Source organism: Pseudomonas sp. R15(2017) (genome assembly GCF_002112685.1).
Classification (GTDB): Bacteria; Pseudomonadota; Gammaproteobacteria; order Pseudomonadales; family Pseudomonadaceae; genus Aquipseudomonas; species Aquipseudomonas glycinae.
Genome location: NZ_NEII01000015.1, coordinates 112,145 through 157,276 on the forward strand (window position 1 = coordinate 112,145; position 45,132 = coordinate 157,276).

The 45,132-nt window shown below is 61.8% G+C and carries 40 protein-coding genes (1 of these 40 running past the window's edge); 13 read left to right on the forward strand and 27 right to left on the reverse strand.

Annotation, left to right across the window (positions count from 1 at the left end; genetic code table 11):
• Positions 1 to 32, forward strand: partial view of a SufE family protein gene (locus CAF77_RS26070; RefSeq protein WP_064378979.1) — the final stretch only. 376 nt of this gene lie to the left of the window's left edge; the window shows 32 of its 408 coding nt (coding positions 377-408); the start codon falls outside the window, past its left edge; it ends in the stop codon at positions 30 to 32.
• 154 nt (positions 33 to 186) lie between these two features.
• Here CAF77_RS26070 and tcdA read toward each other — a convergent pair whose 3' ends face one another.
• Positions 187 to 1,005, reverse strand: coding sequence for a tRNA cyclic N6-threonylcarbamoyladenosine(37) synthase TcdA (gene tcdA / locus CAF77_RS26075; RefSeq protein ID WP_039762445.1), 819 nt, complete (start codon positions 1,003 to 1,005; stop codon positions 187 to 189).
• Between the two features lie 274 nt (positions 1,006 to 1,279).
• Between tcdA and CAF77_RS26080 the strand changes: the two genes are divergently transcribed.
• The 4 genes from CAF77_RS26080 (at position 1,280) to CAF77_RS26095 (ending at position 6,497) form a co-directional block, all read left to right on the forward strand.
• Positions 1,280 to 3,871 carry a glycosyltransferase gene (locus tag CAF77_RS26080; protein ID WP_085655609.1) on the forward strand — a complete coding sequence of 864 codons (2,592 nt, stop codon included), beginning with the start codon at positions 1,280 to 1,282 and terminating at the stop codon, positions 3,869 to 3,871.
• A gap of 212 nt (positions 3,872 to 4,083) precedes the next feature.
• A complete protein-coding gene (gene dapE / locus CAF77_RS26085; RefSeq protein WP_064378978.1) occupies positions 4,084 to 5,235 on the forward strand; it encodes a succinyl-diaminopimelate desuccinylase in 1,152 nt (383 codons plus the stop codon).
• The gene (locus CAF77_RS26090; protein ID WP_064378977.1) at positions 5,235 to 6,044 is read left to right on the forward strand and encodes a putative RNA methyltransferase; all 810 of its coding nucleotides are present in this window, start codon (positions 5,235 to 5,237) and stop codon (positions 6,042 to 6,044) included. Before dapE ends, CAF77_RS26090 begins: the two co-directional genes overlap by 1 nt.
• Positions 6,045 to 6,119: 75 nt before the next feature.
• Complete coding sequence (locus tag CAF77_RS26095) at positions 6,120 to 6,497, forward strand: hypothetical protein (protein ID WP_064378976.1); 378 nt, start codon at positions 6,120 to 6,122, stop codon at positions 6,495 to 6,497.
• Between the two features lie 115 nt (positions 6,498 to 6,612).
• On the opposite strand, the gene CAF77_RS26100 is transcribed toward CAF77_RS26095, so the two are convergent.
• A complete protein-coding gene (locus tag CAF77_RS26100; RefSeq protein WP_007954750.1) occupies positions 6,613 to 6,822 on the reverse strand; it encodes a cold shock domain-containing protein in 210 nt (69 codons plus the stop codon).
• A 503-nt stretch (positions 6,823 to 7,325) separates the two neighbouring features.
• Between CAF77_RS26100 and plsB the strand changes: the two genes are divergently transcribed.
• The 3 genes from plsB to CAF77_RS26115 are packed head-to-tail and all read left to right on the forward strand — an operon-like array spanning position 7,326 to position 10,994.
• Positions 7,326 to 9,830, forward strand: coding sequence for a glycerol-3-phosphate 1-O-acyltransferase PlsB (gene plsB / locus CAF77_RS26105; protein ID WP_064378975.1), 2,505 nt, complete (start codon positions 7,326 to 7,328; stop codon positions 9,828 to 9,830).
• A 51-nt stretch (positions 9,831 to 9,881) separates the two neighbouring features.
• Entirely contained in the window at positions 9,882 to 10,280 is a 399-nt protein-coding gene (locus CAF77_RS26110) for a YbaY family lipoprotein (protein ID WP_064378974.1), read from the forward strand.
• Positions 10,281 to 10,304: 24 nt separating this feature from the next.
• Positions 10,305 to 10,994 (forward strand): DUF4197 domain-containing protein, encoded by a 690-nt coding sequence (locus CAF77_RS26115; RefSeq protein WP_011332665.1) that lies wholly within the window; start codon positions 10,305 to 10,307, stop codon positions 10,992 to 10,994.
• On the opposite strand, the gene CAF77_RS26120 is transcribed toward CAF77_RS26115, so the two are convergent.
• From CAF77_RS26120 to CAF77_RS26130, 3 genes are all read right to left on the reverse strand, one after another.
• Positions 10,991 to 12,385 carry a Fic family protein gene (locus tag CAF77_RS26120; RefSeq protein ID WP_085655610.1) on the reverse strand — a complete coding sequence of 465 codons (1,395 nt, stop codon included), beginning with the start codon at positions 12,383 to 12,385 and terminating at the stop codon, positions 10,991 to 10,993. The two genes, CAF77_RS26115 and CAF77_RS26120, sit on opposite strands and share 4 nt — an antisense overlap.
• A 495-nt stretch (positions 12,386 to 12,880) precedes the next feature.
• A complete protein-coding gene (locus CAF77_RS26125) occupies positions 12,881 to 15,949 on the reverse strand; it encodes an efflux RND transporter permease subunit (protein ID WP_085655611.1) in 3,069 nt (1,022 codons plus the stop codon).
• A gap of 6 nt (positions 15,950 to 15,955) precedes the next feature.
• Positions 15,956 to 17,056 (reverse strand): efflux RND transporter periplasmic adaptor subunit, encoded by a 1,101-nt coding sequence (locus CAF77_RS26130; protein WP_085655612.1) that lies wholly within the window; start codon positions 17,054 to 17,056, stop codon positions 15,956 to 15,958.
• A 94-nt stretch (positions 17,057 to 17,150) separates the two neighbouring features.
• On the opposite strand from CAF77_RS26130, the gene CAF77_RS26135 reads away from it, so the two are divergent.
• Positions 17,151 to 17,786 (forward strand): TetR/AcrR family transcriptional regulator, encoded by a 636-nt coding sequence (locus tag CAF77_RS26135; RefSeq protein ID WP_085655613.1) that lies wholly within the window; start codon positions 17,151 to 17,153, stop codon positions 17,784 to 17,786.
• Between the two features lie 132 nt (positions 17,787 to 17,918).
• Here CAF77_RS26135 and CAF77_RS26140 read toward each other — a convergent pair whose 3' ends face one another.
• Positions 17,919 to 18,701: a class I SAM-dependent methyltransferase gene (locus CAF77_RS26140; RefSeq protein ID WP_085655614.1), complete on the reverse strand. Its 783-nt coding sequence runs from the start codon at positions 18,699 to 18,701 to the stop codon at positions 17,919 to 17,921.
• A 93-nt stretch (positions 18,702 to 18,794) separates the two neighbouring features.
• On the opposite strand from CAF77_RS26140, the gene CAF77_RS26145 reads away from it, so the two are divergent.
• Entirely contained in the window at positions 18,795 to 19,409 is a 615-nt protein-coding gene (locus CAF77_RS26145) for an energy transducer TonB (RefSeq protein ID WP_085655615.1), read from the forward strand.
• A 4-nt stretch (positions 19,410 to 19,413) separates the two neighbouring features.
• On the opposite strand, the gene CAF77_RS26150 is transcribed toward CAF77_RS26145, so the two are convergent.
• The 7 genes from CAF77_RS26150 to ppc form a co-directional block, all read right to left on the reverse strand.
• Positions 19,414 to 20,106: an extensin family protein gene (locus tag CAF77_RS26150; protein WP_085655616.1), complete on the reverse strand. Its 693-nt coding sequence runs from the start codon at positions 20,104 to 20,106 to the stop codon at positions 19,414 to 19,416.
• A gap of 2 nt (positions 20,107 to 20,108) precedes the next feature.
• Positions 20,109 to 20,945, reverse strand: a complete 837-nt coding sequence (locus tag CAF77_RS26155; protein ID WP_085655617.1) for an oxaloacetate decarboxylase — start codon at positions 20,943 to 20,945, stop codon at positions 20,109 to 20,111.
• A 32-nt stretch (positions 20,946 to 20,977) separates the two neighbouring features.
• A complete protein-coding gene (locus tag CAF77_RS26160) occupies positions 20,978 to 21,838 on the reverse strand; it encodes a DUF72 domain-containing protein (RefSeq protein ID WP_064378965.1) in 861 nt (286 codons plus the stop codon).
• Entirely contained in the window at positions 21,838 to 22,146 is a 309-nt protein-coding gene (locus tag CAF77_RS26165) for a hypothetical protein (RefSeq protein WP_007954720.1), read from the reverse strand. Before CAF77_RS26165 ends, CAF77_RS26160 begins: the two co-directional genes overlap by 1 nt.
• Before the next feature lie 172 nt (positions 22,147 to 22,318).
• Positions 22,319 to 22,993 (reverse strand): tRNA (adenosine(37)-N6)-threonylcarbamoyltransferase complex dimerization subunit type 1 TsaB, encoded by a 675-nt coding sequence (gene tsaB, locus CAF77_RS26170; protein WP_007954718.1) that lies wholly within the window; start codon positions 22,991 to 22,993, stop codon positions 22,319 to 22,321.
• A 93-nt stretch (positions 22,994 to 23,086) separates the two neighbouring features.
• A complete protein-coding gene (gene adk / locus CAF77_RS26175; protein ID WP_064378963.1) occupies positions 23,087 to 23,737 on the reverse strand; it encodes an adenylate kinase in 651 nt (216 codons plus the stop codon).
• Between the two features lie 288 nt (positions 23,738 to 24,025).
• Positions 24,026 to 26,656 (reverse strand): phosphoenolpyruvate carboxylase, encoded by a 2,631-nt coding sequence (ppc, locus tag CAF77_RS26180; protein ID WP_085655624.1) that lies wholly within the window; start codon positions 26,654 to 26,656, stop codon positions 24,026 to 24,028.
• Between the two features lie 214 nt (positions 26,657 to 26,870).
• Between ppc and CAF77_RS26185 the strand changes: the two genes are divergently transcribed.
• The 3 genes from CAF77_RS26185 to CAF77_RS26195 all read left to right on the forward strand — a co-directional run bounded on the left by CAF77_RS26185 (position 26,871) and on the right by CAF77_RS26195 (position 28,831).
• The gene (locus CAF77_RS26185) at positions 26,871 to 27,215 is read left to right on the forward strand and encodes a hypothetical protein (protein WP_011332654.1); all 345 of its coding nucleotides are present in this window, start codon (positions 26,871 to 26,873) and stop codon (positions 27,213 to 27,215) included.
• A 367-nt stretch (positions 27,216 to 27,582) separates the two neighbouring features.
• Positions 27,583 to 27,987: a DUF4398 domain-containing protein gene (locus tag CAF77_RS26190; RefSeq protein ID WP_064378962.1), complete on the forward strand. Its 405-nt coding sequence runs from the start codon at positions 27,583 to 27,585 to the stop codon at positions 27,985 to 27,987.
• Between the two features lie 55 nt (positions 27,988 to 28,042).
• Positions 28,043 to 28,831 carry an OmpA family protein gene (locus CAF77_RS26195; RefSeq protein ID WP_064378961.1) on the forward strand — a complete coding sequence of 263 codons (789 nt, stop codon included), beginning with the start codon at positions 28,043 to 28,045 and terminating at the stop codon, positions 28,829 to 28,831.
• A gap of 166 nt (positions 28,832 to 28,997) precedes the next feature.
• Here the strand turns inward: CAF77_RS26195 and CAF77_RS26200 are convergent, their stop codons facing one another.
• The 14 genes from CAF77_RS26200 to CAF77_RS26270 form a co-directional block, all read right to left on the reverse strand.
• Positions 28,998 to 29,327 (reverse strand): hypothetical protein, encoded by a 330-nt coding sequence (locus CAF77_RS26200; protein WP_085655618.1) that lies wholly within the window; start codon positions 29,325 to 29,327, stop codon positions 28,998 to 29,000.
• Positions 29,324 to 30,238 (reverse strand): alpha/beta hydrolase, encoded by a 915-nt coding sequence (locus CAF77_RS26205; RefSeq protein ID WP_085655619.1) that lies wholly within the window; start codon positions 30,236 to 30,238, stop codon positions 29,324 to 29,326. The genes CAF77_RS26200 and CAF77_RS26205 overlap by 4 nt, the downstream gene beginning before the upstream one ends.
• A gap of 180 nt (positions 30,239 to 30,418) precedes the next feature.
• On the reverse strand, positions 30,419 to 31,696 hold the full coding sequence (locus CAF77_RS26210) for a flavohemoglobin expression-modulating QEGLA motif protein (protein ID WP_085655620.1): 1,278 nt from the start codon (positions 31,694 to 31,696) through the stop codon (positions 30,419 to 30,421).
• A gap of 33 nt (positions 31,697 to 31,729) precedes the next feature.
• The gene (locus CAF77_RS26215; protein ID WP_085655621.1) at positions 31,730 to 32,284 is read right to left on the reverse strand and encodes a hypothetical protein; all 555 of its coding nucleotides are present in this window, start codon (positions 32,282 to 32,284) and stop codon (positions 31,730 to 31,732) included.
• A 145-nt stretch (positions 32,285 to 32,429) separates the two neighbouring features.
• Positions 32,430 to 33,134, reverse strand: coding sequence for a TetR/AcrR family transcriptional regulator (locus CAF77_RS26225; protein WP_011332647.1), 705 nt, complete (start codon positions 33,132 to 33,134; stop codon positions 32,430 to 32,432).
• A 118-nt stretch (positions 33,135 to 33,252) separates the two neighbouring features.
• Complete coding sequence (lysS, locus tag CAF77_RS26230) at positions 33,253 to 34,752, reverse strand: lysine--tRNA ligase (RefSeq protein ID WP_011332646.1); 1,500 nt, start codon at positions 34,750 to 34,752, stop codon at positions 33,253 to 33,255.
• 69 nt (positions 34,753 to 34,821) lie between these two features.
• Positions 34,822 to 35,917, reverse strand: a protein-coding gene (gene prfB / locus CAF77_RS26235) for a peptide chain release factor 2 (protein WP_139831638.1) whose coding sequence is annotated in 2 segments (ribosomal slippage) — positions 34,822 to 35,844 and positions 35,846 to 35,917 — 1,095 coding nt in all. Because the reading frame shifts where the segments join, the coding sequence is not laid out codon by codon here.
• Positions 35,918 to 36,142: 225 nt separating this feature from the next.
• Positions 36,143 to 37,144, reverse strand: a complete 1,002-nt coding sequence (locus CAF77_RS26240; protein WP_011332645.1) for a PleD family two-component system response regulator — start codon at positions 37,142 to 37,144, stop codon at positions 36,143 to 36,145.
• Between the two features lie 48 nt (positions 37,145 to 37,192).
• Positions 37,193 to 38,203, reverse strand: a complete 1,011-nt coding sequence (locus tag CAF77_RS26245) for a chemotaxis response regulator protein-glutamate methylesterase (RefSeq protein WP_064378958.1) — start codon at positions 38,201 to 38,203, stop codon at positions 37,193 to 37,195.
• Entirely contained in the window at positions 38,200 to 40,494 is a 2,295-nt protein-coding gene (locus tag CAF77_RS26250) for a hybrid sensor histidine kinase/response regulator (RefSeq protein ID WP_064378957.1), read from the reverse strand. The genes CAF77_RS26245 and CAF77_RS26250 overlap by 4 nt, the downstream gene beginning before the upstream one ends.
• Entirely contained in the window at positions 40,491 to 41,174 is a 684-nt protein-coding gene (locus tag CAF77_RS26255) for a chemotaxis protein CheW (protein ID WP_011332642.1), read from the reverse strand. Before CAF77_RS26255 ends, CAF77_RS26250 begins: the two co-directional genes overlap by 4 nt.
• Entirely contained in the window at positions 41,171 to 42,448 is a 1,278-nt protein-coding gene (locus CAF77_RS26260) for a protein-glutamate O-methyltransferase CheR (protein WP_064378956.1), read from the reverse strand. Before CAF77_RS26260 ends, CAF77_RS26255 begins: the two co-directional genes overlap by 4 nt.
• Positions 42,445 to 42,981 (reverse strand): chemotaxis protein CheW, encoded by a 537-nt coding sequence (locus CAF77_RS26265; RefSeq protein ID WP_064378955.1) that lies wholly within the window; start codon positions 42,979 to 42,981, stop codon positions 42,445 to 42,447. Before CAF77_RS26265 ends, CAF77_RS26260 begins: the two co-directional genes overlap by 4 nt.
• Complete coding sequence (locus tag CAF77_RS26270; protein WP_011332639.1) at positions 42,981 to 44,603, reverse strand: methyl-accepting chemotaxis protein; 1,623 nt, start codon at positions 44,601 to 44,603, stop codon at positions 42,981 to 42,983. The genes CAF77_RS26265 and CAF77_RS26270 overlap by 1 nt, the downstream gene beginning before the upstream one ends.
• Between the last annotated feature and the right edge of the window lie 529 nt (positions 44,604 to 45,132).

Here is a 45,132-nt window from a genome sequence, read left to right on the forward strand (position 1 = left end):
TGCAGCGGATGCGTGAACTCGCCCCGGACTGATCGTACTGATCATTCCCACGCTCCGCGTGGGAATGCAGCCCGGGACGCTCTGCGTCCCAAATCAAGAGCCGAACGCGGAGCGTCCGTTGAGGCATTCCCACGCGGTCGGTTCGACGCCTCGACGTGGGAACGATCGGTCACGCAGCCCTGGGCTTCAGGCCTGAGGCTTGACCCGATCCGCCGGGCGCCGAACGCCCGCCACAATCTTGTCCACAGCCTTGGTCGCCGCGACCATGCCGAACGTCGCCGTGACCATCATCACCGCGCCAAACCCGCCGGCGCAGTCCAGCTTCACGCCGTCGCCGACAAAACTCTTCTGCAGGCAGATGCTGCCGTCCGGTTTCGGATAGCGCAGCTGTTCGGTGGAGAACACGCACGGCACGCTGTAATGACGGGTCACGGTGCGCGAGAAACCATAATCGCGGCGCAATGTAGAACGCACTTTCGAGGCCAGAGGATCATTGAACGTACGGTTGAGGTCGCAGACCTGAATCAACGTCGGATCGATCTGCCCGCCAGCACCGCCGGTGGTGATGATCTGGATCTTGCGGCGCTTGCACCAGGCGATCAGCGCGGCTTTTGCGTTGACCGCGTCGATGCAGTCGATCACGCAGTCAATGTTCGGCGTGATGTATTCGGCCATGGTGTCGCGGGTGACGAAGTCCGCCACGGCGTGCACCGTGCAGTCCGGGTTGATCCCGCGCAGACGCTCGGCCATCACCTCGACCTTGGGCTTGCCGACCGTGCTGTCGAGCGCGTGCAGCTGGCGGTTGGCGTTGCTGACACAGACGTCGTCGAGGTCGAACAGCGAAATCTCGCCCACCCCGCAACGGGCCATGGCTTCCGCCGCCCAGGAACCGACGCCGCCAACGCCGACAATCGCCACATGGGCTGCACGCAGGCGCTCGAGGCCCTCGATGCCATACAAACGGGCGATGCCTGCAAACCGCGGATCTTCTGTACTCATGACCATTACCCTGAAAACCGGCGCGCATTATAGGGCCGTCGGCGGCCAAGAGCATCTTTGCGCTATGAACGGCGAATGCGCCTGCTTTAATTAAAGCTGTACGTAACAAAGATTTGTCTTACACGCTGAAACGAAAGAACTTAAGTCAGGTTGGATTGCCCAACGTCCGGCATTTCCCTGTCTCTTGTAGGACTCGGCGAACTGCCGGTGTAGGATGCGCGCCCTCTTGGCGTCAACCAGCCGACCCTTCGTTCCACAGCCTTTGGAACCCGACACAGCTATGTCATCGCGTAAATTTGGACTCAACCTGGTGGTGGTTCTGGCAATCGCCGCCCTGTTCACCGGTTTCTGGGCGCTGATCAACCGCCCCGTCTCCGCGCCGAACTGGCCGGAGCAGATCTCCGGTTTCTCCTATTCACCGTTCCAGCAGGGACAGTTCCCACAGAAGGATCAGTATCCGTCCGACGATGAAATGCGCCGCGATCTGGAGATCATGAGCAAGCTGACGGACAACATCCGCATCTACTCGGTCGACGGTTCCCTGCAGGACATCCCGAAACTGGCGGAAGAGTTCGGTCTGCGCGTGACCCTGGGGATCTGGATCAGCCCCGACCAGGAGCGCAACGAGCGGGAGATCACCCGCGCCATCGAACTGGCCAACACTTCGCGCAGCGTGGTTCGCGTGGTCGTCGGTAACGAAGCGATCTTCCGCATGGAAATCACCGCCCAAGAACTCAGCGTACTGCTCGACCGCGTGCGCGCGGCCGTGAAAGTACCGGTGACCACCTCCGAACAGTGGCACGTCTGGGAAGAGCACCCGGAACTGGCCAAGCACGTCGACCTGATCGCCGCACACGTGCTGCCGTACTGGGAATTCATTCCGGTGGACAAGGCCGGGCAGTTTGTTTTCGACCGCGCCCGCGACCTGAAAAAGATGTTCCCGAAAAAGCCGCTGCTGCTGTCCGAAGTGGGCTGGCCGAGCAACGGCCGCATGCGCGGTGGCGCCGATGCGTCGCCGGCGGATCAGGCGATCTACCTGCGAACACTGGTCAACAAACTCAACCGTCAGGGCTTCAACTACTTCGTGATCGAAGCGTTCGACCAGCCATGGAAGGCCAGCGATGAAGGTTCGGTCGGCGCTTACTGGGGCGTGTTCAACGCCGCGCGCCAGCAGAAATTCAACTTCGAAGGCCCGGTGGTGGCGATCCCGCAATGGCGCGTGCTGGCCATTGGCTCGGTGGTGCTGGCGCTGCTGTCGTTGACCCTGCTGATGATCGACGGCTCGGCCCTGCGTCAGCGCGGCCGTACCTTCCTCACCTTTATCGCGTTCCTCTGCGGTTCGGTGCTGGTGTGGATCGGTTACGACTACAGCCAGCAATACAGCACGTGGTTCAGCCTGACGGTGGGCTTCCTGCTGGCGCTCGGTGCGCTCGGGGTGTTCATCGTGTTGCTGACCGAGGCCCATGAACTGGCCGAGGCGGTGTGGATCCACAAGCGTCGCCGTGAATTCCTGCCGGTGGTCGGCGACTCGGACTACCGCCCGAAAGTCTCGATCCACGTGCCCTGCTACAACGAGCCGCCGGAGATGGTCAAACAGACCCTCAACGCCCTGGCCAACCTCGACTATCCGGACTTCGAAGTCCTGATCATCGACAACAACACCAAGGACCCGGCGGTCTGGGAACCGGTGCGCGACTATTGCGAAACCCTCGGCCCGCGCTTCAAGTTCTTCCACGTCTCGCCCCTGGCCGGTTTCAAGGGCGGCGCGCTGAACTACCTGATCCCGCACACCGCCAAGGACGCCGAAGTGATCGCGGTGATCGACTCCGACTACTGCGTGCACCCGAACTGGCTCAAGCACATGGTGCCGCACTTCGCCGACCCGAAAATTGCTGTGGTGCAGTCGCCGCAGGACTATCGCGACCAGAACGAAAGCACCTTCAAGAAGCTGTGCTATGCCGAATACAAAGGCTTCTTCCACATCGGCATGGTCACCCGCAACGACCGCGACGCCATCATCCAGCACGGCACCATGACCATGACCCGACGCTCGGTTCTGGAAGAACTGGGCTGGGCCGACTGGTGCATCTGTGAAGACGCCGAGCTTGGTCTGCGGGTATTCGAGAAAGGCCTGTCGGCGGCGTATTACCACGACAGTTATGGCAAGGGTCTGATGCCGGACACCTTCATCGACTTCAAGAAGCAGCGTTTCCGCTGGGCCTACGGTGCGATCCAGATCATCAAGCGCCACACCCGCAGCCTGCTGCGCGGCAAGGACACCGAGCTGACGCGCGGCCAACGTTACCACTTCCTCGCGGGCTGGCTGCCGTGGGTGGCGGACGGCATGAACATCTTCTTCACCGTCGGCGCGCTGTTGTGGTCGGCGGCGATGATCATCGTGCCGCAACGAGTCGATCCACCGCTGCTGATCTTCGCGATCCCGCCACTGGCGCTGTTCGTGTTCAAGGTCGGCAAGATTATCTTTTTGTACCGTCGTGCCGTGGGCGTGAACCTCAAGGATGCGTTCTGCGCGGCACTGGCCGGACTGGCGTTGTCGCATACCATCGCCAAAGCGGTGCTGTACGGCTTCTTCACCAGCAGCATTCCGTTCTTCCGCACCCCGAAAAACGCCGACAACCATGGCTTCTGGGTGGCGATTTCCGAGGCCCGGGAAGAGCTGTTCATCATGCTGCTGTTGTGGGGCGCGGCGCTGGGGATCTTCCTGGTGCAGGGCATTCCGAGCAACGACATGCGCTTCTGGGTGGCCATGCTGCTGGTGCAGTCGCTGCCGTATGTAGCGGCGCTGATCATGGCGTTCCTGTCGTCGCTGCCAAAACCATCAGCTGCGCCTGAACCGGCACCAGTGGTCTAAATCCTCACCGATGCACTAAACGGCGGCCAATGGTCGCCGTTTTGCTTTAAGATAACCGCCATTTTGCAGGGCCAAGGCCCCGATGGCCTGCCCCTAGACCTGTGGGAGCGAGCTTGCTCGCGATGAGTCCGTCACATTCAACACTTATGTTGAACAGGACATCGTCATCGCGAGCAGGCTCGCTCCCACATTTACAGCTTTCGGAGTTTTCCATGACGGCCCACGCCGACCTTTCGCCGACCCTCCAACTCGCCATCGACCTGATCCGCCGTCCGTCCGTGACGCCGGTCGACGCCGATTGCCAGAAGCAGATGATGCAGCGCCTGGGCGATGCCGGTTTCCAGCTGGAACCGATGCGCATCGAAGATGTGGATAACTTCTGGGCGACTCACGGCAAAGGCGACGGCCCGGTGCTGTGCTTCGCCGGCCACACCGATGTGGTGCCGACCGGCCCGGTGACCGCCTGGCAGATCGACCCGTTCAACGCGGTGATCGACGAGCACGGCATGCTCTGCGGCCGTGGCGCGGCGGACATGAAAGGCAGCCTGGCCTCGATGACCGTAGCGGCCGAGCGTTTCGTCACCGACTACCCGGATCACAAGGGCAAGGTCGCGTTCCTGATCACCAGCGACGAGGAAGGCCCGGCGCATCACGGTACCAAGGCCGTGGTCGAGCGCCTGGCAGCCCGTAACGAACGTCTGGACTGGTGCATCGTCGGCGAACCGTCGAGCACCACGCTGGTGGGCGACGTGGTGAAGAACGGTCGTCGCGGCTCCCTCGGCGCCAAACTGACCGTGCGCGGCGTGCAGGGCCACGTGGCCTATCCGCACCTGGCGAAGAACCCGATCCACCTCGCCGCCCCGGCCCTGGCCGAGCTGGCTGCCGAGCACTGGGATCACGGCAACGATTTCTTCCCGCCGACCAGTTTCCAGATTTCCAACGTCAACTCCGGCACCGGCGCGACCAACGTGATTCCGGGCGACCTGGTGGCGGTGTTCAACTTCCGCTTCTCCACCGAATCGACCGTCGAAGGCCTGCAGAAACGCGTCGCCGACATCCTCGACAAGCATGGCCTGGACTGGCACATCGACTGGGCGCTGTCCGGTCTGCCGTTCCTCACCGAACCGGGCGCACTGCTCGACGCGGTGTCTTCGAGCATCAAGGACATCACCGGCCGCGAGACCAAGGCATCCACCAGCGGCGGCACCTCCGACGGTCGTTTCATCGCGACCATGGGTACGCAGGTTGTTGAGCTGGGCCCGGTCAACGCGACCATCCACCAGGTCAACGAGCGCGTACTGGCGGCCGATCTCGACGTGCTGACCGAAATCTACTACCAGACCCTGATCAAGTTGCTCGCCTGATGCTCGCGTGCCCGATCTGCAGTGAACCGCTGAACGCGGTGGATAACGGCGTGGTCTGCCCTGCCGGCCACCGCTTTGACCGCGCGCGCCAGGGTTACCTGAACCTGCTGCCGGTGCAGCACAAGAACAGCCGCGATCCCGGCGACAATCAGGCGATGGTCGAGGCCCGCCGCGACTTTCTGAACGCCGGACATTACGCGCCGGTAGCCAAGCGTCTGGCGGAGCTGGCAGCCGGTTACGCGCCGGCGCGCTGGGTCGATATCGGTTGTGGCGAGGGTTACTACACCGCGCAGATCGCCGAGGCTTTGCCCGACGCCGACGGTTACGCGCTGGACATCTCGAAGGAAGCGGTCAAACGCGCCTGCAAACGCAATCCGGCGCTGACCTGGTTGATCGCCAGCATGGCCCGGGTGCCACTGGCCTCCGGCAGCTGCCAGTTTCTGGCCAGCGTTTTCAGTCCGCTGGATTGGGAAGAAGCCAAGCGCCTGCTCAGTGTTGGCGGCGGCCTGATGAAGGTCGGCCCGACCAGCGGCCACCTGATGGAACTGCGCGAACGCCTGTACGACGAAGTGCGCGAATACACCGACGACAAGCACCTGGCCCTGGTGCCGGAAGGCATGGCGCTGGCGCATAGTGAAACCCTGGAATTCAAACTGACGCTGGACAAGCCCGAGGATCGCGCCAACCTGCTGGCGATGACGCCCCACGGCTGGCGCGCCAGTGCCGAGCGCCGCGCGGCGGTCATCGAACAGGCCGAGCCGTTCGTGACCACTGTCTCGATGCGCTACGATTATTTCGTTCTTCAATAACCTTTGGTCTCGGGCAACGACCCGGGGCCGGCTAAATCCGCGAATGGATTTTTCAGACCCGCAGTGAGGACATCCATGCGCCAACCGGACATCGAGATTTACCTGAAAGACGCCGACGTCGACCACAAGGCCATTTCCGCTTGGCTGGGCGCCGCCCTCGGCCCTTGCAGCGAATGGGTGCAGAAAGGCCAGACCTGGAAGTGCAAGGCCGGCAACATCCCGGTGACCTGGCTGCCGAAAGCCGTGGGCAAGTGGAACAGCCTGTACCTGGAAAGCGACGCGACCCCATGGGACGACGACATCGCCTGCGCCCGCGCAGCGTTTGCCGCGCTGAACGTTGAAGTGCGCTGCGCACCGGGGACGTGGGTCGAGGAAGAAGGTGAGGAGACGGCGGATCGCTGGATCCGGATCAGCGCCGACGGTGAAGAAGAAATCACCTGGAAAACTGCCTGACTCTCATTGATCGTTCCCACGCTCTGCGTGGGAATGCAGCCCGGGACGCTCCGCGTCCCAAAGCGGACGCAGAGCGTCCATTGAGGCATTCCCACGCAGAGCGTGGGAACGATCATTACAGGCCTACAACGTCTTCAGCCTGCAACCCCTTCTGCCCTTCCACCACCGCGTATTCAACCTGCTGACCCTCGGTCAGCGAACGGTGGCCTTCGCCGCGGATCGCGCGGTAGTGCACGAACACGTCCACCCCGTCTTCGCGCTGAATGAAGCCGTAGCCCTTGGCGTCGTTGAACCACTTCACGTTGCCGGTTTCACGTGTTGCCATCTGTTCATACTCCTTTTTTATTATTGAACAGGCTTTTCGCAGGAAAGCCTTTGAGGAACGTCAGCCTGCGTCCGACGTCCATAAAAGGGCCCCGGCGACAGATCGCCGAGTATATGACAGGCGGCAAAACTCTCAACAGGAGATTACTTCGCCGCTTTTTTGCCGATTTTCGCCCAATACGGCAAACTAAGGGGGCGTTCTTCATGAGTTTTCGCGCCGCGTTGTCGCCTTAAAGCGGACCAGGCAAGGCGCAGGCCGCTGGAAATGGTTGTTCCCTTTCCAAGGCCTGCAACGCAGCCTGGTCCGCTTTAAGGCACAACCCGAAGGGCCGCGCCTGCTGTTGTGCAGGGCTGCGTTGCTCGAAGCTTGTTTGGAACGACCAAACCACGCTTCTCGCGCCTTGCCCTGCACAACAGCAGGCACGGCGCGGCACGAAAACTCATGAAGAACGCCCCCTGCCCTCCCGAGCAAACGCTCGGTTTATCCACTCACGCAGAAGCCGTATGACTCGTTCCCCGTTCCGCCGTCTTGTGTTTGGCACCTTGCGCCGACTGTTGTATCTCTGGGTTCGCTCCGAGACGATCAACCAGTCGTCGTTCACCCTCAACCTAGACCGCAGTCGTCCGGTGTTCTACGTCCTGCAAAACCCATCGCTGACCGATCTGGCGGTGGTCGACACCGAGTGCACCAAGGCCGGTCTGCCGCGCCCGGTGCTGCCGGTGTCCGTGGGTTCGCTGATCGAACCGGCGGCGTTCTTCTACCTGACGCCGGACCCGGACTGGCTCGGCCGCCAGGACAAGCGCGGCGCGCCGCCGACCCTGACCCGCCTGGTCAGCGCCCTGAGCCAGAACGCTGCCGAAGATGCACAGATCATTCCGGTCAGCGTGTTCTGGGGCCAGTCGCCGGACAGCGAGAACAGCCCGTGGAAATTGCTGTTCGCCGACAGCTGGGCCGTCACCGGGCGTCTGCGTCGTCTGCTGAGCATCATGATTCTGGGACGCAAGACTCGTGTGCAATTCTCCGCACCGATCCACCTGCGCGAGCTGATCGAACACAACAAGGGCCACGAACGCACCGTGCGCATGGCCCAGCGAATCCTGCGGGTGCACTTCCGCAACCTCAAGGCTGCGGTGATCGGCCCGGACATTTCCCACCGCCGCAACCTGGTCAAAGGCCTGCTCAACCAGCCGCTGGTCAAGCAAGCGATCCTCGACGAAGCCGAGCGCGAAAACATCTCCCCGGAAAAAGCCAAGGCCCAGGCCCTGCGCTATGGCAACGAGATCGCCTCGGACTACACCTACACCGCGATCCGTTTTCTGGAAGTGGTACTGAGCTGGTTCTGGAACAAGATCTACGACGGGATCAAGGTCAACCACATCGAAGGCGTGCAGAAGGTCGCCCAGGGTCACGAAGTGATCTACGTACCGTGCCACCGCAGCCATATCGACTACCTGCTGCTGTCGTACCTGCTGTTCCGCAACGGCCTGACCCCGCCGCACATCGCCGCCGGGATCAACCTGAACATGCCGGTGATCGGCAGCCTGCTGCGTCGCGGCGGTGCGTTCTTCATGCGCCGCACGTTCAAGGGCAATCCGCTGTACACCTCGGTGTTCAACGAGTACCTGCACACCCTGTTCACCACAGGTTTCCCGGTCGAGTACTTCGTCGAAGGCGGTCGCTCGCGTACCGGGCGCATGCTGCAACCGAAAACCGGGATGCTGGCGATCACCCTGCGCAGTTTCCTGCGTTCGTCGCGGATGCCGATCGTGTTCGTGCCGGTGTACATCGGTTACGAGCGCGTGCTTGAAGGCCGGACCTACCTCGGCGAACTGCGTGGCGCGAGCAAGAAGAAAGAATCGATCTTCGACATCTTCAAAGTCATCGGCGCGCTCAAGCAGCGCTTTGGCCAGGTGGCGGTGAACTTCGGCGAGCCGATCAAACTCGCGGAATTCCTCGACAGCGAACAACCAGGGTGGCGCCAGCAGGAACTCGGCCCGCAGTACAAGCCGGCCTGGCTCAACGAAACCACCAACCGCCTCGGCGAGAAAGTCGCGCAGCGTCTGAACGAAGCGGCGGCGATCAACCCGGTCAACCTGGTGGCGCTGGCACTACTGTCGACCACCCGCCTTGCACTCGACGATCGGGCCATGGCGCGGGTGCTGGATCTGTATCTGGCATTGCTGCGCAAAGTCCCGTACTCGCCGCACACCACCTTGCCGGAAGGCGATGGCCGGGCGCTGATCGAACACGTGAAGGACATGGATCTGCTGTCCGAGCAGAACGATGCGCTGGGCAAGATTCTGTATCTGGACGAGCAGAACGCCGTCCTGATGACCTACTACCGCAACAACGTGTTGCACATCTTCGCCCTGCCGGCGCTGCTGGCGAGTTTCTTCCAGAGCACCTCGCGCATGAGCCGCGAACAGATCCTGCGCTATACCCGCGCACTGTATCCGTACCTGCAATCGGAACTGTTCATCCGCTGGCCCCTGGAAGAACTGGATGCGGTGATCGATCAGTGGCTCCAAGCGTTCGTCGAACAAGGCCTGCTGCGCTTCGAAAAAGACGTCTACCTGCGCCCGGCGCCAAGCTCGCGGCATTTTGTGCTGCTGACATTGCTGTCGAAGAGCATCGCCCAGACCCTGCAACGCTTCTACATGACGGTTTCCCTGCTGCTCAACAGCGGCCAGAACAGCATCAGCGCCGAAGAACTGGAAGACTTGTGCACGGTCATGGCCCAGCGCCTGTCGATCCTGCATGGCCTGAACGCACCGGAATTCTTCGACAAGAGCCTGTTCCGCCACTTCATCCAGACCCTGCTCGACCTCGACGTGCTGCGTCGCGATGAAGCCGGCAAGCTGAGCTATCACGAACTGCTCGGCGAACTGGCCGAAGGCGCAGCCAAACGGGTGTTGCCGGCGGAGATTCGCCTGTCGATCCGTCAGGTAGCCCTGCATCGCAGCGAAGATGCGGCCGATCAGGTCGCCCCTCCTGTGCAAAACGACTAAATTCCTACAGGCGCCAGGCTTCTTCTGGCGCCGTCGATACGGAGATCTGCGATGAAAAAACTCTCTCTGCTGGCCGCCGCCACCCTGCTCAGCGCCTGCCAGTCGACTTCACCGGCCGGCAAGGTCAGCCTCGACGGCGAAGTGTTCTATCTGCAACGCATCGCCCTGCCACCCAGTGCGACCTTGAGTGTGAGCCTGCAGGACGTTTCGCTGGCCGATGCTCCGGCCGTGGTACTCGACGAACAGACAGGCCCGATCAAAGGCCAGGTGCCGCTGCCGTTCCACTTGAGCTACGATCCGGCCCAGGTCAAACCCGGCCACCGCTACTCGGTCAGCGCACGCATTGAAGTCAACGGCGAGCTGATGTTCATCACCACCGAAAACCATGCCGTGCAGCTCGATGGCAAGGATCCGCAGCCACTGAAGATCCGTGTCGACGCCGCCCGCTAACTCACTCTCAACAAGGAAGCCGTCATGCTCCGCCCTACCCTTCGCTTCGCCGGCCTGTGCGCGGGCCTGATGATCTCCGCCAACGCACTGGCCCTGTCCCTCAGCGACCTGTCGCAAGGCGACGCCACCGGCGGCCTCAAGGATGCCCTGACCCAAGGCGCGCAACTGGCCGTCAAACAACTCGGCACCCCGGGTGGCTTCAGCAACAACCCGGACGTGAAAATCGAACTGCCGGGCAAACTCGGCAAAGTCGCCGGCAAGATGAAAGCCTTCGGCATGGGCGCCCAGGTCGAGGAGCTGGAAACCGCCATGAACAAGGCTGCGGAAACCGCCGTCACCCAGGCCCAGCCGATCCTGGTCGACGCCGTGAAGAAAATGAGCGTGGAAGACGCCAAAGGCATCCTCAGCGGCGGCAACGACTCCGCCACCCAATACCTGGACAAATCCAGCCGCGAACAGATCCGCACCAAGTTCCTGCCGATCGTCAAACAGGCAACCGACAAGGTCGGCGTAGCCCAGAAATACAACGCCTTCGCCGGCCAGGCCGCGACCTTCGGCGTGGTCGATGCGAAAAGCGCCAACATCGAAAGCTACGTCACCGAACAAGCGCTCAACGGCCTGTTCGAAATGATCGGCAAACAGGAAGAAACCATCCGCAAGAATCCGGCCGCTGCGGCGACGAGTCTGGCGAAAAAAGTGTTCGGTACGCTCTAAACCGTCACCACACGGGAGTGAGTTTTCTCACTCCCGTTGTTCAATCCGTCGCCAGCAGACACACGTAAAAAGTACACCCACTCGCGTCCCATTTTCTTCTTCTCGAAAACCTGCAGCTCAACCAACCCGCTCAACGTCAACACCGCTGTGTTGTAGGCACAACCAAGATGCTCCTTGACGTTCCCCGCAGTGAACTCCTTCGCCACCCCGCTCCTGGCCACCTGATAAATCGCCCGCTGCCGCTCTGTCAGCCGATCAAAAAAGCCCGAACAGGTCAGCCAGCGCTCGAAGCCTTCGCTGTACGCCACACTCTTGCGGTACACGTCGGTAAAACCCTCCACCGCCCGCAAAATCACCGAACACTGAAACTCGATGAAGTACGTCAGGTCGAGCTCATCAGCCTCGCTGTGCAAATACGACCGCCCGTACTTTACCGGCGCGTTGCGCAGTAAAAGACTGATCGCGATATAGCGGAATGCCGAAAACTCGTGCTTGAACATGAGCCAGTAAAACAGCGCCCTGGCGACCCGCCCGTTGCCATCGCGAAAGGGATGTTCATAGCCCAGGGCAAAGTGCAGCGTGATCGCCTTGATCAGCGGATGCAGGTAGTTTTTTTGCCGAGGTGAACCCTGTGGTTGATTGATCCACTGCGAGAGCAAATCCAGTCGCCTCACTAATCCGACGGCAGGCGGTGGCGAGTGGACGGTATTCCCTTCGCCGTCCTGCACCACCACTTCATCGTTGGTCCTGAAAAGCCCGGGGTCGTACTGCTCGTCATCAATACCCTCGACACCGACCCGATGCATCGACGCAATCAACTCCACGCTCAAAGGCTCGTAACGTTTTTCCCAGGCGAAATTCATCATCCGGAAATTACCCATGACCATCCGCTCATCCGGCGTCCGGGGCTGGCGCCGTTGCTTGAGCATGTCCTTGGCAACACGGGTAGTGGTCGCGGCGCCTTCCAGCTGACTGCTGCTGATCGCCTCATCCTCGATCAAATCGTTAAGCAAATAACTGAAATGCGCCCGCTCGCCTATCTGGCTGGTCATGTACTCCAGCGACGCCGTGGTGGTTTGCCGATCAACCACTGAAAGGGCCTTCTGCGCGGTTGGCGTCGGCACAAACTTTCCCCACTGCGCCGGCTCCCCCAAAGGCAGAAGATGAATGTACTGAGCGGCCCGCGCCTTCTTGACCAACGCCCAACACAAACGCGAATCCAGCCCGCTGGCCCAGCGATACCGCAAATCCTCAAAAGGCAGATACCGCCCGTGATCATCCAGCGGCTTGAGCAACGCAAGATAGTCCGCCAGACGCTGCTTGTGAGGCGCGCGCATCAACAACTCAAAGACTGGATCGGCCCGACCCTTCAATACCGGCGGTTTCTTCATCAACGCTGCTCAACCAAGGATGAAAAAACAGCCTCGAGTACAGCACCGCCAACACAGCGACTCAATATCGGAGGCGTCTGAAAAACATGTAGGAGAGAACACCCCCTCCTACAACGAGCAAATAAAGGCGTAAACCACAATGAGCGTTAGCTCGAGTACCGCTCTTGACGTGCCGGCCCCTTCGGCCGGCTGAGTGGAGGGATTCATCCGGGGGTAGGCGCGAAGCGCCGTTCGACGAAGTCGAACACATCGAGAGGAGGTGCAGCGAAGCAAACCGGAGGCGATGCCCCCGGATGAATCCCGGAACGAAGGAACCCCGAGCCCCGGCGAGGGGCCGAACGCCGGGGCCCAGCCTTTTGGTTCCTTTTTGGCGTTTGAAAAAGGGACTCGCCGTAAGGGCGAAACCGCCAGCCGTAACACCCGCAGAAACGGATATTCACCCAAAACCCCCAAGAGCCTGGCCGGCCCAAAGGCCGCCACGCTCACCAAACCAAATCAAGACTCCTTACGCACCCTGAACCAAGCCGCATACAACGCCGGCAAAAACAAAAGCGTCAGAGCAGTAGCAACAATCAACCCGCCCATGATCGCCACCGCCATCGGCCCGAAAAACACACTGCGAGAAAGCGGAATCATCGCCAGCACCGCTGCCAGCGCCGTCAGCACAATCGGCCGAAACCGCCGCACGGTCGCCTCGATAATCGCCTGCCACGGCTTGAGCCCGGCGGCGATGTCCTGCTCGATCTGATCCACCAGAATCACCGAGTTACGCATGATCATCCCCGACAGCGCGATCGTCCCGAGCATCGCCACAAACCCGAACGGCTGACGGAACACCAGCAGAAACAGCGTTACTCCGATCAACCCCAGCGGTGCAGTCAGAAACACCATCGCCGTGCGCGAAAAACTGCGCAGCTGCACCATCAGCAACGTCAGCACCACGACAATGAACATCGGCACCCCGGCGTTCACCGACTTCTGCCCACGCTCCGAATCCTCCACCGTACCGCCGACATCCAGCAGATAACCGTCCGGCAATTCGGCCCGGATCGGATCAAGCGTCGGCAGGATCTGCTTCACCAGCGTCGCCGGCTGCTCCTTGCCATAGATGTCCGCGCGCACGGTCACGTTCGGCAGGCGATTGCGGTGCCAGATGATGCCTTCCTCGAAGCCATATTCCAGCGTGGCAATCTGCGACAGCGCGACGCTGCGACCGTTGTCGGTGGGCACCGCAAGGCTCGGCAGCAACGACAGTTCGGTGCGCTCGTGCACGGTGCCACGCAGGAGGATTTCGATCAGTTCGTTGTCCTCGCGGTACTGGCTGACACTGGAACCGGTCAGCGAACTCTGGAGGAATTTCGCCAGATTCGCCGTGCTCACTCCCAGGGCCCGGGCGCGATCCTGATCAATGTTCAGGTACACGACCTTGCTCGGCTCTTCCCAGTCCAGATGCACGTTGACCACATGCGGGTTCTCGCGAACCTTGGCCGCCACCTTCCGCGCCAAAGCACGGACTTCCTCGATGTGCTCGCCGGTGACACGGAACTGCACCGGATAGCCAACCGGAGGACCGTTCTCCAGGCGCGTGACCCGCGAACGCAGAGCCGGGAACTGCTCGTTCAACGTGTCGATCAGCCACGTGCGCAGCGCTTCGCGTTCCTCGATGGTTTTCGCCAGCACGACGAACTGGGCGAAGCTCGCCGCCGGCAGTTGTTGATCCAGCGGCAGGTAGAAACGTGGCGAACCGGTGCCGACGTAAGCGACGTAGTTATCGATACCAGCGTGATCCTTGAGCATCGCTTCCAGGCGTTTGACCTCACCCGTGGTATTGGCCAGCGAGGCGCCCTCGGCGAGTTTCAGATCGACCATCAACTCCAGACGGCCGGAAGCCGGGAAGAACTGCTGCGGCACGAACCGGAACAACGCCACCGACGCCACGAACAGCAGCACGGTGAGCACGATCACGGTTTTGCGCCGACGCACGCACCACTCCACCAGACGCCGCACCCGTTGGTAGAACGGCGTGCCGTAGGGATCGGTCTGGCCGTCAGCCGTACCGTGTTTGGCCGCGTGAATTTTCGCCAGATCCGGCAGGAGTTTTTCCCCCAGATACGGCACGAACACCACGGCGGCCACCCAGGATGCGAGCAACGCGATGGTCACCACCTGGAAGATCGAGCGGGTGTATTCGCCGGTGCCGGACTGCGCCGTGGCAATCGGCAGGAAACCGGCGGCGGTGATCAGCGTACCGGTGAGCATCGGGAACGCGGTGCTGGTCCATGCATAACTGGCAGCCTTGATCCGGTCGAAGCCCTGCTCCATTTTGATCGCCATCATTTCCACGGCGATGATCGCGTCGTCCACCAGCAAACCCAGCGCCAGCACCAGCGCGCCGAGGGAGATTTTGTGCAGGCCGATGCCGAAGTAATACATGCAGGCGAAGGTCATCGCCAGCACCAGCGGAATGGTCAGCGCCACCACCATGCCGGTGCGTACGCCGAGGGAGAAGAAACTCACCAGCAACACGATGGCCAGTGCCTCGACCAGCACCTGGACGAACTCGCCGACACCGGTTTTCACGGCGGCGGGCTGGTCGGAGACCTTGCGCAACTGCATGCCGGCCGGCAGGTTTTTCTGGATCCGGGCGAATTCGATTTCCAGAGCCTTGCCCAGCACCAGAATGTCGCCGCCGTCCTTCATTGCCACCGCAAGACCGATGGCGTCTTCGCCCATAAAGCGCATGCGCGGCGCCGGAGGATCATTGAAACCGCGCCGCACGTCAGCGACATCGGAGATGCGGAACGTACGATCACCGACGCGGATCGGGAAGTTCTTGATCTCGTCGACTGTCTGAAAATTCCCCGACACCCGCAGCTGCAAACGCTCGCTGCCGGTTTCAAAGAAGCCGGCGGTGGACACAGCGTTCTGTTCTTCCAGCGCCTGCTGCACCGCCGCCAGCGGCAAGCCGAGGGTGGCGAGTTTGACGTTGGACAGTTCGACCCAGACCTTCTCGTCCTGCAAACCAAGCAAGTCAACCTTGCCCACATCCTTGACCCGCTGCAGCTGGATCTGGATGCGGTCAGCGTAATCCTTGAGCACCGCGTAGTCGAAACCGTCGCCGGTCAGCGCATAGATGTTGCCAAAGGTGGTGCCGAACTCATCGTTAAAAAACGGTCCTTGAATCCCCGGCGGCAGGGTCTGGCGAATGTCGCTGACCTTCTTGCGCACCTGATACCAGAGATCCGGGATCTGCACCGAATGCATCGAGTCGCGGGCAATGAACGTGACCTGGGATTCACCGGGGCGGGAGAACGAAACGATGCGCTCGTACTCGCCGGTTTCCATCAGTTTCTTTTCGATGCGTTCGGTAACCTGACGCGAGACTTCCTGAGCCGTGGCGCCGGGCCAACGGGTCTGAATAACCATCGCCTTGAAGGTGAACGGCGGGTCTTCGCTCTGGCCGAGCTTGGTGTAGGACAAGGCACCGACAATCGCCAGCAAAAGCATCAGGAACAGTACGATCTGGCGATTGCGCAGCGCCCAGGCGGAAAGATTGAAACCCATCGGGGATTACTCCTTGTCCGCCAGATTGACCACGCGGTTGGAGCGATCCACCGGACGCACTTGCTGCCCTTCCAGCAGCACATGCACGCCAGCGGCGACCACCCAGTCGCTGGCGTTCAGGCCTTCGAGCACCGGCACGGTTTTCTCACCGAACGGGCCGGTGCGCACCGGGGTCTTTTTCAGGGTGTTGTTGGCGCTGACGACCCAGACGTAAGTCGCGCCGTTTTCGGCGGTCAGCGCCGAAAGCGGCACCGACAGCGGGATGACATCGGTGGTCTGCACGAAGACGCGGGCGCTCTGGCCCAGTTCTGCCGGAACCTTGCCGGCGGTGAATGAAATGCGTGCGGCGAAGGTACGGGATTTCGGATCCGCGGCCGGCGACAGCTCGCGGATCTGCCCGGCGAAGCGCTGGTTCTGTTGCGTCCACAGCTCCACCGAAACCGGCTGGCCGACCTTGAAGCGGCCGAAGCTCTGCTCCGGCAGGCTGATCAGCACTTCCCGTTCGCCGTCAGTGGCGAGGGTGAAAACGGTCTGCCCGGCGGCGACCACCTGCCCGACTTCCACCGAACGCTTGGCCACCACGCCATCCTGGGGCGCGCGCAGCACGGCGTAACTGGCCTGATTGGTCGAGACGTTGAATTCGGCTTTGATCTGTTTGAGGCGGGCTTCGCCGGAGCGGTAGAGATTTTCGGCATTGTCGTAGGCCGAGCGGCTGACCATCTGCCGTTCCATCAGGGTCTTGTAGCGGTCACGCTCGGCGCGTACCAGGTTCAGGTTGGCTTCGGCGGCCGCGACCTGGGCCCGGGTGGCTTCCAGTTGCAGGCGCACATCCTGCGGATCGAGTTCGGCGAGCGGTTGATCGGCCTTCACGCGCTGGCCTTCCTCGACCAGTCGTCGGCTGACTTTGCCGCCGATGCGGAACGCCAGATCCGGTTCGTAGCGGGCGCGAACCTCGCCCGGATAACTTTCCATCGCCTGCGCCGAAGGCTCTGGCTGCACCACCATGGCCGGTCGCACGCTGACTGGCGTCACCTCTTCCTTGCCACATGCCGACAACAAAAACGCCAGACTGACTGGCACCGCAAAGGACAACGCATGGCGGAACATGGTGAAGGACCTTTCGCTAAGGAGGCTTGGAATAATTATACTGGCCGGTATGTTATTAATAGCAAACTCACCAGTCCAGTATTAAAAGCGAAGAATGTCGAACAATCTGTCCACTCCAAACGGCCCCGGCCGACCGAAGGATCCGGCCAAACGTCAGGCGATTCTCGAGGCGGCGAAAATCCTGTTTCTGAGTCATGGCTATGCCAACACCAGCATGGACGCGGTGGCCGCCGAGGCCGGGGTGTCAAAGCTGACGGTGTACAGCCATTTCAACGACAAGGAGACGCTGTTCTCTGCCGCCGTGGTGGCCAAATGCGAGGAGCAATTGCCGCCACTGTTCTTCGAATTGCCGGACGGCATTGCGGTGGAAAATGTGTTGCTGAACATTGCGCGAGGCTTTCACCACCTCATCAACAGTGAGGAATCGGTGAACCTGCATCGTCTGATCATGGCGCTGGGCAGTCAGGATCCCAATCTGTCACTGATCTTCTTCGAGGCCGGCCCCCAGCGCATGGTGCAAGGCATGGAACGATTGCTGCGGCGGATTCACGAAACCGGCGTGCTGAGCATCGACAACCCGCACAACGCCGCCGAGCACTTCTTTTGCCTGATCAAGGGCGCCGGGAATTTCCGTCTGTTGTACGGCTGCGGTGAGCCGCTGACCGGCGAGGCGGCGGAAAGTCATGTACAGGAAGTGGTCGGGCTGTTCATGCGGGCCTTTCGCCCCTAGTTTCTGCGGTGTCTGTCCTGACGCTATCGCTGGCAAGCCTGCTCCCACAGGGATCGAAGTGTGATCACTGATTGTGTGCACACTACTGAACCTGTGGGAGCTGGCTTGCCAGCGATTGGTGACAACCAGGTCTCAGGCCTTGAGCGCTTTCTTCGGGTAGATGTCGTAACGGCTGGATTTGCCGTCCAGCGCATGACTCGGCTTCGGCCCTTCGATGCACGGCGCCTTGCGCGGGCGCTTGACCACCACCCGGTGGGTGGCCAGTGCCAACGCCGCTTCCAGCAAGGCCGGCGCATCCGGATCATCGCCCACCAACGGGCGGAACAGACGCATTTCCTTCTTCACCAGTGCGGTTTTCTCACGATGCGGGAACATCGGGTCGAGGTAGATCACCTGCGGCGGCTCGCCCTCCCAATTGCGCATCACCTCGATGGAGTTGCCCTTGAGCAGCTTCATCCGCGCCACGATCGGCGCCACCTCGAAGTCTTCCGCCGCACGGGCCAGACCATCCTCCAGCAAGGCGCCGATCAATGGCTGGCGCTCGATCAGGCTCATCTCGCAGCCAAGACTGGCCAGTACGAACGCATCTTTCCCGAGTCCCGCCGTGGCATCCAGCACCCGAGGACGCACGCCCTGGGCGATGCCGACCGCCTTGGCGATCATCTGCCCGCTTCCACCACCGTACAACCGGCGATGGGCCGCGCCGCCCTCGACGAAATCGACCCGCACCGGGCCCGGTGCATCCGCCCCCAGTTGTTGCAGCTGCAAACCCTGCTCGCCGACCTGCAGGGCAAACTCGCCCTCAGCCACCTGCAACGGCAGGCTCAGGCGCTGCGCCCACTGCTCGGCCTGCGCTTCGAACGTCGGGCCGAGGGCCTCGACATGGATGCGGCAGGCCGCGGGTTGCTCAATCATGGAAAACACGCTCAAAAAAGTTAAGGATCGGCAAAAACCGCCGATAACCCAATCAACGCGCATTTTGCCAGAGCTGAGCGTCAACCGAAAAAAATGTCAGGCATTCTTCCCACATCGATTGGCTACATTTCGCCCACAGGCGACTTCAGCCGTCATAACACTCAAGCATTGGGCGGCGTCAGCCACCTGTGGCAGGATTTCTTTGCCCAGGCACTGGCCGAACAATCGAGTGATGTGGTGCCGGCCTGCGGCACTTTCCCGCCGGTTGATCTGGAAAGCCCTGAAGAACCGACCGTCGGCAGTGAACTGCACGCGCACATCATCAGCCAGCGCGAATGCGATGTGGTGGAAACCCAGGTGCGTCCGCCGGAGCCGCTGTTCCTGCCGATCGCCGAAATCGACATGACACTGGCCGAGCCGTACCCTCCATTCCCGCCGGAAGCCATCAAGACTCAGCAAAAACAGCAGGAATTCGACAGCAGCTGGGTTCGCCCGATCGTGATCAACAACGGTCAGCCGATTCCGGAGCCGGGCCCTGCCCCGCAGAAAAAACCGCTGTACCTGCCGATTGCCGAATTCGATCTGGATCTGCTGCAGCCTTACCCGCCGTTCCCGCCGGAAGCCATCGTCGAGCAGCAGAAAGCCCTGGACTTCGATAACGGCTGGGTGCGCCCGATCGTTCAGCAGAACCTGCGCATCGCCGCCTGATTTCTCAGCGACACACGCTCCAGCGTCCGACATCGACATGAAAGTGGTTGCGATGGGCGGCGTTGTAATCCGGACTCAACACCACACTGAACGCCTCGCAGGCACCATCGCGCACCTGACGTAGAAACTGCGCGTCCTGATTTTGCTTCGGCCAGTCCTTGAGTACGCTGATCGCGCGACCATCCGCCAGACGGAAGCCGGCAATGTCCAGCGCATCGGCGCTGGCGTGGCGACTGAGCGCGCCGTTCTGGCGGTTGTAGACGTTGCGGCAGGCGAAGCTGCCGAGGTGATCGACCCGCGCCACAGTCTGGCCGTAGGCCTGCTGCGCCGCCGGTTGCAGCGTATGGCGCTCGAACATCGCAAACGCCACGGCCAACGGGCAACTGGCGAGAAAGCTGCTGCTGAGCCCCACCCCGCCGCCCTGCACGCGCAAAGCACCCTTCAGCGGGCATTTGGCATCGGGGCTGTCGGCCTGTGGCGAAACCCGCAGGCCGGAGCTGCCCAATGCCTGCTCGCACAAGAGCGGATCGCTGCGCAGACGCATCAACTTATAGCCTGTGAGCCAGTTGGGCGTCGCCTGCACGTCCAGCGGCGCCCACGGATTCCACCGCGGCGGCACATCGAGCCAGCCGCGCCAGACGCCGATCAGGCCGCCACCGATGATCAGCAGCCCTGCCAACAGCAGCCAGCGCCCCATGCTCATCCCTTGAAGAATTGATTGGCCTTGGCGTACGGCATCGAGCGGGAAGTGAAGGTGAACGTGCCGGATTGCTGGATTTCTTCCGCCGCGCGGAAAAACTCGCCGAACGCCGCCAGGGCCAGCGCCGAACCGGTGCTGATGCGCTTCACGCCCATTTCTTCCAACTGCTGCACGGTCAGTTTCAAGCCGCCGGACATCAACACATTGACCGGTTTCGGCGCCACCGCGCGCACCACCGCCAGGACTTCTTCGGCGGTGCGCAGGCCCGGCGCGTACAGCACGTCGGCGCCGGCTTCGGCAAAGGCCTGCAGACGGCGGATGGTGTCGTTGAGATCGGGATTGCCGTGCAGATAGTTTTCCGCACGGGCCGTCAGGGTGAAGGGAAACGGCAAGCTGCGCACGGCAGCGACGGCGGCCTCGATCCTCGCCACCGCGTGTTCGAAACAGTAGATCGGTGAGTCTTCCCGGCCGGTGGCATCTTCGATCGAGCCGCCCACAGCGCCCGCCTCGGCGGCGCGGATCAGACTCTGCGCCGATTCGGCCGGGGCATCGGCGAAACCGTTTTCCAGATCCACCGCCACCGGCAGATCGGTGGCCGCAACAATCGCCCGGACATTGGCCAGGGTATCGTCGAGACTCAGGCCGCCATCGGGCTTGCCTTGGGAAAACGCATAGCCGGCGCTGGTGGTCGCCAGCGCCTGATAGCCGAGACTGGCGAGCATCCTGGCGGAACCGGCATCCCACGGATTGGGAATCACGAAAATCCCGGGGCGCTCGTGCAGGACCTTGAAGGCTTCGGCTTTACGGGTTTGTTGTTGACGGGCTTGGGCGTCCATCGGCAGGCTCCTGGGCAGGAAAGAAATCCGCCTCAGAGCAGGCCAAGTTGCTCGGCGGCGGGTTCTCTGTATAGCTCAGGCAAAGGTCGCAGGCCAGGCAAACGTTGCATCAGTTGTGCGTGAAAACGTTGCGCCAGCTTCGCCGCCAGAATGTTGTCGGCGGTGTGCAGGAAGATGTACGGCGTGCGCCCCTCTTCGATCCACTCGGCGATTTTCGCCACCCACGGCACCAGAAACGGATCGTTGGCCTCCAGCTCCGGATGGCCAATGAAGCGCACCTGCGGGAATTGAGTGAACGCTGCCGGACGCGTCGGTACGCGGGGCTTTTTCGATTGGGCGTGGATCACCGACGATTCGGTGGACAGGCAACTGAACAACGCGCGGGGATCAAGACAGATACGCTCCACGCCGCGATCCAGCAGCAGCCGATTGAGCAGTCGCTCACTCTCGCCCTTGGCGAAGAATTGTTCGTGGCGCACTTCCACCGCCAGCGGACAATCCAACGCATCGATGAACGCAGAAAGCTCCGGCAAGCGGTGTGGCGTGAAGCTTTTCGACAGTTGCAGCCACATTGGCGAGACACGCTCACCCAGCGGTTTGAGTAACTGGAGGAAGGTTTCGGCGGCAGTCAGTTGATCGCGCAAGTCGCCGCTGTGGCTGATGTCACCGGGGAACTTGGCGGTGAAGCGAAAGTGTTCCGGCATGACCTCGGCCCAACGCTGCACGGTGGCCGGCGACGGACTGGCGTAGAAGGTCGTGTTGCCTTCCACGGCGTTGAACACTTGCGAATAGAGTCCGAGGAAATCGGAGGTCTTGGCGTCTACCGGATACAGGTACTCGCGCCAGGCGTTTTCGCTCCAGGACGGGCAACCGAGGTAGTAAGGCAGATCCATCAGATGTACAGATCGAGGCCCAGCACGTCGGCATCCCAATCGACAAAACCGGCGGTGCTCAGGTAGCTGGCCAGGGCCATGGCCACGCTTTTCTTCATCGCGCGGTGATAAATCATGTCTTGTTGACGGGCTGGCAGATTGCTCAGGCGTTGGGCGGTGGCTTTGGCGGCACGGGCAGCCAGTTGCTCTTCGGTCGGGAATTCCAGCTCGCCGTCGATATCGTCGACGGACTCATCCAGCGCCGGATTGCCTTTGCGAGGCTTGCGCTTGATGGGGTAGGAATGAGTGGAAACGCCGTCTATACGCATAAAGTCATGCTCGGTATCGATGATGGCAATTTAGCGGCACCTGACCGACTTAGCAAATCGCCGAGTGATAACTAGAACACATAAAAGACAAAAGGTTTAAAGCGCGGGGTTAGAAACGGACGATTGGCAGATCGGGTGGGACCCTGCGGCGAATGCCACAGGGTGAATGGCCTCAGCGGGCTTTCGGGGTGGCCACTTTGTCGCGCAGATAAACCGGCTGGGCGTCGTCTGCCGGAATCGCTTCGCCGCGCTCCCAGGCAAAGCGCGCCAGGGTCAGCAGGTCTTCGGCGTGGGGCAGCATACCCGCATCGGACCCGCTCAGGTTTACAGCGATGCGTTCGCCATAACCCCAGCCAGTACCGGCACCGAACCAGTCGCCCGAGGCATCGTCCGGCAATGCGGCGACTTCCGGCGGCAGCACCGCCTCGGCGCCGACCAGACGCATCTCGCCGGCCGTCTCGCGGTAGCAGCCCCAATACACCTCATCCATGCGCGCATCGATGGCGGCCGCGACCTGGCTCACGCCGTGCTCGCGATAAGCCCGTTGCGCCAGCACGGCCAGGTTCGACACCGGCAATACCGGGCGATCCAGCGCAAAGGCCAGGCCTTGCACCACGCCAATCGCAATCCGCACGCCAGTGAAAGCGCCCGGCCCACGGCCGAAGGCGATGGCATCCACCGCTTGCAGGGTGGTGCCGGCGTCGGCCAGCAGTTGCTGGATCATCGGCAGCAGTTTCTGCGCATGCAGGCGCGGGATCACCTCGTAATGGCTCGTGACCTTGCCGTCATGCAGCAAGGCAACGGAGCAAGCTTCAGTCGCGGTGTCCAGGGCCAGCAAGGTGCTCATCGATGTGTCCGTAAATCAGGTGGGGAAAAGTGCGCCAGTATAAACAACTACGGCCCGCAAGCGGGCCGTGGATGATGCAGCGGATCAGGTTTTTCAGCTCAGGGCTTCAAGCACCTTGGCGGTGATCGCTTCAACCGAACCGACGCCTGGGATATGGCTGTACTTCGGCTTGCCACCGTTCCTGGCGGACAGGTTCTGGTAGAACTCCACCAGCGGCTTGGTCTGCGAGTGGTAGACCGACAGGCGATGACGCACGGTTTCTTCGGTGTCGTCCTTGCGCTGTACCAGCTCTTCGCCGGTGATGTCGTCTTTGCCGGCCAGTTTCGGCGGGTTGTAGACGATGTGGTAAACGCGGCCGCTGGCCTCGTGAACGCGACGACCGGCGATACGCTGAACGATTTCTTCGTCTTCAACGGCGATTTCGACCACGGCGTCCAGCTCGACACCGGCAGTCACCAGCGCTTCAGCCTGAGGAATGGTGCGCGGGAAGCCATCGAACAGGAAACCCTTGGCGCAATCGGCTTGAGCGATACGGTCCTTGACCAGCGCGATGATCAGGTCATCCGACACCAGGCCGCCGGCATCCATGATGCTCTTGGCCTTGATGCCCAGCTCGGTGCCGGCCTTGACCGCAGCACGCAGCATGTCGCCGGTGGAAATTTGCGGAATGCCGAATTTCTCGGTGATGAACTTAGCCTGAGTACCTTTACCGGCCCCGGGAGCTCCCAGCAGAATGACGCGCATCGATGTGCTCCTCAATTTTTTATATAAAAAACAACGGATTCGCCTCGTGGGGCCAATCTCATAAAACGGGTCGTGGCCGCCCAAACGGCCAAAGGCTGATCAAGATACACAGCAGGCTGCGCCCACACAAGACGCCAAAAGTCGGAGAAACCGGCGCCCGCCGCGACCTTGCGACGCGGTTCCCCAAGTCGCAACCCCATCATTAACTGTCGCCTGACCGCATTTTTCCCACGGCCAATAAACGGCACCCGAGGCTCGCCCCGGGTGCCCCGCCCCACGCAGAAAACCTTAGCCGGTATTTCGCAAACCGGCGGCAATCCCCGCCACAGACACCAGCAACGCCTGTTCCACCGGGCTGCCCTGCTCGACATTCTGTCGCCGCGAACGCGCCAGCAACTCGGCCTGCAATAGATGCAGCGGGTCGAGGTAGGTGTTGCGCAGGCGGATGAATTCCAGGGTGTCCGGGCTATGTGCCAGTAGCTGCGACTGGCCGGTCAGGCCGAGGACGACGGAACACGCCTGCGACAATAGGTCGCGTAAGTGCGCACCCAAAGGCAGCAAGTCCGGCGCCACCAATCGTTCGTCGTAGGACAGCGCAATGTCGGCGTCGGCCTTTGCCAGCACCATCTCCAGCATGTCGATGCGCGTGCGGAAGAACGGCCACTGCTCACGCATCTGGCCCAGCAATTCACCTTCGCCGCGCTCCAGCGCCTTGCTCAACGCGGTTTCCCAGCCGAGCCAGGCCGGCAGCATCAGGCGAGTCTGGGTCCAGCCGAAGATCCATGGAATCGCCCGCAGACTTTCGATGCCACCGGCACGGCGCTTGGCCGGACGGCTGCCCAATGGCAAACGCCCCAACTCCTGCTCGGGGGTCGACTGGCGGAAATACTCGACGAATTGCGGATTTTCCCGCACCACCGCACGGTAGGCCGCGACGCCGTCAGCGGCCAGCTCGTCCATCAGATGCCGCCATTCGGGGGTTGGTGGCGGCGGAGGCAACAGGGTCGCTTCGAGCACGGCGGCCAGATACAGATTGAGGTTTTGCTCGGCGATGTCCGGCAGGCCGAATTTGAATCGAATCATTTCCCCCTGCTCGGTGGTGCGGAAACGTCCGCCCACCGAACCCGGCGGCTGCGACAGAATCGCCGCGTGCGCCGGGCCGCCGCCACGGCCCACGGTGCCACCGCGACCGTGAAACAGCAGCAGTTCGACTTGCTGCTCACGACAGATTTCCACCAGCCGCTCCTGCGCCCGGTACTGCGCCCAGGCTGCCGCAGTGGTGCCGGCGTCCTTGGCCGAGTCGGAATAGCCGATCATCACTTCCTGCGGGCCTTGCAGCCGCGCGCGGTAACCCGGCAGCAGCAACAGGCGCTCGATCACCGGGCCGGCGTTGTCGAGGTCGGCGAGGGTTTCGAACAGCGGCACCACGCGCATCGGCCGCAGTACGCCGGACTCCTTGAGCAGCAGTTGCACCGCCAGCACATCGGAAGCGGCACCGGCCATGGAGATCACGTAGGAGCCCAGCGAAGCGCCCGGCGCGGCGGCGACTTCCTTGCAGGTGGCGAGCACTTCGGCGGTATCGGCCGAGGGTTTGAAATGCGCCGGCAGCAACGGCCGACGGTTTTGCAGTTCGCGAGTCAGGAAGCTGATGCGCTGTTCTTCGTCCCACTCTTCGTATTTGCCGAGGCCGAGGTAATCGGTGATTTCGGTCATGGCCGCGCTGTGACGGGACGAGTCCTGACGCACATCGAGGCGCACCAGAAACAGGCCGAAGGTCACGGCCCGGCGCAGGCAATCGAGCAACGGCCCGTCGGCGATCACGCCCATGCCGCATTCGTGCAGCGAGTTGAAACACAGTTCCAGCGGATCGAGCAGGTCACGGTTGTTGTGCAGCACATCGGCCGGGGCCGGCGTGGTCGCGGTCAGCGATGCATGGGCCCAGTTGCGCGTGGCGCGCAGGCGTTCACGCAATTGCTTGAGCACCGCCCGATACGGCTCGGCACTGTCGCCGGCCCGGGCCTTGAGCGCGTCGCTGGCCTGCTGCATCGACAGTTCGGCGGCCAGGTGATCGACATCACGCAGGTACAGATCCGCCGCCATCCAACGCGCCAGCAACAGCACTTCGCGGGTCACGGCAGCGGTTACGTTCGGGTTACCGTCACGGTCGCCGCCCATCCACGAAGCGAAGCGGATCGGCGCAGCTTCCAGCGGCAAACGCAGTCCAGTGGCCGTAAACAGCGCCTGATCAGCCTTGCGCATATGGTTGGGAATCGCCTGCCACAGCGAGTGTTCGATTACCGCAAAACCCCACTTGGCCTCGTCCACCGGAGTCGGCCGGGTGCGGCGGATTTCTTCGGTGTGCCAGGCTTCGGCGATCAAACGTTGCAGGGTGATGTGGATCTGTTCGCGTTCGGCCGTGGTCAGGTCACGGTGATCCTGGGCCGCCAGTTGCGCGGCGATCGCGTCGTACTTCTGGATCAGCGTGCGCCGAGCCACTTCGGTCGGGTGCGCGGTGAGCACCAGTTCGATTTCCAGCCGCGCCAGTTGCCGGGCCAGGGATTCGGCGCTGTGCCCTTCGTTGCGCAGGCGGGCGAGCAATTCCGGCAACACGCGGGACTCGAACGGCGCGGCCTGGGTCTCTTCGCGGCGATGGATGAGCTGGTACTGCTCGGCGATGTTCGCCAGGTTGAGAAACTGGTTGAAGGCCCGCGCCACCGGCAACAATTCGTCTTCGCTCAATTGATTGAGGCTGGCGCTGAGTTCGGCGTCCATCGAGCCGCGCCGGTCGGCCTTGGCGCCCTTGCGGATCTGCTCGATCTTGTCGAGAAACGCCTCGCCGTACTGGTCACGAATGGTGTTGCCCAACAGCTCACCGAGCAGGTGAACGTCTTCGCGCAAGCGTGCATCAATATCGGTCATCAGCATCTCTCCAGCAGTAATCGGTGACGGATCGCAAGTGAGTGGATGAACAGAGAGTGCCGCTCTGGAACGCTTCTTACAAGCAGACGACGAAGGGACTTTAAACCTTGAGGGTTGCAGCTAGTCTCAAGAGTAAGCCGCACAACGGCTTGCCGCCGGCAGACGCCGGACACTCACCAAGACCTGCCATGAGCAGGTGCGACATGAGGTTCTTATGAAAATCCGTGAACTCGCCCAGCATTGGGAAGAAACCGCCAAGGGTCGCCTGACCGATACCGGCTACACGATTCATCTGGATGTGGAAGCTGCCGCTCGGCTGGCGGCAATCGCCGAGATGTACCCCAAACGCCACGCCGAAGAACTGCTCGGCGAGCTGATCGGCGCCGCCCTCGAAGAGTTCGAAGCGAGCCTGCCGTATGTGAAAGGTTCGACCGTGGTCGCCACCGACGAGGAAGGCGATCCGCTGTATGAGGATGTCGGCCCGACGCCGCGTTTTCTCGCCCTGTCGCGGCGTCATCTGCACGATCTGTCGGCCGCTGCCGGCAAGCAAAAACACTGATTCCGGAACACCTCAAAACGGTGGGCGTGGACTTGCCCGCGATGGCGTCAGTTCAGTCACAGATGTGTTGAATTTGATGGCCTCATCGCTGGCAAGCCAGCTCCCGCAGGGTCTGTATTTTTCCTCTGCTCTTACGCCATTTTTCGCCCGCGCGTACCACTCTCCCCCGCCAAAGTTCCCGTTTTAGAGCCTTGTCCGTTCGGTCAGAATATTTTTTGGCGATGAGCCATCTTTTCTGAACTTTTGAAAAAAGCCTTCGGTCGGAACAGGTAACCACGCCTGGAACGAGCGTTTCAAAACGCGCTGACACATGACGGTTGTCACTCCTCGACCAGGATGGATTTCGAAGCTTCCAAGGAGTTAACCAATGGAGTTGAAGACCATGAAGACCCAAACCTCGTTCTCCCACCTGCGCGGTCTGAAACTGGCCGCTCTGGCCATCGGCACCAGCTTCGTACTGGCCGGCTGCGCCGGCAATCCACCGACCGAGCAGTACGCCGTGACTCAATCGGCGGTCAACAGCGCGGTCAGCGCCGGCGGTACCGAGTTTGCCGCCGTGGAAATGAAGCAGGCACAGGACAAGCTCAAACAAGCCGAAATCGCCATGCACGACAAAAAGTATGACGAAGCCCGCATCCTCGCCGAACAGGCCGAGTGGGACGCGCGCGTCGCCGAACGCAAGGCTCAGGCGATGAAAGCCGAACAAGCGGTGAAGGATTCCCAGAAAGGTGTTCAGGAACTGCGTCAGGAAAGTCAGCGCACTGTGCAGTAAGCGCGCATCCCGACCGCAAGGCTGAAACTCTTATCGATAGAAAGGACGAACGATTATGCGTAAACAACTGATGATCCCCGCTCTTCTGGCCGCAAGCGTTGCCCTGGCTGCCTGCTCGACGCCGCCTAACCCGAATCTGGAACAGGCACGCACCAACTACGCCGGCCTGCAGGCCAACCCGCAGGCGAGCAAAGTCGCGGCACTGGAAACCAAGGACGCCAGTGATTACCTGGACAAAGCCGACAAGGCTTATCTGGACAAGGAAGACCAGCACAAGGTCGACCAACTGGCCTATCTGACCAACCAGCGCGTGGAAGTGGCCAAGCAGACCATCGCCCTGCGCACCGCTGAAAACAACCTGAAGAACGCCGCCGCCCAACGTGCCCAGGCCCGTCTGGATGCCCGCGATCAGCAGATCAAGCAGCTGCAGGACAGCCTCAACGCCAAGCAGACCGATCGCGGTACGCTGGTGACTTTCGGTGACGTGCTGTTCGCCACCAACAAGGCCGACCTGAAATCCAGCGGTCTGGTGAACATCAACAAACTGGCGCAGTTCCTCCAGGAAAACCCGGATCGCAAAGTGATCGTCGAAGGCTATACCGACAGCACCGGCTCGGCGAGCTACAACCAGTCGCTGTCCGAGCGTCGCGCAACATCGGTGCAGGTTGCGCTGATCAAGATGGGTGTAGACCCTTCGCGCATCGTGGTGCAGGGCTATGGCAAGGAATACCCGGTTGCGGATAACGGCAGCGTGTCGGGCCGTGCGATGAACCGTCGGGTGGAAGTGACCATTTCCAACGACAACCAACCAGTGATGCCACGTTCGGCTGTCAGCTCGAACTAAGCGTTACGCGGTAACGAACAAGCCCCGCCTGACTTGATCAGGCGGGGCTTTTGTTTGACTGGAACTCTGTGGGAGCGAGCTTGCTCGCGATAGCGTCCTTTCAGTCAGCAATTATTTGACTGATCCACCGCGATCGCGAGCAAGCTCGCTCCCACATGAAACTGAATTATTGCTCAAGCTTCTGCGGGGTCTCTTCGCCCATGCAGCGCACGGCTTTTTTCTGTGCATTGATCAGCACTCCGGTCAGGCCTTTCTGTTCGGTGTCGAACAGCACCAGCACGCCATCGATGCATTGCGCCACTTGCGGCGCCGGCGTCAGCGAGACCTTGTAGTCTTCGCCGGGAACGGTCTTGAGCATGGTGAATTCGTTGAGCAGCAACGCATCCTCGGGTTTGGCGAAGTGCAGGTAGCCGTAGTACCACAGGGCGCCGACGGTGCCGAGGATGCTGCAGATACCGGTGATGATCAGCGGGATGGCGTTGCGTTCTTCACTCATTGCGGACTCTCTGGTGGTTCGTCTTCAGAATTCGGGGGTGTTGGATAATTCGGGATCTCGCCGAGGCGGCGCAGGCCGTTGAAGTGTTCGGGATCGTCGAGGTAACGCAGCATCACCTGACGCCAGACCGGATCGCCGAAGGTCTGCACATGCCCGCCCCGAGTCAGTTGCAGCACACGTGGTGGCGGCGCAGCTTGATACAGACGGATGCCGTTGGAAAGCGGCACCAGCGGATCGTCGAGGCTGTGGAAGATCAGTTTCGGCACGCCGTTGAGCTGCGGCATGGCGTTGATCGCACTGTCGCCATCCGGCACCAGCCACGACAACGGCACCTGAAACGGCCACGTCAGCCACGAGGTGCTGAGGGCGTATTGGCCGACGCTGCGGTAACTGGCGGGCACGCCGTCGAGCACCAGGGCCTTGAGCTGCTTCTGTCTTTGCGGATGTTGCACCAGCCAGTGCACGGCCATCGCCCCGCCGAGGCTTTGGCCCAGCAGCACCAGCGGTTTGCCTTTGACCTCAGGCGCCTTGTCCAGCCAGGCGAAGGCGGCATCGATGTCCTGATAGATCGCCGGCAGACTTGGTTCGCCCTCGGACAGGCCGTAACCGCGATAGTCCACCAGCAGCACTTGATAGCCGTTCTTCGGCAGCCACCAGCTCCCGCCCAGGTGCATCGGCAAATTGCCGCCGTTGCCGTGCAGGTGCAGCACCGTGCCCTTGACCTCGACACCGGACTTGGCAGGCAGCCACCAGGCATTCAGCTTGAGGCCGTCGGCGGTGGTCAGGGTGACGGTGCGGTATTCGAGTTTGGCCTTTTCCGGCGTGAAGATCTGACCCGGCTCGGGATAGAACAGCAAGGAGCTGCAACCGCCGAGGGTCAGGAGCAGGCAAAGGATGCCGAGGATTCTCATCCGGTGAAACCTCGCAAAATTTCGAGTTGGAATTAGATCGTTCCCACGTCGAGGCGTCGAACCGTCCGCGTGGGAATGCCGCCATGGACGCTCCGCGTCCACTGTGACGCAGAGCGTCACGGGATGCATTCCCACGCAGAGCGTGGGAACGATCAACGTGGGAACGATCAATCGTTGTGGTTACAGGATGTTGGAGTAATCCGCCTCGATCCGGTCCAGGCTCAAGTGATTGAGGAAGTTGGAGAAGCACATCCACGCCGACAGCGCGTTCATGTCACGGAACTGGTCCGGCAGGTACTTGGGCGGCACCACCAGGCCTTCGTCCACCAGCTGACGCAAGGTTCGCATGTCCTCCAGCGTAGTCTTGCCGCAGAACAACAGCGGGATCTGCTCGAGCTTGCCCTTGCGCACGGCCAACTGAATGTAGTTGTAAACCATGATAAAGCCCTTGAGGTAGGACAAGTCTTTGGTGAATGGCAGACCGGTCGGCGTCGATCCACGGAAAACGCGACTGGCGTTGCCGTAGCTTTCCGCCATCTCGAAGCCCTGCTCGCGGAAGAACTCGAAGACCTGCAGAAAGTCCGCGCCCTCCTCGACCATGTGAATGGCGCGGGTGCGGTTGGTCAGTTTGCGCAGACGGCTGGGGTAGGAGGCGAAGGTGATGATTTCCATCAGGATCGCCAGACCTTCCTGAGTCACCGTCGACGAGGGCGGGCCCTTGGACAGGAAGGTGCAGATCGGCTGGTTCAAGCCGTTGAGGGTGGTGCCGACGTGCACCAGGCCTTCGTGGACTTCCAGCGCGCGCACGTCGCGGTCGTTGAACATCGCATCGGTGCGAATCTTGATGTAGTCGGCACCCGCCGCCGCGTCGGCGACGATGCCGTCGGACTCGAACACGCGGATGGTTTCCTCGGCCTCGCCGAACACTTTGTTCAGGCGGGTTTGCAGCAGGTGAACGGCGTCCTTGGCGGTAAGGGTCTTCGGTTCGTCCTTCAGATCGCCACGGCCGTCGATGTTGTTCAGGTAATCCGACATCATCAGGCCGAGGTCGGCCAGGGTCGGGTCACCGGCATGGAACGCGTCGGACGCGGCGCCGTACAGTTCCTGGGAAATCAGGCCGAAATCCTCGGTGCCGCGCGCTTCGAGCATGCGCACCACCATCCGGTATTCCTTGCACATGCGACGCATGATCTGGCCGACCGGATTGAACTGGCCGAGTTGACGGGTGATGTCCCGTTCGATGTTCTGGAATTCCAGCTTGACCTTGCTCGAATCGAAGGACAGCGGCCGGTTGAGGTAGTAATCGCGATCCACCGCCGGCAATTCCTTGCCCTTGGCCTTGAGGAAGCCCTTGCGGATGTTCTCGTCCCACTTGACCGCGTCGAGCACGCGGATCGGCGTCTGTGCCAGCACTATGCGATCGGACAGAATGCGTATCGTCTGCTGGTAATCGTCCACCCGAAACTCCTGTAGAAAATGTGACGAACTGAATTATTTGGCCTTGGCCTGATGCTGATAGCGCGCCGCTTCGACGAAAACGTCGGAATTGGCCGGGTCGTCGAGGTAAGCAAAGACCTTTTCAAGCGGGCTGTCGACCTGCACACCCTCGCCGTCATCGGTCTGGAAACCCTGGCCGTCGAGGGTTTTCTGGGCGATGGCCTGGTTGATCTGTTCGAGGTCGAGGTTGTAAATCACCAGTTCACGTTTGTCGGTGATCTCGAAGCCGGCGATGGTGAAGTGCCCGCCGTATTGCGCCGGCACCTTCGCCGAGAGGTACCAGCGGTTGCCGTGACGCGACACCGTAAACGGATAGGCTTCACGCTCCCGGGGTTTGGCTTTGAAATACGCAACGGCCTGATAGCGATCATTGCCCAGACGCGTCAGCTCCAGATTCATCGGCTCGCCCCAGGCATTGGTGCTCGACCATCGGCCGAGCAGGCCCTTGGGTGCCGGTTCACTGGCGGGCAGCGGCTCGCGGAAGGTCACCAGACATCCGCTGAGCAGCAGGAACGACAAGGCGATCAGCACGCCACGCCAGGCTTTCATTCGACACTCCCTTGAACACCCGTTTCTTCTGATCGTTCCTACGCTCCGCGTGGGAATGCATACAGTGACGCTCTGCGTCACATTGGACGCGGAGCGTCCATGGCGGCATTCCCACGCAGAGCGTGGGAACGATCAGGGTCGAGAATTACACCGACGCGAGTACCAGGTGCATATAGCGCGTCAGAATGCCGAGCATGTCCTCTTCGGCCAAAGGCTCGGCGTCGTTGAGCAGGCCCTGATATTCCATCCGTCCGATAATCGCCGTCAACACCTTGGCATCCTGCTGCGGCTCGCGCGAGCCCAATACCTGGAACAACTGGCAGGTGCCCTGCAACAGAATCTGCTGATGGGAACGCACCAGTTCCGCCAGACGCGGGTTCAGCAGCGCCTCCTGACGGAACGCCTGTTCGGCCATCAAATGCTCGCGACGATTCACCAGTTGCCGGTGCACGTAGTCGGCCATCAGCCGCGCGATATCGTCGGCCAGTTGCGAACGCGACTCCGGGCTGCCGTCGCCGCTGACCACCATTTCGCGCAGCAGGCCTTCGTTGTTGATCCACAGCTTGGCCATGTAGGCCGCACTGCGTTCGACGTACTGGGCAAAGGTATCGGTGAGCAGGTCATCGATGTCCTTGAAGTAATACGTGGTGGCCGACAGCGGCACACCGGCCTCGGCCGCCACCGCACGGTGACGCACGGCCCGCACGCCATCGCGCACGACAATGCGCATCGCCGCATCGAGAATGTCCTGTCGACGCTGTTCACTGCCCTGCCGGCTGGCCTTGCGGCCCTGGTACTGAACACTTTCAGCGACCGCAGTGGCGATTCCCGCTGCACCCTCTTGAGCCATTGCACCGATCACGACAGGCATACCTCTGTTGTTTTCTTCAAAATTAACCATTTGATACGTTTGTACCAGACAGGCAATAAAAAGCCGCCCATTTCAGGCGGCTTTTTTATTGAAACACTTACGCTTGTGGCCGCATGTGCGGGAACAGGATCACGTCGCGGATCGACGGGGAGTTGGTCAGCAGCATCACCAGGCGGTCGATGCCGATACCTTCGCCGGCCGTTGGCGGCATGCCGTACTCCAGCGCACGAACGAAGTCGGCGTCGTAGTGCATGGCTTCGTCGTCGCCGGCGTCCTTGTCGGCCACCTGGGCCATGAAGCGCTCGGCCTGGTCTTCCGCGTCGTTCAGCTCGGAGTAGGCGTTGGCGATTTCACGGCCGCCGATGAACAGCTCGAAGCGGTCGGTGACGTTCGGGTTGTCGTCGTTGCGACGGGCCAGCGGCGACACTTCGAACGGATACTGGGTGATGAAGTGCGGCTGCTCCAGCTTGTGCTCGACCAGCTCTTCGAAAATCATCACCTGCAGCTTGCCCAGACCTTCGAAGCCCAGCACCTTGGCGCCGGCCTTCTTGGCGATAGCGCGCGCCTTGTCGATGTCATTCAGGTCATCGGCAGTCAGCTCGGGGTTGTACTTGAGGATCGAGTCGAACACCGACAGACGCACGAACGGCTCGCCGAAGTGGAACACCTTGTCGCCGTACGGCACGTCAGTGCTGCCCAGAACCAACTGCGCCAGTTCACGGAACAGCTCTTCGGTCAGATCCATGTTGTCTTCGTAGTCGGCGTAAGCCTGGTAGAACTCCAACATGGTGAATTCAGGGTTGTGACGGGTCGAAACGCCTTCGTTACGGAAGTTGCGGTTGATCTCGAACACTTTTTCGAAGCCGCCAACCACCAGACGCTTGAGGTACAGCTCTGGGGCGATACGCAGGAACATTTCCATGTCCAGCGCGTTGTGGTGGGTTTCGAACGGCTTGGCTGCGGCGCCGCCGGGAATGGTCTGCAGCATCGGCGTTTCGACTTCGAGGAAGTCGCGCTTCATCAGGAAGCTGCGGATGTGCGCGATCACTTGCGAACGCACGCGGAAGGTCTGACGCACGTCTTCGTTGACGATCAGGTCAACGTAGCGCTGACGGTAGCGCTGTTCGGTGTCGGTCAGGCCGTGGTGCTTGTCCGGCAGCGGGCGCAGGGATTTGGTCAGCAGGCGCACGCTGGTCATCTCGACGTACAGATCACCCTTGCCGGAGCGGGCCAGGGTGCCTTCGGCGGCGATGATGTCGCCCATGTCCCAGGTTTTCACCGCGGCCAGGGTTTCTTCGGACAGGGTCTTGCGGTTGACGTAGACCTGGATGCGACCGGTCATGTCCTGGATCACCATGAACGAGCCACGGTTGAGCATGATGCGACCTGCAACCTTGACCGGGATCGCAGCCTCTGCCAGCTCTTCCTTGGTCTTGTCCGCGTACTGTTTCTGCAACGCATCGCAGTAGTTGTCGCGGCGGAAGTCGTTCGGGAAGGCGTTGCCCTTGGCGCGCTCGGCAGCAAGCTTTTCCTTGCGCAGAGCGATCAGGGAGTTTTCTTCCTGTTGCAGGGCCTGGTCGAGTTGTTGGTCGCTCATGTCTTTAAATTTTCCATCACAGGTTCGTTGCCCCCGCCGGCGACGGGGGACTTGAGGTCGGTTGAAAGCTTACAGCCCCGATTTCAGGCTGGCTTCCAGGTATTCGTCGATGTCGCCGTCGAGCACCTTGTCGCAGTCACTGCGTTCGATGTTGGTGCGCAAATCCTTGATCCGCGACGCATCGAGCACGTACGAACGGATCTGGTGACCCCAGCCGATGTCCGACTTGGTGTCTTCCAGGGCCTGGGACGCGGCGTTGCGCTTCTGCATTTCCTGCTCGTACAACTTGGCCCGCAACATTTTCATGGCGGTGTCCTTGTTGGCGTGCTGGGAACGTTCGTTCTGGCAGCTCACCACGGTGTTGGTCGGTACGTGGGTGATACGTACGGCCGAGTCGGTGGTGTTTACGTGCTGACCACCGGCACCGGAGGAACGATAGGTGTCGATCCGCAGGTCTGCCGGGTTGATTTCGATTTCCACCTTGTCATCGATCTCTGGCGAAACGAAAACCGCGGAGAACGAGGTGTGGCGACGGTTGCCGGAGTCGAACGGGCTCTTGCGCACCAGACGGTGCACGCCGATCTCGGTACGCAGCCAGCCAAAGGCGTATTCACCCTTGATGTGCACGGTCGCACCCTTGATCCCGGCGACTTCACCGGCCGACAGCTCCATGATGGTCGCGTCGAAACCGCGTTTGTCGGCCCAGCGCAGGTACATGCGCAGCAGGATGTTGGCCCAGTCCTGGGCTTCGGTGCCGCCGGAACCGGCCTGGATGTCCAGGTAGGCGTTGTTCGGATCCATCTCGTGGCTGAACATACGGCGGAATTCGAGCTTGGACAGGGACTCTTCGAGACCTTGAAGGACTTCGACGACGTCGTTGACCGCGCCCTCGTCGTTCTCTTCAACGGCCATGTCCAGCAGCTCGCGGCAATCGGCCAGGCCACCGTTCAGTTCGTCGAGGGTGTCGACGATCTGCGCCAGCACAGCGCGCTCGCGGCCCAGTTCCTGAGCGTATTCAGGTTTGTTCCAGACTGCAGGATCTTCAAGCTCGCGATTGACTTCGATCAGACGCTCATGCTTTTGATCGTAGTCAAAGATACCCCCGAATAGTTTCGGAGCGCTCGGACAGGTCCTTGATGGTGTTCAGGATCGGGTTGATTTCCATGACGGGCAGCACTCGTTGGCGAACTTTTGAAAGCCGGCGAGTATAACGTAATCACGCTGTCACGGCAGCCCGTCTGGCGGCTCTTGAGGCGATTCACTTGACATGGCCTGACACAGATCCCTGTGGGAGCGGGCTTGCCCGCGAAGGCGGAGTATCAGTCGACATCATTGCTGAATGACCCACCGCATTCGCGAGCAAGCCCGCTCCCACAAGGGTATCGCGTACCTATTCGATGCCGACCTGATTGCGCCCGTTGTTCTTGGCCAGGTACAGGCCGCGATCCGCCGCCGAGATCAGCAACCGGCAGTCGCTGCCCGACTCCGGCACCATGGTCGCCAGACCGATGCTGATGGTCAGGCTCGATCCTTCGGCCGGGGCATTGTGCGGAATCTTCAGCGCCGCGACCGTCTGGCGCAGCTTTTCCGCCACCAGCCGTGCTCCGCCCGGCGAGGTGTTGGGCAGCACCAGCGCAAACTCTTCGCCGCCATAACGCGCCGGCAGATCGGACGGCCGGGCGCTGGCCTCGCGGATTGCCGTGGCGACCTTGCGCAAGGCTTCGTCACCTTCGACGTGACCGAAGGTGTCGTTGTAGGACTTGAAGTAATCGACGTCGATCATCAGCAACGACAACTGGCTCTGGTCGCGCAACGAACGACGCCATTCCAGTTCCAGGTATTCGTCGAAGTGCCGGCGGTTGGACAGCCCGGTCAGGCCGTCGGAGTTCATCAGCCGTTGCAGGACGAGGTTGGTGTCGAGCAATTGCTGCTGGCTGACCCGCAGCGCGCGGTAGGCCGCATCCCGCTGCAGCAACGTCATGTAGGAGCGCGAGTGATAGCGAATACGCGCCACCAGCTCGATGTTGTCCGGCAGTTTCACCAGGTAATCGTTGGCCCCGGCGGAGAACGCCGCGCTCTTGATCAACGGGTCTTCCTTGGTCGACAGGACGATGATCGGAATGTCCTTGGTCGCCGGGTGATTGCGGTATTCGCGCACCAGGCTCAGGCCGTCGAGGCCGGGCATCACCAGATCCTGCAGGATCACGGTCGGCTTGATCCGCACCGCATGGGCCACGGCAAGATGCGGGTCGGAGCAGAAGTGGAAGTCGATGTTCTCTTCATTCGACAGCCCACGGCGCACGGCTTCGCCGATCATCGCCTGATCGTCCACCAACAACACCATGGCGGCGTTCTCGTCGGTTTTGATGTCATCGATCTGTAAGTCATTCATGGGCGGTCACCTGAGTGCTGCGGGGGCCAGGATTGCGGATGGATGTGTTCATTTAGGGAAAATCTCCAGCAATCGTGGCGCTATCTTTTCCAGTGGACGGATTTCTACGGCTGCGTCGATGGCTGCGGCAGCCTTGGGCATGCCGTACACCGCACTGCTTTGCTGATCCTGCGCGATGGTCAGATAGCCCTGTTGACGCATGAGCTTAAGCCCTTGAGCCCCGTCGCGTCCCATCCCTGTCAATAAAACCCCTACTGCGTCACCGTTCCAGTAACTGGCGACGCTTTCGAAAAATACGTCGATCGAAGGGCGGTAGATCTCGTTGACCGGCTCGGCGGTGTAGGCCAGCGTGCCGTTCTTGAGCAAGCGAATATGGTGGTTGGTGCCGGCCAGCAACACCGCGCCGGCCTGCGGCGGTTCGCCTTCGCGGGCCAGACGCACATCCAGACCGCTGGCGCTGGCCAGCCATTCGGCCATGCCAGCGGCGAACACCTGATCAACATGCTGCACCAGCACGATGGCCGCCGAAAAGTGGCGCGGCAGGCCCTTGAGCAAGACTTCCAGCGCCGCCGGACCACCGGCCGAAGAGCCGATCGCCACCAGCCGCTGGCGCGAGGCGGTACTGCGCGGTGCCGCAGGTACGGGGCGCGAGCGGGCGGTTTTCTCGCCGATCAGCCAGCCGATATTAAGGATTTTACGCAGCAGCGGCGCCGCCGCTTCCTGAGGATTGCCGCCGCCGATGGCCGGGGTGTCGACCACGTCCAGCGCGCCGTGGCCCATGGCTTCGAAAACCCGGTGCACATTCTGCTGGCGGTCCACGGTGACGATGACGATCGCGCACGGGCTCTCGGCCATGATCCGGCGGGTGGCCTCGACGCCATCCATCACCGGCATGATCAGATCCATCAGGATCAGGTCAGGGGTGTTTTCGGCGCACAGGCGCACCGCTTCGGCGCCGTTGCTGGCGACCCACATCACCTGATGCGCAGGCTCGAAGGCCAGCGCCCGGCGCAGGGCCTCCACCGCCAGGGGCATGTCGTTGACGATTGCGATCTTCATGCCCGCGCTCCTCCGATGAGCTCAACCACCGCGTCGAGCAGGGCGTCGTCATGAAAACTGGCCTTGGCCAGATAATAGTCGGCGCCGGCGTCCAGTCCACGGCGACGGTCTTCCTCGCGATCCTTGTAAGACACCACCATCACCGGCAGCGATTGCAGACGGTTGTCGCGGCGCAGCAGCGAGACCAGTTCGATGCCGTCCATGCGCGGCATGTCAATGTCGGTGATCAGCAGATCGAAGTCCTCGGAGCGCAGGGCGTTCCAGCCGTCCATGCCGTCCACCGCAACGGCCACGTCGTAGCCGCGATTGAGCAGCAGCTTGCGTTGCAGTTCGCGCACGGTCAGCGAGTCGTCGACCACCAGAATCCGTTTGCGCGCGGCTTCCGCGGCCTGATTACCGTGACGGGCAATACGCTCCAGACGACCGGTATTGAGCAGTTTGTCCACCGAACGCAGCATGTCTTCAACATCGACGATCAGCACCACCGAGCCATCGTCGAGCAAGGCCCCGGCGGAAATGTCCTGCACCTTGCCCAGCCGCTCATCCAGCGGCAGCACCACCAGCGTGCGCTCGCCGATGAAACGCTCGACCGCCACGCCGTAGATCGCATCGCGCTCGCGGATCACCACGACTTTCAGGGTATCGCCGCTGTTCTGGCTGGCCGGACGTTGCAATAACTGACTGGCCGCGACGAGCCCGACATGCCGGCCTTCGTGCCAGAAATGCTGGCGCCCTTCGACCTGCACGATGTCCTCCGGCGCCAGATCGCACATGCGCTCGATGTGCGCCAGCGGGAAGGCGTAGGCCTCGTCGCCGACTTCCACCACCAGGCTGCGCACCACCGACAGGGTCAGCGGCACTTCGAGATAGAAACGACTGCCCTCGCCCGCCGTCTGCTCCAGCACCACCGCACCGCGCAACTGGCGGACCATGTGCTGAACAGCATCGAGACCGACGCCACGACCCGACACTTCGGTGACCTTGTCGCGCAGGCTGAAACCCGGCAGAAACAGGAAGGTCAGCAGTTCCTCTTCACTCAACTGGGCGGCGGTTTCCGCGGGGGACAACTGACGTTCGACGATGCTGCGGCGGACCTTTTCCAGATCCACACCATTGCCGTCGTCGCTCAGTTCCAACACCAGCAGACCGGCCTGATGCGAGGCGCGCAGACGGATCAGGCCCTCTTCGGACTTGCCTTTGAGCAGGCGCTCTTCCGGAGTTTCGATGCCGTGATCGACTGCATTGCGCAGCAGGTGCGTCAGAGGTGCTTCGAGTTTTTCGAGTACATCGCGATCGACCTGAGTCTTCTCGCCTTCAATCTCCAACCGCACCTGTTTACCGAGGCTGCGACCGAGGTCGCGCACCATCCGCACCTGCCCGGACAGCACATCGGCGAACGGCCGCATGCGGCAGGCCAGCGCGGTGTCGTAGAGCACTTGTGCGCGCTGACTTGCTTGCCAGGCAAACTCGTCGAGCTCGGCGTTTTTCTCTGCCAGCAATTGCTGGGATTCGGCGAGCAAACGGCGCGCGTCTTCCAGCGCCTCTTGAGCTTCAAGGCTCAGGGCGTGTTCCTTGAGATGAACGTTGAGACTTTCCAGCGCCCGCAGGCCGTTGTTCTGCATGCGCTTGAGGCGCTGCATGGTGGCCAGGTGCGGTTTGAGGCGCTGGGTTTCCACCAAGGATTTGCTCGACAGATCGAGCAGGCTGTTCAGGCGTTCGGCGGTGACCCGCAGCACCCGCTCGCCACCTTCGGTGGTGCGCTTGCTCTTGCGCGGCGCGGGTTCCGGCTCGGCAACCTCAACGGGAATTTCAACCGGGGTCGATTCAACCACTGTCGGTGGCTGAAGCTGCAACTCGGCCATCGGTGGCGCACTCGGAGCGGCGGGCACCACGGCCGGTGCCGCCGGGTCGAGCAAACAGCCCATCAACGCCACGTAAGCCTCGATGTCCGCCGGTTGCGGGCCACTGGCCGGGGTGGCGATGCGCATCAGCAAGTCGGTGCCCTGCAACAACGCATCGATATGTTCCGGGCGCAGGAACAACCGGCCTTCCTGCGCACTGACCAGACAATCTTCCATCACGTGGGCGACGCTGACGCCGCTGTCGATGCCGACGATCCGCGCCGCGCCTTTCAGCGAGTGCGCCGCACGCATGCACGATTCGAGCTGATCGGCCTGGGTCGGGTTGCGCTCCAGCGCCAGCAGCCCGGCGCTGAGCACCTGGGTCTGGGCTTCGGCTTCGAGGCTGAACAGCTCGAGCAAGGAGGCGTCGCGCATTTGCTCGGGGGTCATGTGAGGCTCCGGGACACGGCGGACAACAGCTGTTCTTCATCCAGCCAACGCAGGCTGCGACCTTTGAAAGGCAACACGCCTCGGGTGTATTTGGCGCTGGCCTGTGCGCCGGAACGCGATGCGGCATCGAGAATTCGCTCGTCGATGGCGTGAATCCCGTCGACTTCGTCCACCGGCACCACCACTGGCCCACCCTGGGCCGCGATGATCAGCATGCGCGGCATGATCCGCGCGCCGGTCGCCGGGGCTGCGCTGCTGTCGAGATCGAGCAGTTCAACCAGTGACAGGCACGCCACCAGCGCACCGCGCACGTTCGCCACGCCGAGCAAGGCCCGGGAGCGCTGGTGCGGCAGCGAGTGAATCGCCTGCAACGGCGCGACCTCCACCAGACTGCGGGTGGCCAGACCGAGCCATTCTTCGCCGAGGCGGAACATCAGCAGCGAACGGGTCTTCAGCTCGGTCTCGACCTGGATCGCCACCGGATCGCGCTCGTCCTGCTGCAACGCATAGCGGTCGAGCAGGCGCGTGGCGGCGGCGGAATACACCGAGCAGTTGCGGCAATGGATGTGCTCATCCAGCAGCGGACAGGACTTGTCGCCATGGATGCCGATGCGGTTCCAGCAATCGTCGATGGCCCGGGCGTCTTCGTGGGTGACGTTCAAGGTGTCGGACGGGATCATCGTTTACGCTCACTGTCGGCGGTGCGGCCGCTGCGGGCGGCGCGCTCCTGCAATCGTCTGGCGCCGGCCGTGTCGCCCTGGGCCTGCAGCAACGCAGCCAGGTGCATCAAGGCTTCGGGGTGTTGCGGTTCGAGGTACAGCGCTTTGCGGTAAAAGCTCTGGGCTTCGAGGGCGCTGCCGGCGACATCGCTCAACAGGCCGAGCCAGTAGAACACCTGGGCCACCGGCTCATGGCTGCGCAAATACTGTTCGCACGCGGCCCGGGCCTCGGCACTTCTGCCTTCGTTGGCCAGGGCGGCGATGTTGGCCAGCAAGGTCGCGGCGTCGGGATTGGTGGTTTTAGCCGTCGCGGGCAAAGGCGTCACGCCAGCAAACGGACGGTTGCGCACCGGCGGCGGTGGCGTGCTGCGCACTGGTTGGCGCACAGGTAACGGCACCGGAATCGCGGTCGGCGCCGGCAACGGTTCGGGTTGTGGATCGCTGTGACGGCTGAAAGCGAAGGACTGTGGAATCCCGATCGAACGCATGCCGAGCCGCCCGAGCAGGCTGCCCTCGGCCGGGCCGATAAACAGCACGCCATCGACATGGGTCAGGCGCTTGAGCACGGCGAATACCTGCTGCTGGGTCGGCTGATCGAAATAGATCAGCAGGTTGCGGCAGAACACGAAATCGAACGGCGGCTCGTTGGCCAGCAATGACGGATCGAGCACGTTGCCAACATGCAGGCGCACCTGCTCGCGGACGCTTTCACTCACCCGGTAACCTTCGTTCTCGGCAGAAAAATGCCGCTCGCGAAAATCCAGCTCCTGGCCGCGAAACGAGTTCTTGCCGTACAGCGCCCGCCGCGCCTTGTCCACGGACAAGGGGCTGACGTCCATGCCATCGACCTTGAACTGATGGGGCTTGAGACCGGCATCGAGCAAGGCCATGGCAATCGAATAGGGTTCTTCACCCGTGGAGCACGGCAGGCTGAGGATGCGCAGCGCGCGCATGTTGTTCAATTCGCCCAGGCGTTTGCGCGCCAGTTTGCCCAGGGTGGCGAAGGATTCCGGGTAACGGAAAAACCAGGTCTCGGGGACGATCACCGCTTCGATCAGCGCCTGCTGTTCATCCCGCGAGCCTTGCAGGGTCTGCCAGTACTCATCGGCATTCACCGTTTGCGACAGGGTGATGCGCTGGCGCACGGCTCGCTCGATGATCGCCGGCCCGACCGAAGCGACGTCGAGGCCGATGCGTTCCTTGAGAAAGTCGAAGAAGCGCTGGTCGCTGCTCATGGCTGCTCCTCAAGCCGCGCCGGATCCAGCGGCGGCGACGGGAACAACAACGTACGCACCGACTCGTCCAGCAATCCGTTGACCCGTACCCACTGCACCAGCCCCTGCGCGTCTTCGCGTACCGGGCCCAGGTACGGTGCCTGACGATTGTCGAGGCCGTACGGCTGAAACTCATCCGGGTTGCAGCGCAGGGTGTCGGTGGCCTGTTCGAGGATCAGTCCCAACCACTGCGCGGGTTGCGAGTCTTCCGCGCGGTAATGCACCAGCACCAGTCGCGTGCTGGTGCGCGCTTGCGCAGGATGGCCGAAGGTCAGGGCACTTAGGTCGATCACCGGCACCACCGTGCCGCGATAGGCGAACACCCCCGCCACCCAGTGCGGCGCCCGGGCAATCGGCTTCAACGGCAGGCGCGGCAGCACTTCGGCCACTTCCGTGGCGCGCAGGGCGTAGCGTTCGCTGCCGATGCGAAACAGCAGAAACAACGCCTGCTTCGCCACCGGTGCAGCGCTGCGTTTGGCGGTGATTTCGCTCATCAGACTTTGAATCGCGAAACGCCGCTGCGCAGGCCCACGGCCACCTGGCTCAGTTCGTCGATGGCGAAACTGGCCTGACGCAACGACTCGACCGTCTGGCTGCTGGCATCACCCAGCTGCACCAGCGCGTGGTTGATCTGCTCGGCACCGGTCGCCTGGGCCTGCATGCCTTCGTTGACCATCAACACCCGCGGCGCCAGCGCCTGCACCTGATGGATGATCTGCGACAGCTGCTCGCCGACCTGCTGCACTTCAGCCATGCCGCGCCGTACTTCCTCGGAGAACTTGTCCATGCCCATCACCCCGGCGGACACCGCCGACTGGATCTCGCGGACCATCTGTTCGATGTCATACGTGGCAACAGCGGTCTGATCCGCCAGACGCCGCACTTCGGTGGCGACCACGGCGAAACCACGGCCGTATTCACCAGCCTTCTCCGCTTCAATCGCGGCGTTCAGGGACAGCAGGTTGGTCTGGTCGGCGACCTTGACGATGGTCACCACCACCTGATTGATGTTGCCGGCCTTCTCGTTGAGGATCGCCAGTTTGGCGTTCACCAGATCCGCCGCGCCCATCACCGAGTGCATGGTGTCTTCCATGCGCGCCAGGCCCTGCTGCCCGGAACCGGCCAGCACCGAGGCCTGATCGGCGGCGGTGGAGACTTCGGTCATCGTGCGTACGAGGTCGCGGGAGGTCGCCGCAATTTCGCGGGACGTCGCGCCGATTTCAGTGGTGGTCGCAGCGGTTTCGGTGGCGGTGGCTTGCTGTTGCTTGGAGGTCGCAGCGATCTCGGTCACCGAGGTGGTGACCTGCACTGACGAGCGCTGGGCCTGGGACACCAGCGAGGTGAGCTCGGTCATCATGTCGTTGAAGCCGGTTTCCACCGCGCCGAACTCGTCCTTGCGCTCGAGATTCAAGCGGCTGCTCAGATCGCCGGTGCGCATGATGTCGAGGATCTGCACGATGCGGTTCATCGGCGCCATGATCGCGCGCATCAGCAACAGACCACAGAAACCGGCGGCCAGCACCGCCACCACCAGCGAGACAAACATGCTGACTTTGGCTGCCGCCACGGCCTCGTCGATGTTGGCCATGGCCTGGTCGGCGACTCTCTTGTTTTCGCTGATGATGTCGTTGAGCTTCATCCGGCCCGAGTACCAGGTCGGAGTCAGTTGCTCGTGGAACAGCTTGACGGCGTCAGCTTCGAGATTGCGCTTGTGCAGGTCGAGCACCGCATCCTGAATTTTCAGGTAGGCGTCGTGATATTTCTCGAACGCCGCGAATTCGAGCTTGTCCTCGTCCGTGACCACCGTGCCACGGTAATTGGCCATCTGTTCCTGAAGCCGGGATTCGAAAGCCTTGTAATCGGCCGCATCTTCGCTGCTGATGCCCTGCCCTTCCTTGAGCCCCAGCAGTTCCTGGGTCTGCAGGTAGCTGTCGACCCACGCGCCACGAATCATCGAGCTGTAATAGACGCCGGGAATCGCGTCGTCACGGACGCTGTTTTCACTGGCCTCGATCTTCAGCAGCCGCGAATACGAGACGACCACCATCAGCAGCATGATGGCGATAATCACCGCAAAGCTCGCCAAAATGCGTTGGCGCAACGTCCAGTTCTTCACAGTCAGTCCTCGGGGCGGGTCGAAATGCGGGGGAGTATAGCTGAGGGCGGTGTTTCATTTATAAGACGGTTTGCCGCGCTCTAGCCTTCCGGTCATAAAACACGACGGGCTCTGGACAGGGACTTTCGAGGAATCGGAGGGTGGCGTGCCAGTGGCGCAATGGCAAAAAGGGGCGATGGATTGGTCATTTCGGTTTTAGATGATCCGAAGAGGCAGTAGCCATGTGCCATGGTGCGCAACTTCTTGCGCACTTGATTCGCGAAATCGCCGCCTTATTTCGCTACAGCCCCCGGTTACCGTCGCCTGTAGCCGAGTGCGCAACTTCTTGCGCAGTACTGCGCAAGAAGTTGCGCACTTTTGCTTTCATCGCTGTTCAAAAAACGCTCAAACCCGCGAGCCAGAGCGGTCAAGTCCCCGGCTCCCGGGGGCACACCAAAAGCTGGCACGCTCCTTGATAACAGTCAGGCACCCACCGGGCGATTTCGCCTCCCGGGCACCCTAACTTTATCCGCAAGGAGCACCTCCCATG

Excerpts from the sequence above, each read along its gene's own strand:
- CAF77_RS26160 (WP_064378965.1), bottom strand. The coding sequence starts at position 21,838 with ATGGATCTGCCTTACTACCTCGGTTGCCCGTCCTGGAGCGAAAACGCC.
- CAF77_RS26100 (WP_007954750.1), bottom strand. The coding sequence starts at position 6,822 with ATGGCAACACGTGAAACCGGCAACGTGAAGTGGTTCAACGACGCCAAG.
- tcdA (WP_039762445.1), bottom strand. The coding sequence starts at position 1,005 with ATGGTCATGAGTACAGAAGATCCGCGGTTTGCAGGCATCGCCCGTTTG.
- ppc (WP_085655624.1), bottom strand. The coding sequence starts at position 26,656 with ATGACCGATATTGATGCACGCTTGCGCGAAGACGTTCACCTGCTCGGT.
- lysS (WP_011332646.1), bottom strand. The coding sequence starts at position 34,752 with ATGAGCGACCAACAACTCGACCAGGCCCTGCAACAGGAAGAAAACTCC.
- tsaB (WP_007954718.1), bottom strand. The coding sequence starts at position 22,993 with ATGAGCACCTTGCTGGCCCTGGACACCGCGACTGAAGCTTGCTCCGTT.
- dapE (WP_064378978.1), top strand. The coding sequence starts at position 4,084 with ATGACGGCCCACGCCGACCTTTCGCCGACCCTCCAACTCGCCATCGAC.
- CAF77_RS26135 (WP_085655613.1), top strand. The coding sequence starts at position 17,151 with ATGTCGAACAATCTGTCCACTCCAAACGGCCCCGGCCGACCGAAGGAT.
- CAF77_RS26245 (WP_064378958.1), bottom strand. The coding sequence starts at position 38,203 with ATGAAGATCGCAATCGTCAACGACATGCCCCTGGCGGTGGAGGCCCTG.
- CAF77_RS26125 (WP_085655611.1), bottom strand. The coding sequence starts at position 15,949 with ATGGGTTTCAATCTTTCCGCCTGGGCGCTGCGCAATCGCCAGATCGTA.
- CAF77_RS26260 (WP_064378956.1), bottom strand. The coding sequence starts at position 42,448 with ATGAGCAGCGACCAGCGCTTCTTCGACTTTCTCAAGGAACGCATCGGC.
- CAF77_RS26095 (WP_064378976.1), top strand. The coding sequence starts at position 6,120 with ATGCGCCAACCGGACATCGAGATTTACCTGAAAGACGCCGACGTCGAC.
- CAF77_RS26165 (WP_007954720.1), bottom strand. The coding sequence starts at position 22,146 with ATGCGTATAGACGGCGTTTCCACTCATTCCTACCCCATCAAGCGCAAG.
- CAF77_RS26150 (WP_085655616.1), bottom strand. The coding sequence starts at position 20,106 with ATGGGGCGCTGGCTGCTGTTGGCAGGGCTGCTGATCATCGGTGGCGGC.
- CAF77_RS26255 (WP_011332642.1), bottom strand. The coding sequence starts at position 41,174 with ATGATCCCGTCCGACACCTTGAACGTCACCCACGAAGACGCCCGGGCC.
- CAF77_RS26130 (WP_085655612.1), bottom strand. The coding sequence starts at position 17,056 with ATGTTCCGCCATGCGTTGTCCTTTGCGGTGCCAGTCAGTCTGGCGTTT.
- CAF77_RS26145 (WP_085655615.1), top strand. The coding sequence starts at position 18,795 with ATGTCAGGCATTCTTCCCACATCGATTGGCTACATTTCGCCCACAGGC.
- CAF77_RS26250 (WP_064378957.1), bottom strand. The coding sequence starts at position 40,494 with ATGACCCCCGAGCAAATGCGCGACGCCTCCTTGCTCGAGCTGTTCAGC.
- CAF77_RS26155 (WP_085655617.1), bottom strand. The coding sequence starts at position 20,945 with ATGGACGCCCAAGCCCGTCAACAACAAACCCGTAAAGCCGAAGCCTTC.
- CAF77_RS26225 (WP_011332647.1), bottom strand. The coding sequence starts at position 33,134 with ATGGCTCAAGAGGGTGCAGCGGGAATCGCCACTGCGGTCGCTGAAAGT.
- CAF77_RS26190 (WP_064378962.1), top strand. The coding sequence starts at position 27,583 with ATGGAGTTGAAGACCATGAAGACCCAAACCTCGTTCTCCCACCTGCGC.
- CAF77_RS26090 (WP_064378977.1), top strand. The coding sequence starts at position 5,235 with ATGCTCGCGTGCCCGATCTGCAGTGAACCGCTGAACGCGGTGGATAAC.
- CAF77_RS26205 (WP_085655619.1), bottom strand. The coding sequence starts at position 30,238 with ATGAGAATCCTCGGCATCCTTTGCCTGCTCCTGACCCTCGGCGGTTGC.
- CAF77_RS26265 (WP_064378955.1), bottom strand. The coding sequence starts at position 42,981 with ATGAGCGAAATCACCGCCAAACGCAGCGCTGCACCGGTGGCGAAGCAG.
- CAF77_RS26140 (WP_085655614.1), bottom strand. The coding sequence starts at position 18,701 with ATGATTGAGCAACCCGCGGCCTGCCGCATCCATGTCGAGGCCCTCGGC.
- CAF77_RS26195 (WP_064378961.1), top strand. The coding sequence starts at position 28,043 with ATGCGTAAACAACTGATGATCCCCGCTCTTCTGGCCGCAAGCGTTGCC.
- CAF77_RS26240 (WP_011332645.1), bottom strand. The coding sequence starts at position 37,144 with ATGAATGACTTACAGATCGATGACATCAAAACCGACGAGAACGCCGCC.
- CAF77_RS26185 (WP_011332654.1), top strand. The coding sequence starts at position 26,871 with ATGAAAATCCGTGAACTCGCCCAGCATTGGGAAGAAACCGCCAAGGGT.
- CAF77_RS26120 (WP_085655610.1), bottom strand. The coding sequence starts at position 12,385 with ATGAAGAAACCGCCGGTATTGAAGGGTCGGGCCGATCCAGTCTTTGAG.
- CAF77_RS26110 (WP_064378974.1), top strand. The coding sequence starts at position 9,882 with ATGAAAAAACTCTCTCTGCTGGCCGCCGCCACCCTGCTCAGCGCCTGC.
- CAF77_RS26080 (WP_085655609.1), top strand. The coding sequence starts at position 1,280 with ATGTCATCGCGTAAATTTGGACTCAACCTGGTGGTGGTTCTGGCAATC.
- CAF77_RS26115 (WP_011332665.1), top strand. The coding sequence starts at position 10,305 with ATGCTCCGCCCTACCCTTCGCTTCGCCGGCCTGTGCGCGGGCCTGATG.
- CAF77_RS26215 (WP_085655621.1), bottom strand. The coding sequence starts at position 32,284 with ATGAAAGCCTGGCGTGGCGTGCTGATCGCCTTGTCGTTCCTGCTGCTC.
- plsB (WP_064378975.1), top strand. The coding sequence starts at position 7,326 with ATGACTCGTTCCCCGTTCCGCCGTCTTGTGTTTGGCACCTTGCGCCGA.
- adk (WP_064378963.1), bottom strand. The coding sequence starts at position 23,737 with ATGCGCGTCATTCTGCTGGGAGCTCCCGGGGCCGGTAAAGGTACTCAG.
- CAF77_RS26200 (WP_085655618.1), bottom strand. The coding sequence starts at position 29,327 with ATGAGTGAAGAACGCAACGCCATCCCGCTGATCATCACCGGTATCTGC.